At 59.1% G+C, this 53667-nt stretch carries 44 protein-coding genes, 2 tRNA genes, 2 other RNA genes and 1 pseudogene; 26 read left to right on the plus strand and 23 right to left on the minus strand.

Features of this window, described 5'->3' with window-relative positions:
• Nucleotides 1-353 precede the first annotated feature (353 nt).
• Together IJL83_01850 and IJL83_01855 are read right to left on the minus strand one after the other, a co-directional pair.
• Nucleotides 354-1352 carry a hypothetical protein gene (locus tag IJL83_01850; protein MBQ6552351.1) on the minus strand — a complete coding sequence of 333 codons (999 nt, stop codon included), beginning with the start codon at nt 1350-1352 and terminating at the stop codon, nt 354-356.
• 7 nt (nt 1353-1359) lie between these two features.
• Entirely contained in the window at nt 1360-2049 is a 690-nt protein-coding gene (locus IJL83_01855; GenBank protein ID MBQ6552352.1) for a MerR family transcriptional regulator, read from the minus strand.
• A gap of 148 nt (nt 2050-2197) precedes the next feature.
• Between IJL83_01855 and IJL83_01860 the strand changes: the two genes are divergently transcribed.
• Complete coding sequence (locus IJL83_01860; protein MBQ6552353.1) at nt 2198-2656, plus strand: spore coat protein; 459 nt, start codon at nt 2198-2200, stop codon at nt 2654-2656.
• Between the two features lie 326 nt (nt 2657-2982).
• Here the strand turns inward: IJL83_01860 and IJL83_01865 are convergent, their stop codons facing one another.
• The 3 genes from IJL83_01865 to IJL83_01875 form a co-directional block, all read right to left on the minus strand.
• On the minus strand, nt 2983-3615 hold the full coding sequence (locus IJL83_01865) for a hypothetical protein (protein MBQ6552354.1): 633 nt from the start codon (nt 3613-3615) through the stop codon (nt 2983-2985).
• A 32-nt stretch (nt 3616-3647) separates the two neighbouring features.
• Nucleotides 3648-4661 (minus strand): biotin--[acetyl-CoA-carboxylase] ligase, encoded by a 1014-nt coding sequence (locus tag IJL83_01870; GenBank protein ID MBQ6552355.1) that lies wholly within the window; start codon nt 4659-4661, stop codon nt 3648-3650.
• A gap of 89 nt (nt 4662-4750) precedes the next feature.
• The gene (locus IJL83_01875; GenBank protein MBQ6552356.1) at nt 4751-5425 is read right to left on the minus strand and encodes an ABC transporter ATP-binding protein; all 675 of its coding nucleotides are present in this window, start codon (nt 5423-5425) and stop codon (nt 4751-4753) included.
• A gap of 140 nt (nt 5426-5565) precedes the next feature.
• Between IJL83_01875 and IJL83_01880 the strand changes: the two genes are divergently transcribed.
• The 5 genes from IJL83_01880 to IJL83_01900 all read left to right on the plus strand — a co-directional run bounded on the left by IJL83_01880 (nt 5566) and on the right by IJL83_01900 (nt 10642).
• The gene (locus IJL83_01880; GenBank protein MBQ6552357.1) at nt 5566-7092 is read left to right on the plus strand and encodes a 2-isopropylmalate synthase; all 1527 of its coding nucleotides are present in this window, start codon (nt 5566-5568) and stop codon (nt 7090-7092) included.
• Nucleotides 7079-8632 carry a citramalate synthase gene (locus IJL83_01885; protein MBQ6552358.1) on the plus strand — a complete coding sequence of 518 codons (1554 nt, stop codon included), beginning with the start codon at nt 7079-7081 and terminating at the stop codon, nt 8630-8632. Before IJL83_01880 ends, IJL83_01885 begins: the two co-directional genes overlap by 14 nt.
• Nucleotides 8633-8719: 87 nt before the next feature.
• Nucleotides 8720-9069: a transfer-messenger RNA gene (gene ssrA, locus IJL83_01890) on the plus strand.
• Between the two features lie 295 nt (nt 9070-9364).
• On the plus strand, nt 9365-10012 hold the full coding sequence (locus tag IJL83_01895) for a hypothetical protein (protein ID MBQ6552359.1): 648 nt from the start codon (nt 9365-9367) through the stop codon (nt 10010-10012).
• A 126-nt stretch (nt 10013-10138) separates the two neighbouring features.
• Complete coding sequence (locus IJL83_01900; GenBank protein MBQ6552360.1) at nt 10139-10642, plus strand: GNAT family N-acetyltransferase; 504 nt, start codon at nt 10139-10141, stop codon at nt 10640-10642.
• 388 nt (nt 10643-11030) lie between these two features.
• Here IJL83_01900 and IJL83_01905 read toward each other — a convergent pair whose 3' ends face one another.
• A complete protein-coding gene (locus IJL83_01905; protein ID MBQ6552361.1) occupies nt 11031-12947 on the minus strand; it encodes a peptidase C11 in 1917 nt (638 codons plus the stop codon).
• A 265-nt stretch (nt 12948-13212) separates the two neighbouring features.
• On the opposite strand from IJL83_01905, the pseudogene IJL83_01910 reads away from it, so the two are divergent.
• The 7 genes and pseudogenes from IJL83_01910 (at nt 13213) to spo0A (ending at nt 19043) form a co-directional block, all read left to right on the plus strand.
• Nucleotides 13213-13350, plus strand: a pseudogene (locus IJL83_01910) (hemagglutinin).
• Between the two features lie 242 nt (nt 13351-13592).
• Nucleotides 13593-14294: an MBL fold metallo-hydrolase gene (locus IJL83_01915; protein MBQ6552362.1), complete on the plus strand. Its 702-nt coding sequence runs from the start codon at nt 13593-13595 to the stop codon at nt 14292-14294.
• A 13-nt stretch (nt 14295-14307) separates the two neighbouring features.
• The gene (locus IJL83_01920; GenBank protein ID MBQ6552363.1) at nt 14308-14676 is read left to right on the plus strand and encodes a VOC family protein; all 369 of its coding nucleotides are present in this window, start codon (nt 14308-14310) and stop codon (nt 14674-14676) included.
• 150 nt (nt 14677-14826) lie between these two features.
• Nucleotides 14827-15936, plus strand: coding sequence for a hypothetical protein (locus IJL83_01925; GenBank protein MBQ6552364.1), 1110 nt, complete (start codon nt 14827-14829; stop codon nt 15934-15936).
• 46 nt (nt 15937-15982) lie between these two features.
• Nucleotides 15983-17323 carry a glycosyltransferase family 2 protein gene (locus tag IJL83_01930; GenBank protein MBQ6552365.1) on the plus strand — a complete coding sequence of 447 codons (1341 nt, stop codon included), beginning with the start codon at nt 15983-15985 and terminating at the stop codon, nt 17321-17323.
• A 123-nt stretch (nt 17324-17446) separates the two neighbouring features.
• The gene (locus IJL83_01935) at nt 17447-18049 is read left to right on the plus strand and encodes a zinc-ribbon domain-containing protein (GenBank protein ID MBQ6552366.1); all 603 of its coding nucleotides are present in this window, start codon (nt 17447-17449) and stop codon (nt 18047-18049) included.
• Between the two features lie 241 nt (nt 18050-18290).
• On the plus strand, nt 18291-19043 hold the full coding sequence (gene spo0A / locus IJL83_01940; GenBank protein ID MBQ6552367.1) for a sporulation transcription factor Spo0A: 753 nt from the start codon (nt 18291-18293) through the stop codon (nt 19041-19043).
• Between the two features lie 60 nt (nt 19044-19103).
• Here spo0A and IJL83_01945 read toward each other — a convergent pair whose 3' ends face one another.
• The 3 genes from IJL83_01945 to IJL83_01955 all read right to left on the minus strand — a co-directional run bounded on the left by IJL83_01945 (nt 19104) and on the right by IJL83_01955 (nt 20878).
• Nucleotides 19104-19667, minus strand: a complete 564-nt coding sequence (locus tag IJL83_01945; GenBank protein ID MBQ6552368.1) for a hypothetical protein — start codon at nt 19665-19667, stop codon at nt 19104-19106.
• Between the two features lie 27 nt (nt 19668-19694).
• Nucleotides 19695-20666, minus strand: coding sequence for an SPFH/Band 7/PHB domain protein (locus IJL83_01950; GenBank protein MBQ6552369.1), 972 nt, complete (start codon nt 20664-20666; stop codon nt 19695-19697).
• 135 nt (nt 20667-20801) lie between these two features.
• Nucleotides 20802-20878: transfer RNA gene (locus IJL83_01955), tRNA-Met, on the minus strand.
• A 135-nt stretch (nt 20879-21013) separates the two neighbouring features.
• On the opposite strand from IJL83_01955, the gene IJL83_01960 reads away from it, so the two are divergent.
• A tRNA-Thr gene (locus tag IJL83_01960) sits at nt 21014-21089 on the plus strand.
• 51 nt (nt 21090-21140) lie between these two features.
• Here the strand turns inward: IJL83_01960 and pepT are convergent.
• From pepT to IJL83_01975, 3 genes are all read right to left on the minus strand, one after another.
• Nucleotides 21141-22376, minus strand: coding sequence for a peptidase T (gene pepT, locus IJL83_01965; GenBank protein ID MBQ6552370.1), 1236 nt, complete (start codon nt 22374-22376; stop codon nt 21141-21143).
• Nucleotides 22377-22437: 61 nt separating this feature from the next.
• Nucleotides 22438-22827 (minus strand): hypothetical protein, encoded by a 390-nt coding sequence (locus IJL83_01970; protein MBQ6552371.1) that lies wholly within the window; start codon nt 22825-22827, stop codon nt 22438-22440.
• Nucleotides 22828-22865: 38 nt separating this feature from the next.
• Nucleotides 22866-23690 carry an Mrp/NBP35 family ATP-binding protein gene (locus IJL83_01975; protein ID MBQ6552372.1) on the minus strand — a complete coding sequence of 275 codons (825 nt, stop codon included), beginning with the start codon at nt 23688-23690 and terminating at the stop codon, nt 22866-22868.
• A 229-nt stretch (nt 23691-23919) separates the two neighbouring features.
• Between IJL83_01975 and adhE the strand changes: the two genes are divergently transcribed.
• Nucleotides 23920-26583 carry a bifunctional acetaldehyde-CoA/alcohol dehydrogenase gene (adhE, locus tag IJL83_01980; protein ID MBQ6552373.1) on the plus strand — a complete coding sequence of 888 codons (2664 nt, stop codon included), beginning with the start codon at nt 23920-23922 and terminating at the stop codon, nt 26581-26583.
• A gap of 11 nt (nt 26584-26594) precedes the next feature.
• On the plus strand, nt 26595-27344 hold the full coding sequence (locus IJL83_01985; GenBank protein MBQ6552374.1) for a phosphotransferase: 750 nt from the start codon (nt 26595-26597) through the stop codon (nt 27342-27344).
• 61 nt (nt 27345-27405) lie between these two features.
• Here the strand turns inward: IJL83_01985 and IJL83_01990 are convergent, their stop codons facing one another.
• The 6 genes from IJL83_01990 to IJL83_02015 form a co-directional block, all read right to left on the minus strand.
• Nucleotides 27406-28470, minus strand: coding sequence for a hypothetical protein (locus IJL83_01990; GenBank protein ID MBQ6552375.1), 1065 nt, complete (start codon nt 28468-28470; stop codon nt 27406-27408).
• Nucleotides 28471-28491: 21 nt separating this feature from the next.
• Entirely contained in the window at nt 28492-29376 is an 885-nt protein-coding gene (locus IJL83_01995; GenBank protein MBQ6552376.1) for a mechanosensitive ion channel, read from the minus strand.
• 61 nt (nt 29377-29437) lie between these two features.
• Complete coding sequence (locus tag IJL83_02000) at nt 29438-32062, minus strand: hypothetical protein (GenBank protein ID MBQ6552377.1); 2625 nt, start codon at nt 32060-32062, stop codon at nt 29438-29440.
• Between the two features lie 37 nt (nt 32063-32099).
• Nucleotides 32100-35108, minus strand: a complete 3009-nt coding sequence (locus IJL83_02005) for a family 16 glycosylhydrolase (GenBank protein MBQ6552378.1) — start codon at nt 35106-35108, stop codon at nt 32100-32102.
• 13 nt (nt 35109-35121) lie between these two features.
• Complete coding sequence (locus IJL83_02010) at nt 35122-37899, minus strand: family 16 glycosylhydrolase (protein MBQ6552379.1); 2778 nt, start codon at nt 37897-37899, stop codon at nt 35122-35124.
• Nucleotides 37900-37938: 39 nt separating this feature from the next.
• On the minus strand, nt 37939-39006 hold the full coding sequence (locus IJL83_02015) for a branched-chain amino acid aminotransferase (GenBank protein ID MBQ6552380.1): 1068 nt from the start codon (nt 39004-39006) through the stop codon (nt 37939-37941).
• A 261-nt stretch (nt 39007-39267) separates the two neighbouring features.
• Between IJL83_02015 and ffs the strand changes: the two genes are divergently transcribed.
• The 10 genes from ffs (at nt 39268) to IJL83_02065 (ending at nt 48523) form a co-directional block, all read left to right on the plus strand.
• Nucleotides 39268-39354: signal recognition particle sRNA small type (gene ffs / locus IJL83_02020), an RNA gene on the plus strand.
• 66 nt (nt 39355-39420) lie between these two features.
• On the plus strand, nt 39421-40998 hold the full coding sequence (gene dnaX / locus IJL83_02025) for a DNA polymerase III subunit gamma/tau (protein MBQ6552381.1): 1578 nt from the start codon (nt 39421-39423) through the stop codon (nt 40996-40998).
• A 16-nt stretch (nt 40999-41014) separates the two neighbouring features.
• Nucleotides 41015-41356, plus strand: coding sequence for a YbaB/EbfC family nucleoid-associated protein (locus IJL83_02030; protein MBQ6552382.1), 342 nt, complete (start codon nt 41015-41017; stop codon nt 41354-41356).
• A gap of 40 nt (nt 41357-41396) precedes the next feature.
• Nucleotides 41397-41996: a recombination protein RecR gene (gene recR, locus IJL83_02035; protein MBQ6552383.1), complete on the plus strand. Its 600-nt coding sequence runs from the start codon at nt 41397-41399 to the stop codon at nt 41994-41996.
• Nucleotides 41993-42469 carry an SsrA-binding protein SmpB gene (smpB, locus tag IJL83_02040; protein ID MBQ6552384.1) on the plus strand — a complete coding sequence of 159 codons (477 nt, stop codon included), beginning with the start codon at nt 41993-41995 and terminating at the stop codon, nt 42467-42469. The genes recR and smpB overlap by 4 nt, the downstream gene beginning before the upstream one ends.
• Entirely contained in the window at nt 42466-44205 is a 1740-nt protein-coding gene (locus tag IJL83_02045) for a bifunctional homocysteine S-methyltransferase/methylenetetrahydrofolate reductase (GenBank protein MBQ6552385.1), read from the plus strand. The genes smpB and IJL83_02045 overlap by 4 nt, the downstream gene beginning before the upstream one ends.
• Nucleotides 44202-44996, plus strand: a complete 795-nt coding sequence (locus IJL83_02050; protein ID MBQ6552386.1) for a dihydropteroate synthase — start codon at nt 44202-44204, stop codon at nt 44994-44996. The genes IJL83_02045 and IJL83_02050 overlap by 4 nt, the downstream gene beginning before the upstream one ends.
• The gene (locus IJL83_02055; protein MBQ6552387.1) at nt 44993-45826 is read left to right on the plus strand and encodes an alpha/beta hydrolase; all 834 of its coding nucleotides are present in this window, start codon (nt 44993-44995) and stop codon (nt 45824-45826) included. Before IJL83_02050 ends, IJL83_02055 begins: the two co-directional genes overlap by 4 nt.
• Before the next feature lie 56 nt (nt 45827-45882).
• Nucleotides 45883-46680, plus strand: a complete 798-nt coding sequence (locus IJL83_02060) for a zinc ribbon domain-containing protein (GenBank protein MBQ6552388.1) — start codon at nt 45883-45885, stop codon at nt 46678-46680.
• A 154-nt stretch (nt 46681-46834) separates the two neighbouring features.
• Nucleotides 46835-48523: a hypothetical protein gene (locus tag IJL83_02065; GenBank protein MBQ6552389.1), complete on the plus strand. Its 1689-nt coding sequence runs from the start codon at nt 46835-46837 to the stop codon at nt 48521-48523.
• 54 nt (nt 48524-48577) lie between these two features.
• On the opposite strand, the gene rhaD is transcribed toward IJL83_02065, so the two are convergent.
• The 5 genes from rhaD to IJL83_02090 all read right to left on the minus strand — a co-directional run.
• Entirely contained in the window at nt 48578-49393 is an 816-nt protein-coding gene (gene rhaD, locus IJL83_02070) for a rhamnulose-1-phosphate aldolase (GenBank protein MBQ6552390.1), read from the minus strand.
• On the minus strand, nt 49390-50625 hold the full coding sequence (locus IJL83_02075) for an L-rhamnose isomerase (GenBank protein MBQ6552391.1): 1236 nt from the start codon (nt 50623-50625) through the stop codon (nt 49390-49392). The genes rhaD and IJL83_02075 overlap by 4 nt, the downstream gene beginning before the upstream one ends.
• Nucleotides 50622-51983, minus strand: a complete 1362-nt coding sequence (locus IJL83_02080) for a rhamnulokinase (protein ID MBQ6552392.1) — start codon at nt 51981-51983, stop codon at nt 50622-50624. Before IJL83_02080 ends, IJL83_02075 begins: the two co-directional genes overlap by 4 nt.
• Nucleotides 51984-52040: 57 nt before the next feature.
• Nucleotides 52041-53177: a molecular chaperone DnaJ gene (gene dnaJ / locus IJL83_02085; protein MBQ6552393.1), complete on the minus strand. Its 1137-nt coding sequence runs from the start codon at nt 53175-53177 to the stop codon at nt 52041-52043.
• Between the two features lie 33 nt (nt 53178-53210).
• Nucleotides 53211-53667: Hsp70 family protein (locus IJL83_02090; protein MBQ6552394.1), on the minus strand; the 457-nt coding region annotated here is incomplete at its 5' end.

Here is a 53667-nt window from a genome sequence, read left to right on the forward strand (position 1 = left end):
GAGCGTGTGCAGCTTCTTTATCGGGAGCGTCGTCTCCTACGCGCTGGAGCTCCCCTACGGCGCGGCGATAGTGCTCACCGAGCTCGCCGTCTTCGGCTGCTTCTGCGCCGCCGCGGGAATAAAGCGGGCGGTGAGAAGGAAGCGGAAGTAAAAACGATCACGGCAAAAAAGAACGCCTTTTTCACTCGCGATAAGGCAGGTGTCCCGAAGGATAGTTCAATAGTTTATTACTATGTACGTGATAAGTCTTAAAACTCTTTGAGAATTGTCTTTACAAATATGCAAGATTAAAATAATTAAAGCGGGGAACTTTCCCCGCTTTAATTCTACCCAATAATACAATTAATCCTGCTTTAACTTGTGCCATTGCATATAAAGTCAACTATTGCCGAAATGAGTTCATTGGGTAATTCTGAATGTTGATATATTGCAGAAGGATCAGCAACATCGATTTTATATCCGAAATGACTTTGATCTTCAAACACACGAAAACTCATATTGTTCTGATCACCAAGTGTGCTTTGCCATAATTGAATGTCTTTGGGAAAGCTCTGTGCGTCCGCTTTGCTGTTGATGACAAGACACGAAAACTCGGCGTTTTTTAGCGTTTTCAGTATATCTAACTCATTATAACTTACCCAGTAATAGTCGCTCGCTCCATAGTAATATAAACCTTTTGCACTATCTTTTGTCGCTGACTTGGCTTCGCTTTCGTACTGACGGTAAGCAGCTTCATTTGCCTTATCGGCTGATATATACTGATCTGCAGCTATTTCCGCAAGGTGCCGTAGCGACGAATTCCAAAGAATAAGCCCTTTAACCCCACACGTTTTTGACAATTCAACCGATATCTGCCCGCCGAGACTATGGCCGAGCAAATAAACTTCCAGCGTTTTTTGTTGAGATTTCAACCAATTATAAGCACAAGTGTAATCGTCATAATACTCTTCCTTCAATCCGCTTTGTTGAGTGAATCTGTCAGCATATCTGTGTGTGCGTTTCTCGATGCGTAAAGAATTAACGCCTTTAGCGGCTAAAGCTATCGCCATATCACGGAAGGGTTCAAGCGAACCGATTGTCTCATTTACATCCGACGGACCGGAGCCCGGAACGAGCAACACAGCGGGTGATCGATCGTTTTTTGAAAAAGTATAAACCGCACTCAAAGCATATTCGCCGCTTTGCAAAATGAAGCTTCTTTCCGTAACGCCGTTTTCATATCTCTTTTCATAAGTATCACTTTGTTCATCCGGTAAAGAAGCAGAGATTGAAATCTCATTTTGATTGCCGGCCATAGAACATGATGTCAAAAGCAAGATCAGAGCGAAACTAACCACAATGACTCTTTTCATAACTACCTCACATTTCATAATAATTGAACCAAAGGCCCGATATCTTCCCGCCGTGGAAAACGTATTTTATAACTAAACCGAGTTTTTCGTATTTGACATATTGAAGTATCACATTCCGATCGTTTGGATCTAATTCGTTTTTTTCGAGACCGACAAAATTTCCAAGAGGTTTTAACGTATCTTTTCTGATTATTTGATAAACCTCTTTCGGCATATATGACTTGATTTTTTCGTTGAGATAATCATAGAGAATGTCCGTGTCATTGTTTATAATTGCTTCGGTACAGACTATAACCGCTTTTTGACGCTTTTCATCAAGCAGAACAATTCGCCCTTCTGTTTTATCGAATATATTTCCGCCGCTTTCAATAACAGACAGTGCTTCATTCAACAGCTTCAACGTTCTGATTTTTTCGGCTATAAGAGCGTGTATTTTTGCTTGATTTATTTCAATAGCTGAACGTAGATCTCCGCTATCGTTTTGCAAGTCGCGTATATCTTTCAGTGTCAGACCAAGCGAACGAAGAACAAGTACGTTTCTGATATTATCTATTTGCGCGGATGTGTAATGCCTTCTTTGAGTCCCAAAGACTTTTGTGCTTGATATTATGTGCTTTTCCTCGTAAAAACGCAATGTGCGCGAAGTGATGCCCAGCATACGGCAGACCGTATTTATATCAAACAATTCTCCACTCATTTTCCCACCCTTTTCATTATATCACTTGACGTTGCGTCAATGTCAAGTATTATAGTATTAAAAATGCCAACTCATTCTTTTTATTTTATCTTTCCGAATATTACCCTCTTTTTCGCGGCATAATAAGCGCGAAAGGACAGGTGAAATTATGCAGTTATCCCAAAAAGAATCCTCCCTGCTCAACGAGATGAAGGAGCAGGAAAAGCTCTGCATCGAGAAATACGACAAGCACGCCCGATGCGCGCACGACGGGCAGCTCAAAAACCTTTTCACGCAGCTCTCCTCCGCCGAGGGACAGCATTTAAGCTACCTTGACCAGATAGGCGAGGGCAGGATCCCGCAGGTCAGCGCCGCGGGCGGCAGCATCCCCTCCGGCTTCACTCAATGCTACGCCTCCGAAACGCCGGAGAAGCACGACGACTGCTACCTCTGCACCGACCTGCTGACCGGAGAGAAGCACACGTCCTCGCTCTATGACACCTGCATATTCGAGTTCCGCGACGAGGGCGTCCGCAACGTGCTGAACGCCATCCAAAAACAGGAGCAGAACCACGGCAAAACGCTCTACGACTATATGAGCGTCAACGGTATGTATCAGGTCAACTGAATACGCGAAAGCGGCTTCCGCTCGGAAGCCGCTTTAAGTTACTGTCGTTTGCAAAGCAAACATATCGCATTTGCCGAAAGGCAAATATATCGTATCGGCATCGACGATATATCGCATTTGCGTCAGCAAATATATCGCGCCGAGCGGCGCGAGACATATCGCGGGCGAAACCCGAAAAAAGCAGATGGACGATATGCGCCCAAGGGCGCGCGATATATCGCCTTAGGCGACACGATATATCCGCTGGCGGATACGATATGCCGGCTGAACCGCCGCGATATGTTCGCCTTCGGCGAACGGGTGCGCCGCTGCGCGGCGCTTTCCGTTTATTCTTCGTCGTCGTAAATGCCGGTGATGAGCTCCTTGGCGTAAGGCAGAGATTCGATCCAGGCGCAGAAGACGTGCCACTCGTCCAGCTTGTGACTGCGGCGCGCGTGATGGATGTTTATCAGCGTCTCGTAGTTCAGCGTGCAAGTACGCATCTGGTTATAGCTCGACGGGAGCAGCTGTATCATACTGTACCAGAGGGCTTTATCCTTCGTCTCGTTATACTCGAGCCGGAGCGCCTCCAGCCGGTCGACGACCTGCTGCATAACGACCTTGCTCGCGTCGTCCATACGGTCGACGCTCATATCGTCCATCGAGAAGGGCTTGCTGTGGATCTTATGCATCGTGCTGCAGGAGTTGGCGACGGTGGCGACCTTGTATGTATCGTATTCCTTCCACCAGTAAAGCGGCGCGTTGATGTCTACGGAAACGAATATCTGGCGTACGAACTTGCGGTGGTCGCTGCCGCTCTTGCAGAGGCGGACGGCGAGGGAAAGGTCGTTTTCGCCCAGGACGTAGTTGCCGTTTTCGTCATAATAGCTGTCGCTTTTCGCCCAGCTGTTGAGCGGGTTTCGCGCCCCGCGTATCGCGTTCTCGAAGTTCATCACCGAGGTGCGCATAAGTTCTATCATTTCATTCGCCTCCGTTCGTTATTTCGCAATTATCAAAGAATTATATGTACTTCGCCGAAGCGGAACTCCCTGTATTCGCCGTTGGACGCGACGATCAGACTGCCGGTGTCGGAAATGTCGATCGCGGTGCCGCGGAAGGACTCCTTGACGGTGACGACCTCGACCTCCTGGCCGATGACGGCTGAAAGGTCGCGCGCTTCGTCGACTATGTAGCCGCGCTGCCATTCGACAGCGTCGGACTGCCCGAACTTCACCTGCGCGCTGCCGAAGTAGGCGGCGTAGAAGTGCTCGATGAGCGACGCCGCGAGGACGTTCGGCTCCGGCGCCTTGCCGGTAAGCTCCTCTATCGAGCCGGCGATATTGCGGATGGACGCGTCGTAGCCGCCGGGAGGCGTTACGGTGTTTATCCCGACGCCGACTATGCAGTACGCGGGGCAGCCCGCCTCCATATTCATCGTCAGCTCGGTGAGTATGCCGCCGATCTTTTTGCCGCCGGAGACTATGTCGTTAGTCCACTTGATCGCGGGCTTCAGCGAAGTCGAAGCGGCGATCGCCTTGCAGAACGCGACTCCCGCAAGGGTGGTCACGAAGGAGACGTCGCTCGCCTCGAGCGCGGGACGGATGAGCATGCTCATGTAGACGCCGCAGTCGCGTTCACTCTCGAAGCTCTTGCCCTGCCTGCCTCTGCCGGCGGTCTGCTCGCGCGCGATGACGACGGTGCCGGAGGGCGCTCCCTCGTCCGCGAGCGCGCGGAGCACGGCGTTGGTCGAGCCGGTCTTGTCGACAAGCTTGATATCGACCCCCGCGAATTCGCGCGGCAGGTTCGCCTTTATGCCCTCCGCGTCGATAAGGTCGGGGGAGAAGTTGAGGCAATAGCCCTTGTTCGTGACGGAATAGATCATATTCCCTTCTTTTTTAAGCTGCAGGACGGCCTTCCAGACGCTGCAGCGGGTAACTCCCAGCTGCTGCGCTATCTTTTCGCCGGAGACGTATTCTCCGCCCGCCTCTTTGAGCAGTTTCAGCACTTTTTGCGACGTCGACGACATTTGCGGCACCCCCGATTTTAACGATTTTCCGCCCCTTAAGAGCGGATTGTCAACTTGATACTTATATTATAACATACAATCGGGAAATATCAAGCGTCTTCGACAATTTTTCCGTCGGAAAGCGCAATAATTCTTCCGGCGCCGGCGGCGACCTTCATATCGTGGGTTATGACCACCAGAGTGTGCCCGTTACCGTTAAGCTCGCGCAGCAGCGAAAGCACCTCCGCGCCGGTGCGGCTGTCGAGGTTTCCGGTCGGCTCGTCGGCGAGGATTATCGGCGGCGAAGGCGCGATCGCGCGGGCTATCGCCACGCGCTGCTGCTGCCCGCCGGAAAGCTCCGCGGGCTTGTGCTCACGCCGCGAGGAAAGCCCCGTCGCGTCCAGCGCGGCGAGCGCAAGCTCGCGCCTGCGGCTTCGCGGAACGCCGCGGTAAAGCAGCGGCAGCTCCACGTTCTCCAGCGCCGTCAAAGTCGGTATGAGGTTGAAGCCCTGGAATATGAATCCGACTCGCTCGCGGCGTATCGCGGAGAGCTTCTTTTCCGAAAGGCGCGCGACCTCCCTGCCGCAGAGCGCGAAGCTCCCGCGCGTCGGCACGTCGAGGCAGCCGATTATGTTCATCAGCGTGGATTTTCCGCTGCCGCTGCTGCCGATTATCGCGACCGATTCGCCCTCCCGCACGGAGAGCGAAACTCCGCGCAGCGCCTCGACGTCGCGCTCCCCGCCGCCGTATATTTTCCACGCGTTTTCAAGCCGTATCACTTCCATACACACCACTCCCGTTATTCTATTCTGCCCGCAAAAACGCGATTTTCGCGGGCACGGCGGCGATTTTTCTTGACATAATCAGGTTTTGAGGTTATTCTTATTGTGTATAATTGTGGGAAAGGCGGCTATTTAAGGTTGCTATGAGAAGGATAAGGATATTTGACACGACGCTGCGCGACGGGGAGCAGGCTCCCGGCTGCTCGATGCACGTTGAGGAAAAATGCGAAATGGCGCACCGGCTCGAACGCCTCGGAGTAGACGTTATCGAGGCGGGCTTCGCCGCGGCCTCGCCCGGCGACGCCGAAGCGATCGCCGCCGTCGCCGCGAGGGTGAAGGACGTTTCCGTCGCTTCGCTCGCGCGGGCGAACAGGCACGACATCGACGCCTCCTACGCGGCGCTGAAAAACGCCGCCGCGCCGCTGCTTCACGTCGTTATCTCCACCTCAGACCTGCACATGGAGCGCAAGCTGCGTATGACGCGCGAGCAGGTGCTTGAAGCGATCGCCGAGAGCGCCGCCTACGCGTGTTCGCTCTGCGGCGACGTGGAATACTCCTTCGAGGACGCCACCCGCAGCGACCGCGAATTCCTCGCGCTGTGCGTGCGCGCCGCGCTGAACGCGGGCGCCTCCACCGTCAACGTGCCCGACACCGTCGGCTACGCCGTGCCCGCCGAGATGGCGGAGCTGATAAGCTATCTGCGCGGCGCCGTTCCGGAGCTGGAGGGCAAGGGGCTCTCCACCCACTGCCACAACGATATGGGGCTCGCGGTCGCGAACTCCATCGCCGCGGTACGCGCCGGGGCGACGCAGGTCGAATGCACCGTCAACGGCATCGGCGAACGCGCCGGCAACGCCGCCCTCGAGGAGATAGTCATGGCGCTGCGCACCCGCGCCGACGTCTTCGGCGTCGAGACCGGCGTGAACACGAAGCAGATATGCCGCGCGAGCCGCACGCTTTCGCGCATCACCGGCATTCCGGTGCCGCCCAACAAAGCCATCGTCGGCGCGAACGCGTTCGCGCACGAATCCGGCATCCATCAGCACGGGATGCTCGCCGACCGCCGCACCTACGAGATCATCTCCCCCGCCGACGTCGGCGCGGGCGAGGAACGCATAGTGCTCGGCAAGCACTCCGGCAGGCACGCCTTCGAGGAGTACCTGCAGTCGCTCGGCTACGCCTTCGACCCCGCTCGCGTGGACGATTTCTTCGCGGACTTCAAGCTCCTCTGCGACCGCAAGAAGGAGATCTCCTCCGATGATATCGAGGCGATAATCATGCACAAGGCCGCGGCGATACCGGAGACCTACACGCTCTCCGCGTTCGTCGTAAACAGCGGCAACGTCATCTCCTCCACCGCTACCGTCACGCTGGACAGGCAGGGCGAAAAGCGCGAGGGCGTCGCGATGGGCGACGGACCGGTCGACGCCGCCTTCAAGGCGGTCGAGAGCGTCACGGGGCTGAAGATGAAGCTTGACGACTACTCCATACGCAGCGTTTCCGAAGGCGGAGACGCGCTCGGCGAAGTCAGCATCCGCGTCACCTGCGACGGCAGGCAGTTCATAGGCAAGGGGCTCTCCACCGACATTATCGAATCTTCGCTGCTCGCTTACGTCAACGCGGTCAACCGCATTATCGCGGCGGGCGAAAGGAGCGATGAAAATGCTTGAGATATACGACTGCACTCTGCGCGAGGGCATGCAGGCGGAAGGGCTCTCCTTCTCCGTCTCTGATAAGCTCGCGGTCATAAAGGCGCTCGACTCGCTCGGGGTTTCGTACATAGAAGCGGGCACGCCCGGCTCGAATCCGAAGGACGAGGAGCTTTTCCGCGCGCTCGCGGACGTCAGCACCGACGCCGAGCTCGTCGCCTTCGGCGCGACGCGGCGCAAGGAGCTGAAGGCGGATGAGGACGAAAACCTCGCCGCACTCGCCGGCGCGGGCACGAAGGTCGTCACCCTCTACGGCAAGGCGTGGGACAGGCAGGTCACCGAAGTCCTCCGCACCGACCTCGACGAAAATCTCGCGATGGTGCGCGACAGCGTCGCGTTCCTCAAAAGCGCGGGCAAGCGCGTCTTCTTCGACGCCGAGCATTTCTTCGACGGCTTCGCCGGCGACGCGGATTACGCCCTCGCGGTCATCGAAGCCGCGCACGAAGCGGGCGCGGAGCGCGTGATCCTCTGCGACACCAACGGAGGCACTCTCCCCCATGTAGTCGGCGAAGGAGTCGCCGCCGCGAAGAAGCGCCTGCCGGACGCCGTTATCGGCATCCACTGCCACAACGACGCCGGACTCTCCGCCGCTTCCACGATAACCGCCGCGCTCGCGGGCGCGGAGCAGATACAGGGCACCTTCTCCGGAGTCGGCGAACGCTGCGGCAACGCCGACCTGACCTGCGTCATACCCGACCTCGAGCTGAAATGCGGCTTCAGATGCCTGCCGGAAGGCAAGCTCGAACGCATCACCCCGGTCGCCCGCAAGGTCGCCGAATATCTCAACATAAAGATCCCCAACCGCGCGCCCTTCATCGGCAAAAGCGCCTTCGCGCACAAGGGCGGCTCGCACATCGACGGAGTGCTGAAGAACTCCGCCGCCTTCGAGCATATCGCGCCGGAGGCGGTCGGCAACAAGCGCCGCCTGCTCGTAAGCGAGCTTTCCGGCAGAGCCGCCGTACGCAAGCTGCTCGAGCGCATCCTGCCCGACACGCCCGTATCCGACGCCGAGGTGAACGCCGTGCTCGCGGAGCTCAAGCGTCTGGAGGCGCAGGGCTATCAGTTCGAGGGCGCGGAGGAAAGCTTAGAGCTGCGCGTTCTCGCGCTGCTGGGACACCGCAAGAAGCCGTTTGAGGTGGACTACTTCAAGATCATCGGCGAGACCGACCGCGGCGAGGGCTGCACCGCCACCGCGATGATATCGCTGCGCGTCGGCGAGGAACGCAAGGTCACCGCCGCCGAGGGCATCGGCCCGGTCAACGCGCTCGACAACGCGCTGCGCAGAGCGCTGACGGCGTTTTACCCCTGCATTTCGCAGGTGATGCTGCGCGACTTCAAAGTCCGCGTCATCGACAACAAGGACTCCACAGCCGCGAAGGTCCGCGTGCTCATCGAGAGCACCGACGGCGTCTCCGCGTGGAACACCGTGGGCGTTTCCGCCGACGTCATCGAGGCGAGCTTCATCGCGCTGTCGGATTCGCTGGAGTATAAGCTGAGATAAACGTCCGTTATTACCTTTTATTTAATTGAATAAACCGCAAAATACCACTTGATTTTCGCGCAAGTTGTGTTATAATGTTTATCCCACGGGGGCGCACCGGTTTCGACAGGGATTCGGAACCCGTATAAGCGAGCAGTGCTGCGGACGCACTTTAATACCCGCAAAAAACAATAAACGCGAATAACGAATTTGCGATCGCTGCCTAACTAAAGGCAGCCGTCCGCCGGGAGAGTACCGCGGCTTCCGAACGGGCGTCATCGAGCGGTGCACGTGAACGCGCAAAGCTTTGAGCGCGTCATGAAAAATGAAGCTACCCGACTCCGCGGCCTGCCGGACCGGCGGCGGACGAAGGGAATCTTTTAAATAGCCGGCTACGCTCGTAGAAAGTGCGGCGGATGGGTTTTTGGACAGGAGTTCGACTCTCCTCGCCTCCACCAATAATAAAAGCACCCGTAGGGGTGCTTTTATTATTGGTGGAAATGAAGACGCCCTTGCGGGCTGATGAAGGAATGAAGACGCTTCGCTAATGAAGAAATGAAAAATGAAGAAACAAACGTTGCCGGCGTCTTCGCTTCATTAGACGCTATGCGCCGACTTCATTAGGCGCCGCGCGCCGTCTTCATTAGGCGGCCTTGCCGCCGATTTCATTTTCTTCTTAGAGGATTGAAAAATTCACACTTTTCTTGTATAATGAAAAAAGAAAGCCGATAAATCGGGATTTATGGGGGCAATATGATAACCGAAGAACATAATCATTTATTTTTTGCGTTCGATGAAATAGATAAGGACATTTCGGCGATGATAATACAAATTGCAGAGAATATGTACGATAGGTTGATTTCCCAATTTGAATTACCGGATTCAAAAGAAAAATATACGTTAACTATTTGTCCGGATATTAAGACTTTTATGGAGCAGTCCGGCAAGGCGGAGGAAACATATCAGCCTTGGATGGTGGGAAACGCAAATCGTACAAAACGCTCTTTGTGCATACTTTCACCGAGGATCGTCAGTGACAGAAGCCTTGAAGATATGCTGTGCGTTGTGAAGCACGAGATAACGCACATCGCACTGAACGCGTTAAATCCAAAGGATCCCGATGATATGTCAATGTGCCTTTCTGAGGGAATAGCGGTATATATGGCTGAGCAGATATACCCAAACCGATTGGATATAAATAACTTTCCCAAGGTGAAAGAACTTGATGATGAGAAGTTCTTTTATGAACACGACGGATATAATTATTCAGGCGTATACATAGGTTTCTTGATTAGAAAGTACGGCACGAAAGTATTTAGTAATATTTATGCCGAGACGGAATGCTTTGACAACTATCTTTATGACGGTTATGAAATTGATGCTATAAAGTCATTTATATAGGAACAGACCGGCAGACAACTTCCGGCTTGTTGAGGCAAATCGGAACGGAGTTAAAAGAAGACAAGAAAACGTCCCTTGTCCTATATTTATCGATTTTAAGTTACCTGACGGAGGCAGTGCTGCAGTATGGAATTGAGGTTGGAAATACCTAATCAGACACACGAGCAAGAATATGCTCACGTGATGGATAAATGGGAGACAATGGAAGAGTGGATTCAGCCAGAGCTGATGCGGCGGGGAAAAACTCCTTATAATAAGTGGCTGGAATATTGCGAAGATGATCGTACAAAGGCATCCATGCTGTCTACCCACATACCCGCAACCTTGTATTTCCTGGTGAACGAAAAGCAGGAAATACTCGGCGGTATCGTCATCAACCACTCCGACACGAACCGAGGACATCTTCATGCCGGTATCGTCCCGTGGCACAGGGGAAAGGGCTACGGAACGACCATGACGACCCTTGCTTTAAAAGAATGTCAGAAAATGGGGATCAGTAAAGTTCACATATGCCCAAACAGTAAAAACAAGGCTGCTATACAGGTAATTCTGAATAACGGCGGTTATCTGTTGGATGAATTCACGGAAGAGGGACATATGATTGAACGCTACGAGATATTCCCTTTATAAAGAAGTTTTGGCATTCTACGAGGCAGTCGGGTTTACCATATTCAGAAGATATATGGAGATGACTTCATTTCAGGTTTGTCAAGCTGCATGGTGTGTACCTTTTGGGAGTACTTACACAATAAAAAACACCCCTATGGGTGCTTTTTTATTGGTGGGAAAACGGCGAGGAGAGTCGAAACGAGCTCCGAAGGCGCGGAGCGGCAGCGACATTGGCTTCGGCAGCAACGCTCCGGCGGAGCGTTGCGAAAGCGAGAAGAGACCTAATCAACCACCTGACACGCGGTGAGCGGGCAAATACTGTTGATTTTACTCAATAATAGCACGGCAGGGCTTTTGGAAAGCCCTGCCGTGATTCTTTTATTACGATTCTTTAACTTAACGCCGCCGCTTACTTTATCGCTTCGGTCCAGTGCTCGTAGGCGAAGCGGTCGGTAAGCATATACGCCGCGATCGGGGTTCCGTCCGCGGGGTTCAGCGTGACGTCGGAGACCTTCAGGCTTCCCTCTCCCGCGTAGGTGAACGAGCCGCCGAGCATATAGGAATCCTCATAGGTCCCGTCGTAGGCGTAGCGGTCGCAGATCGGCTGGATCTTGTCGCCGTCGGTCAGCTCCGCCGCCTTCGCGACGGTGTCGGTCTGACCGTCCGCGTAGATATAGCGGACGCCGGAGACCTCCGCGCCGCCGTTACGGAAGGTGACGAGCAGCTCCGCGCGGTCGCCGTTGATCAGCACGGGAACGCGGCCGTGGATCACGGTCGCGCCGTTCTCCTCGACGCTGTCGGTGAAGTAATACGCGACGGGCTGGTTGTTTATCGCGATCCACATACCGTCGTATTCGCCGATAAGGTCGCCATCTTCGTCGAAGCTGAAGATCGAATCGAGCCCGAGGTCGATATAGCCCCTGCCGTCGTCAAGGAAGACGTTGAGCTGAATATCCGCGACCTTCGCCCACTCGGATTCGGGCAGCGAAAGGACGCTGCGTCCGTCTTTTTCCGTCCAGATCAGCGGCGAGGAAATGCGGGCGTCCTCCACCACTTCTATCAGCGTATCCTCGGGGATATCGCGGTCGAAGACCCTGTCGCTTCCGAGCAGCGAGCTGAGCGAGAAGCCGCCGTTTCCGCCGCCGAGCAGCGAGCCGATAAGATCCGCCACGCCGCCGGAAGAACCGGCGCCTCCCAAGCCGCCGAGCAGCGAGCCGAAGGGAGACGTGCTGCCGCCGCCCGCCGCCTGACCGCTTACCTCAAGCGAGGCAAACTTCTTGACGCAGGCGGTGTAGTCGTCGTCAAAGCCGATCGCGTCGAGCTGATTCACAGCGGTGCTGACGCGGCTGGCGGAGCGGTACGGGAAGTACGCCGCCAGGCCGTAGGCGTCGGTAACTCCGCCGCCGACCTTGTTGTATTTGACCGCGCTGAGAAGCGCGTTCGCGAGCGAACGGCTCTCGGCCGTATCGAGAAGCAGAGAAAGATGCACGAGGTCTATCTGGTCGAGCTTGCTGGAAGCGCCGAATTCGCGCGTGTCGCCTCTCGCTTTCGAGACCTCTTCATAGCCGCTGCCGCTGATGGTATCCGCGGTCTTCTTCGCGAACGCGGTCAGCTCGTCGGGGATCGTCGCGGAAAGCTCCGCGAGGTCAGTCACCGAAAGGGTGGTCTTCTGTCCCCTGCACTGCTGCGCGCAGGTCTGCACGAAGTCGTCGGCGATTATCTTGCCGAGCGAAGGGGTATCTATCGCGGGGTTTTTGCCGAGCTCCGTCAGCCAGCGGGTGTGGTACCAGCCGATGCCGGGTTCGGTCTCCTCGCTGCCGATGAGGTAATCGGCGTAGGGCGCTACCGTCAGCGCGGTTTCCACCGACGCCATAAGGCAGGCGTCGAAGCCGACGAAGTCGAAGCTCACGCCGCCGTCCTTCAGCGCCTTCGCGATCGAGGAGAGCGTCATCGAGCCGGAATCCTTCTTGGTTTCGTCGTAGCCGAAGCCGGAGACCGAGCCGCCGCCGTGATCCCACATGACGAGTATGTTGCGGTTCGCCGGATAGCGCCTCGCACACCAGCTGATGAAGCCGGAGAGCGCGGAGGGATCGGTCATCGATTTCCTGCCGCCCGCGTCCTTCTCGAGCAGGCGCAGGCCGCCGTTTTCAACGGAGTATATCTGATGCGCGGTGTTTGAAATGCCGCTCGTCTTCCACTGGCTGCAGCCGCCGGTGTATACTATCAGGTTCACGTTCGATCCGAGATCCGCCTGCGCCATTTCGCGCAGGTCCGCGGTCGCCATGCCCTTTTTGGATTCAAGGTCGGTGCCGCAGAGGTAGACCATGACGGTAACGGTGTCGCGGGCGTCGCCGTAGAGGACGGTGCGCTTCGCCGCCGCGGACGAGGAGTCGAGCTTGCCGGTGTTGTCGCTGCCCGTCCACGTGCCGTCGCTGTATGAGCTGTTGCCGAGGAAGCTGCCGAAGAGGGACGTTATGCCGCTGTTCTGAGTCTGGGAGGGAGTTTCCTCCCCTCCGCCGCCGAGGAGCGCGGTAAGTCCGCCGCCTCCGCCTGCGAGCAGTACGATGACGGCGATGATGATACCGATAATGCCGCCCTTGCCGCCGCCGGCACGTTCTCCGCCGCCGCCGTAGCCGCCTCCGCCTCCTCCGCCGCCGCTTCTGCGGGCGGAGTACGCGTCACGTTTGCCTACCGGCCCCGTGCCGAGCCCGCCGCCGTGGGTACCGACGCTGTTGCCCATACCTCCGCCGACGCGCTGTCTTCCGACGGGTCTGTTGCCGTTTTCATTCGCCATGAAGAAACCCTCCTTGTCGATGTCTGTATATCGAATGATTTTATGATAGCAGATTTTGCCGAAAAATGCAATCATAACCGCAAGGAAAACGCTTTTTATTGATTCTGCGAATAGTTTATGCTATAATTACACAAAACAGCGCTGAATTAACGCTTCGCGCGCGGAAGGAGCGGCATTATGATAATAGATTATCTCGGGCACAGCGGATTTCTGGTCGAAACGGAAAAGGCGCTGATGCTCTTCGACTACTTCCGCGGCGACCTCTCGATAATCGAAGGCAAGCCGCAGGACAAACCGCTTTTCGTCTTCGCGAGCCACGCGCACCCGGACCATTTCAACCCGCAGATCTTCTCCCTCGCGGGCGGCGGACGGACGGTCAGGTATCTGCTTTCGCACGACGTGCGGCGCAAGGCGTCGCCGCCGCCGGAAGCGGACGTTGCCTTTCTCGCCGCGAACGCCGAATACGAGATCGGCGGGCTCGGCAGAGTGAAGACCCTGCGCTCGACGGACCAGGGCGTCGCCTTCTTCGTCGACGCCGGAAGCGAAACGGTATACCACGCGGGCGACCTGCACTGGTGGGCGTGGGAGGGCGAGCCGGAGGTATGGCTCGCCGCGCAGGAGCGCGACTACCGCCGCGAGATTGAAAAGCTCGCGGGCGAGCGCATCGACGCCGCCTTCGTCGTCGTTGACGACCGGCTCGGCGAAAACTACGCGCTCGGCGCGTCGCTCTTCCTCTCGCTCTGCAAGCCGGCGAATATACTGCCCATGCACTTCTGGGAGGACGCCGGAGTCGCCGGCCGCTTCTCGCGGCTGCCCGAAACGCTCGCGTCCGGCGCGCGCGTGCTCGACACCGCGAATGAAACGCACTGGAAAATATAAAGGAGGAACCGCAATGCAGTTCAAAATGATCCACGAAAACTACAACGTCGCCGACCTCGGCGTTTCGCTGAAATTTTACGAAAAGGCGCTCGGGCTGACCGAAAAGCACCGCAAGGAAGCCGCCGACGGCTCCTTCATCATCGTCTATATCGGCAACGAAAGCAGCGAGTTCGAGCTGGAGCTGACCTGGCTGCGCGACCATCCGCAGAAGTACGACATCGGCGAGGAGGAGTTCCACCTCGCGTTCCGCACCGACGACTTCGACGCCGCGCACAAGCTCCACGAGGAGATGGGCTGCATCTGCTTTGAGAATCCGTCGATGGGGATATACTTCATCCAGGACCCCGACGGCTACTGGCTTGAGATAATCCCGACAAGATAACTCCCGTGGTGAACTCAAATCTCCTACTTGACTTATTCTATGGTTTGTAATACACTAATCATATACATTGCTCTTCAGTTAAGCGAGGTGTGACGATTGGGGAAGATAAGGGTTTTATTCCCGTATGTTGAAGCCGGATTCGGACATATCATGCCGATGCGAGCCCTCGAGCAGACCTTTCGCAAAAAGTACGGCGACAGAGTAGAAGTTATCTCCTCCGAGTTCTACACCGAGACCGGCGACAAGCACCTTGCGAAATACGAACAGGCGCTTGCCCGACAGGTGCGTATGTACAACCGAGCCCCGTTCGTCGGCTATGTTGCGACCGGCTCCTGCGAGTTTTTCGGGAGCACGCTTTCGTCCTTCGCCTCCATGCGCTTTATCGGTCCCGTTGCCTGCAGCAGAGGCATAAAGCATATGCGCGAGCTTGCGCCGGACGTCGTGATAAACACACATTGGGCGCCTCACTACTACGCGAAACGCATCAAGCCGGAGCCGCTGACGATCATGTACTGCCCCGACGCGCAGCTCAACAAGCTTTTTGAGTATCAAAGCGATATGGTGCTTATAAGCATGCCCAAGGGCTACGAAAAAGCAATATCAAAACGCCGCTTCAATGAAGACAACCTGAAACTCGTTCCTTTCCTCATTCGCAATGAGGCATTCGATATAACCGAGGACAAAAAGACGCTCCGCCGCCGACTCGGACTGCCGGAGGGCAACTTCACCGTCCTGCTCGTCGAGGGCGCTTACGGTATAGGAAAGATCGAGGAAATGACAAAGCTGCTCATCAAGGAACGTCTGCCGATAACGGTCATCTCCGTCTGCGGAAAGAATAAAAAGCTCTTTGAGCGCATGCAGGGTTTCAAGGCGGCGGACGAGGTCACCTTCAGGCCTTATTCCTTCGCCGAAAACATGCTCGACCTGCACGCGGCGTCTGACGTATTCTGCGGAAAAAGCGGCAATATGCTCGCCGAGGCGACCTTCTACGGAAACCCGTCTGTCGTCACGCATTTCGCCAACCTCATAGAACGCAATATAGCCGATCATTATATCAACACCGTCGGCTGCGCGATAAAGCAGTTCTCCGTTAAAAAAGCGGCTGAACTGATAAGATCCTTCGCGCAGGACGAAACTCTGCTTGAACCGTACCGCCAAGCCGCGCGCGGATATCGCATACACTTCGGCTCCGAAGAGGCCGCCGACGTCATCTGGGAGCGTATCGTGCAGAATTTCCCGCAGCTCGCCGACGCGGAATAATAACGCAAAAGGAATACTTTTTCGCCACGGCGGAAAAGAAAACGAGATGAGTTATTCACAAATCGTCACGCTTATCATGAATATACTCTTTACCGCCCTGGGAGTGCTGATGGCGCATTTCGCCGTCTTCGCGCTCGCGGGTCTTTTGCGTAAAAAATCATACCCTAAAACCGAAAAAGTCAACAACTTCGGCATCATTATTCCCGCGAGAAACGAGGAATCGGTGGTCGCCGGACTTATTGAAAGCGTCAGGAAAAACCGCTATCCGCAGGATCATCTGCACATCTTCGTCATCGCGCACAACTGTACCGACCGCACCGCAGAGATCGCGCGCGAGCTCGGAACGACAGTCTATGAATACAACAATCCGAACGAGCGCACGATGGGTTACGCTTTCAAGCATCTGTTCTCCTGCATCGAGCGCGATTACGGGACACAGTCGTTCGACGGCTTCTTTCTCTTCAACGCCGACAACATCCTCGATATCGATTACATAGCACGAATGAACGATGCATTCGAATACTACGATCGGGGCTCCGTCATCACATCCTTCAGAAACTCGAAAAACTTCGGCAAGAACCTGATATCCGGTCTCTACGGAATGTACTTTGCCGTCGGCTCCCGACTCGAAAGCCGCGGCAGGACGCGCCTCGGCTGCTCGACGCGCGTACAGGGCACCGGCTATCTTATCAGCTCAAAAGTCGTTGAGAACGGCTGGCCTTACGTTTCACTGACGGAAGACTGGGAATTCACCGCCGATCAGATTCTTTTCAATAACAACATCAGATACTGCCACGACGCTGTGTTTTACGACGAGCAGCCGACCTCGATCCGCATCATGTGGCGCCAGCGCGTCCGCTGGTCGCGCGGACACCTGCTCGTGTTTTACGCGCGATTCAAAGAACTGTTCCGCGGGCTTTTCAAAAAGGATACGAAACACCGCGTCTCTCTTTATGATATCACTGTTTATATAATGCCGGTAACGCTGTTCATGATGCTGCTTCAGTTACTGCAGTTCGTTTTGCTCGCGATCACACCGCTGATTGAAAGCGGCGTCACGCTGCGGCAGGTGATGCTCGGCGATACGCTGAATTTCTGGACGTCGGGCGGACTGCTGTTTTCGTTTGCCAGGTCGTCGCTTTATTCGACAGCGGTGATGATGCTTATAGCGATCACGGTCTTCATCGTCGAGCGCAAGCGCATAAAAGGAGTGAGTTTCTTCAAAAAAGTGCTCATAACTCTCTTCTGGCCGGTATTCCTTTTTATACAGCTCCCGATGGATATCCAGGCGTTTTTCTCCAGAAATCTCGGCTGGAAGCCGATACCGCACAGCGACCAGACAAAATTCGAGCACGTGAATCGACCCGAACGCGATCTTTCCGTATAACGATCCGCAAACCTGCCCGTAACGGCGGGTTTGCGGCATTTTTTAACAAATTTGTGTTGACAATTCCCGTTTTGTCATATATAATCAAAGCAGGTTCTAATTATTACAGAGGAGGAAATCACTATGTTTTGTCCGAAATGCGGAATGGAGCTGCCTGACGGCTCCCAGTTCTGCCCCGCTTGCGGCGCTCAGTTGGGCGCTCAGACTCCCGCGGCCACCGAAGCTGCGAAACCCGCCGGTAATGCCGCCGGTGCGTTCAAACTTCCCGACGTTTACCATCTGATCGTCATGGGTTGGACCCTTTTGGTCTTCATCTTCGGCTTCCTGCCGCTCTTCGGTTACTCCTATGACTACGGATTCGGCTACAGCGGAAGCGAATCGTTCTCCATCCTGCACAGCCATATGTTCGATGCCAACGTGCTGCTGGGCTTCGCGAAGATCTTCATGATCATCTCCATCATTATCTTCGTGGTCTATATCGTTTCCCAGTTCATTGACTTCAACCAGCTGCTGAAGATCCCCTTCAACGTTGCCGAGAAGTCCACGCTTGCGTACTACTGCGTATATGCCGTTTCGATGCTGTTCACCCTCATCGGCGCCATCATCGAGAGCGGATTCCACCCCGCTGCCTGCTGGTATATCGCGACCATCCTCTGCGCGGCCGGTTTCTTCCTTATCCTCAAGCCCGATCTCGTCAAGAGCTGGTTCAGCAGCATCAAGAAGTAATCACGGATTAACGAAAAAAGAACCGCCCGGGCGGTTCTTTTTTTGTGCGCAAAAACGCGGATATTGCGGTTTTTTCGCGCAAGCGAACGCATATTTTGTGTCCGCGTCGGAGTGTGTCGCCGCGCGTCGAACGGTTCTTTGGCGTATTAAGCGGAAAACTCTTGAAAATACATGAAAGCGGTATTATAATACAAGAAGACCGCGAAAAATACGCAAATAATATTTGAGAGGGGCCCGCAATATGGAGTACAAAGTACTTATTGCAGACGACTGCTTCGGCACCGAATCCGAAGCGGCGCGCATTCTCAAAGGGTATGGTATGCAGGCGGTTTTCTGCGGAAGGGACGGCAGAGAGGTAGTTAAAAAGACAGACGACCTGAAGCCGAACGCAGTTGTGATGAATTTGTCCATGCGGAGCATAGACGGACTCGGCGTGCTTTCGCTGATGAAGTCAAAGCCGGACGCTCCGCGCTTCGTCGCCGTTTATTCCGGAGACGACAGCGCTCCGGTCGAGGAGGCGATGGAGCTCGGAGCAGCGTACTGCGTCCCGCTGCCGATCGACCGTAATCTGCTCGCTTCAAAGCTTGACGAATTAAAGTTCAGAGCCGAGACCGCTTCGCTCAACGCCGCTCCGCCGAAGCCGAAGCGCGACGTGGAGGCGGAGATAACGGAGCTGCTTCACACGCTGGCGGTGCCGGCGCACATAAAGGGCTATCAGTATCTGCGCGAGGCGATAATGCTCACCCTGCGCGATATGGATCTGATCAACTCGGTGACGAAAGAGCTTTATCCCATGGTCGCCAAACGCTTCGGGACCACGCCTTCGCGCGCCGAACGCGCGATAAGGCACGCGATAGAGGTCGCCTGGGACCGCGGCGACGTGGAGGTACTGAACGGCTTTTTCGGCTACACGATACGCTCCGACCGCGGCAAGCCGACGAACAGCGAATTCATCGCGCTCGTTGCTGACCGCCTGCGGCTGAAGGCGATGTAAAACCGTAAATCAAAAGGACGCTCCCGAATTCTTCGGGAGCGTCCTTCTTCATATTCGTTATCAATACCACTTGAACTCGATGGTATTCATAAACTTCTCGACCTGCGAGGCGTCATAACCCTCTTTATAGACGGTGTAAAGGATGCGGTAATAACTCCATTCCATCTGGTTTCTGCTCTCGGTGAAGGCGATCTTTATAACGTAGATGCACCAGTCGGGCATACCGTAGTGGTTTATGATCTCCTGGTATTCGTAGGTGCGTCCGTTGACGGTCTTCGTCTGAACCGGGGCTTCGTTGTCATACTCGTGGTAGGCGACGACGTCCGCGTCGTAGCGGTCGACCTCGACCATGCAGCTGACGCCCATATCGGTGAAGAGATTGCCCTGATGATTCGCGGGCAACTTAAACGAAACGCCGTCGTCTTCATAGGTGAGCGGGTCGGTGAACTCCTCTTTTTCGCCCCACTCGAAGCTGCCGGCCGAGCCGGCGGACGAGCTTTCCTTCTCGCTGCTGCCGGCGCCGGAGCCGCTTCCGCCGGAGGCGGTCTCACTTCCGGAGCCGCAGCCGAAGGTCAGCAGCATTGAGGCGATAATGAGCATACACAGTATCAGACGTTTTTTCATATTGTTCCCCCGTTATGTAAATCCGCGTCAGGTGCGCGGATCGTCGTCGCAGCAGTAGTCCGGCTTCGGCGGCTGCGGCGCCGCGGGCGCGGGCTTCGTCACGTCGCCGAGACCGGTGACCTCGGAGAAGAGCACGCTGCGGTTGACGGCCTCCACCGCGTCGGTGGGAATGATTATCTTGGACGCCTTGCCGTCCGCCATGCGGACGAGCGCGTCGTACTTTTTAAGCTCTATGACGGCGGCGTCGGCTCCGGCGTCCTTGAGCGCCTGGATGCCGTCGGCTTCCGCCTTTTTCGCGAGGTAGATGGCCTTCGCTTCGCCTTCCGCGCGGGCGATACGCGCGTCGCGTTCGCCCTCTGCGGCGAGGATCATCGCCTGCTTGTCGCCCTCCGCGCGGGTGATCGCGGCGGCCTTGTGGCCCTCCGCCTGAAGCAGCGTTTCGCGGCGGTCGCGTTCCGCCTTCATCTGCTTCTCCATCGCGACCTGTATCTCTCTGGGCGGGATGATGTTTTTCAGTTCAACGCGGCTGACCTTGATGCCCCACTGGTCGGTGGCTTCGTCGAGGATCTCGGTCATCTTGGCGTTGATCGTGTCGCGGCTGGTGAGCGTTCCGTCGAGCTCCAGCTCGCCTACGATGTTACGCAGCGTCGTGGCGGTGAGGTTCTCGAGCGCGCTGATGGGGTTGACCGCGCCGTAGGTGAAAAGCTTGGAGTCGAACACCTTGAAGTAGACGACGGTGTCGATCTGCATCGTGACGTTATCCTTCGTGATAACGGGCTGCGGCGGGGAGTCGAGCACCTGCTCCTTCAGCGTGATCCTGCGGGCGATGCGCTCGAAGAACGGGATCAGCACGTGAAAACCGGCCGCCCAGGTGGTCTTGTACTTCCCGAGGAATTCGATGACGTACTCGTGCGCCTGCGGCACTATCTTCATATTCGCGAGGATGAAGAGCAGCACGAATGCGGCGACGACTATGATTACGATTGTTACGGGCTCCATAATAATACCTCCTGAATATTATTATTAACATCGGCATTATACCATATCCGCGCGAAACAGTCAATATAATCGCGTCCGATTTCGGTATTTCGTGAAACAAAAAGAAAAGACGACCCTCGCGGATCGTCTTCCCTGTGGTAGCGGTAGTTGGACTCGAACCAACGACACTCCGGGTATGAACCGAATGCTCTAGCCAACTGAGCTATACCGCCGTATTCTCGGCAACAGCCGTAATTGTGATTATATTACAACGCGGCCGCGTTGTCAAGCAAAAATTTTCAAGTTCGCAAAAAAATATAAAAAAACACTTGACATTTTTCACCCGCGCCTATATAATAATCGTTGCTGCTGTTGTGGCACAGTTGGTAGCGCACCGCCTTGGTAAGGCGGAGGTCACGGGTCCGAATCCCGTCAACAGCTCCATTAGGGAAGCATCCGCTTACGCGGGTGCTTCTTTGTTTTTATCGGCGCGCGTCAGCCGGCGTAGCGTTTTACTATACCGACCAGCGTGCCGACGGCGGCGTCCATGCCCTCGACCGTGGCGTGCTCGTAAGGGCCGTGGAAAGCGTTGCCGCCGGTGCCGAGGTTCGGGCACGGCAGGCCCATGAAGGAGAGGCGCGCGCCGTCCGTGCCGCCGCGGACGGGCTTGCGGACCGGAGTCATACCGCCCTCCGCTATCGCCGCTTCGGCGTTCTCGACCAGGTGCATGCACGGCTCGATGCGCTCGCGCATATTGCGGTATTGCTCGCGGACGGTCAGCTTGACCGTTCCCTCGCCGTAGCGGGCGTTCATATCGGCGGCTATACTTTCAAGCGTTTTCACGCGGGCGGCGAAAGAAGCCGCGTCGTGATCGCGGATTATGTACTGCAGCACGGCGGACGAAACGTCGCCCTGCATATCGGTCAGGTGCCAGAAGCCCTCGTAGCCCTCGGTATCCGCCGGCGTCTGCCCCTTCGGGAGCGCGGCGTTGAACTCCGTAGCGAGCAGCGCGGCGTTGATCATAACGTTCTTCGCCGTGCCGGGATGCACGCTCTTGCCGGTGAAAACGGCCTTCGCCGCGGCGGCGTTGAAATTCTCGAACTCGATGCAGTTCTCCATATCGCCGTCCGCGGTGTAGGCGAAATCCGCGCCGAAGCCCTCGACGTCGAAGTGGTCCGGCCCTCTGCCGACCTCTTCGTCCGGCGTGAAGCCGATGCAGATCTTCCCGTGCGGAATATTCTCTTTCAAAACGCGCTCGGCGAGCGTCATTATTTCGGCGACTCCCGCCTTGTCGTCAGCGCCGAGCAGAGTCGTGCCGTCGGTCGTGATCAGCGTGCGCCCCGCCAGCCCTTTCAGGTGCGGGAAGTCGCGGACGGAAAGCGTCAGTCCGTTCCCTATCGCGACGTCGCCGCCGTCGTAGTCCTCCCACACGCGCGGGCGGACGTTTTCGCCGGGGGCGTCCGGCGAGGTGTCCATATGCGCGATGAATCCGATCGCGGGCGCGTTTTCGCAGCCCGCGGAAGCGGGTATTTCGCCGTAAACGTAACAATACTCGCTCATGCGCACGTTTGAAACGCCGAGCGCGATAAGCTCGTCGCGCAGCGCCTCGGCAAGCGCGAACTGCCGCGCGGTCGAGGGCGACGTTTCGCTGTCCTCGTCGCTCGTCGTGTGGAACGCGGCGTATTTCAGCAGCCGCTTCGCCGCGGCGCTCTCTTCAACTTTTCTGCTCATAGCAACCTCTTTATGCGTAGAATTGTCAGACGGTTTCTATCTTGGCGAAAACCGCATACGTTTATATGACGACCTTGCTTTCCGTTTCTTTCAACTTTTTGCTCTTTATATAACACGCCATACCGAAAAGCGTAAGCGTTATAATGATACCGACAGACAGAGCCATTAAAGCGAGCAAATCTCCTTCCGGATCTTCTCTTATACCATTTGTTATATTGTATAACAAATAGGAGAGCTGAATCGCAATAGTGTTCGACAATAATAAATTCAAAAACAAAATTATAAGCCCCGACAGTTTTTCCGAAAAACGAAAATCGGCATAAGCAAGTGCAAACAGACCGACAAGCAGAAATATCCATGCGCCTGCACCGAGAAAATGGAATGCCGCACCTATCGCAACTAATAAATAGTTCATCAGAATAAGAGCTATTATTTTCAGATATCCTTTCATAAACTCACCTGCTTTCAAATAATCCTTTCGCGGAGCGTTCAGATCTTCTCCAGCTTGTCGGCGATATTGTCGAGCCAGTCGCCCTCGAAAAGCTCTATCGCGCCCTTGTCGCAGGCGGCGGCGAGCTTCGGGTTTATCGGAATGCGCGAAACGGTGTCGACGCCGAGCTTCTTCGCGGTTTCGTCAATGCGGCTCTCGCCGAAGATGCTGTGTTTTCCGTGGCAGTCGGGGCATTCGAAGTAGGACATATTCTCAACGACGCCGAGCACGGGGACGTTGAGCAGGCCGGCCATCTTGACCGCCTTCTCGACGATCATTCCGACCAGCTCCTGCGGCGAGGTGACGACGATGATGCCGTCGACGGGCAGCGACTGGAACACCGTCAGCGGCACGTCGCCCGTTCCGGGAGGCATATCGACGAACATAAAGTCCACGTCGCCCCAGACGACGTCCGACCAGAACTGCTTGACTATGCCCGCGATGACGGGACCGCGCCAGACGACGGGGTCGCTGTCGTTCTCAAGCAGCAGGTTGACGGACATGACTTTAACGCCCGTCGCGGACTGCGCGGGATAGAGGCCGTTTTCGTCGCCCTGCGCCCTGCCCTTTATGCCGAAGGTCTTCGGTATAGAGGGGCCGGTAACGTCGGCGTCGAGGATGCCTACCTGATAATCGCGGCGCTTCATCACCGTCGCGAGCAGGGACGTTACCAGCGATTTGCCGACGCCGCCCTTGCCGCTGACGATACCGACGACCTTTTTGACTTCGGAAAGGTCGTTGAGTTTTTCTTTCAGATCCTGCGGCTCCTGCCTTTCGGCGCAGTTGCTCGCGCAGGTGGAACAATCGTGTGTGCATTCGCTCATTGCGGTTTACCTCCGGTATGTTTTATATTCTGTAACTTATACAGTTTACCACCTTTTTGCCGAAAACGCAACAGCGGAGCGCGGTTTTGTGTATTTTGTCCATTTGTGGAGCGGATATTAAATTAAATTATACGCCCCGACGGGTTGCGGTTTCGCTTTTCATCGGTTATAATAAGCTCGTGAGAATAAAGCGCCGCGGACGCGGCGGAGTTCCTATGGAGGAAAGCTTATGAGCAAGAACGAAAGAGTCCCAATAGACAGCGTTGCGGCGCTGGAGGCCGCGATAGCGCGTATCAGAGAAGCGCAGCGCGTCTTCTCGACCTACACGCAGGAGCAGGTCGACAGGATATTCGCCGCCGCCGCTTCCGCCGCGAACAAGGCGCGGCTGCCGCTCGCGAAGCAGGCGGTCGCGGAGACCGGAATGGGCGTCGTCGAAGACAAGGTCATCAAAAACAATTACGCCGCCGAATACATCTATAACGCATATAAGGACACCCGTACCTGCGGCGTTATCGAGCGCGACCCCGCCTTCGGGATCACGCGCATCGCCGAGCCGCTCGGCGTCGTCGCCGCGGTCATCCCCACCACGAACCCGACCTCGACGGCGATCTTCAAATGCCTGATCGCGCTGAAAACGCGCAACGCGATAATCATCAGCCCGCATCCGCGCGCGAAGAACTGCACCGCCGAGGCGGCGCGCATCATCCGCGAAGCCGCGGAAGCTGCCGGCGCTCCTAAGGGCGTCATCGACTGGATCGACGCGCCGAGTCTGGATATGACCAACCTGCTGATGAAGGAGGCGGACATCATCCTCGCCACCGGCGGCCCCGGAATGGTCAAGGCGGCGTACTCCTCCGGCAAGCCCGCGATCGGCGTCGGCGCCGGAAACACCCCGGCGGTCATCGACGAGAGCGCGGACGTTATCCTCGCGGTCAATTCCATCATCCACTCAAAGACCTTCGACAACGGAATGATCTGCGCCTCCGAGCAGTCGGTAATCGTTCACAAAAAGGTCTACGCCGCGGTCAAGGATGAATTCGCGCGCCGCGGCTGCTACTTCCTCAAGGGCGGCGAGCTCGAAAAGGTCAGAAAGACGATCATCATCAACGGCGCGCTGAACGCCAAAATCGTCGGACAGAGCGCCTTCACGATCGCTTCCCTCGCCGGAGTCAAGGTGCCGGAGGGCACGAAGATACTCATCGGCGAGGTCGAAAGCGTCGAGCTTTCGGAAGAATTCGCGCACGAAAAGCTCTCGCCGGTGCTCGCGATGTATAAGGCCGAAAACCTCGAAGACGCCTTCGCAAAGGCGGAGCGCCTCATCGCCGACGGCGGCTACGGCCACACCTCCTCGATCTATCTCGACGAAACCGCCTGCCGAGACCGGCTCGACGCCTTCGCCGCGAGGATGAAGACCTGCCGCGTGCTCGTCAACACTCCCTCCTCGCACGGCGGGATCGGAGATCTTTATAACTTCAAGCTCGCGCCTTCGCTTACGCTCGGATGCGGCTCCTGGGGCGGCAACAGCGTCAGCGAAAACGTCGGCGTAAAGCACCTGCTGAATATCAAGACCGTCGCCGAAAGGAGAGAGAATATGCTTTGGTTCAGAGCTCCCGAAAAGGTTTATATCAAAAAGGGCTGCACGCCCGTCGCGCTTGACGAGCTCAAAAACACGCTCGGCAGAAAGCGCGCCTTCATCGTGACCGACGCTTTCCTCTACGAGCACGGCTTCACCAAACCCGTGACCGACAAGCTCGACGAGCTCGGCCTTGCGCACGCGACCTTCTTCAACGTCGCGCCCGATCCGACACTCGCGAGCGCAAAGGAGGGCGCCGCGCAGATGAGCGCCTTCAAGCCCGACTGCATAATCGCGATCGGCGGCGGCTCCGCGATGGACGCCGCTAAGATAATGTGGGTCCTCTACGAGCATCCGGAAGCCGACTTTATGGATATGGCGATGCGCTTTATCGACATACGCAAGCGCGTTTACACCTTCCCGAAGATGGGCGAAAAGGCGTATTTCATCGCGATCCCGACCTCCGCAGGCACCGGCTCCGAGGTCACTCCTTTCGCCGTCATCACCGACGAGACGACCGGAGTCAAATACCCGCTCGCGGACTATGAGCTGCTGCCGAATATGGCGATAATCGACACCGATTTCCATATGAGCGCTCCTAAGGGACTGACCGCCGCCTCCGGCATCGACGCGGTCACGCACGCGCTCGAAGCGTACGCCTCCGTTATGGCGACCGACTACACGGACGGCCTTGCGAAGCAGGCGCTGCAGGTCATATTCAAGTACCTGCCCCGCGCTTACGACGACGGGCAGAACGACGTAGAGGCCCGCGAAAAGATGGCCAACGCCGCGACGATGGCGGGAATGGCGTTCGCCAACGCCTTCCTCGGCGTATGCCACTCGATGGCGCACAAGCTCGGCGCGTTCCACCATATCGCGCACGGCGTCGCAAACGCGCTGATGATAGAAGAGGTGCTCCGCTTCAACTCCGCCGAGGCGCCCGCGAAGATGGGCACCTTCCCGCAGTACAGGCATCCGCACGCGCTCGCGCGTTACGCCGAGATCGCCGACGCGCTCGGGCTCGGCGGCAATAACGACGCCGAAAAGCTCGAGAACCTCATCGCCGCTGTCAACGCCCTCAAAGCGAGAGTCGGGATCAAGCCGACCATCAGGGATTACGGCGTTGACGAAAAGGATTTCCTCGACCGGCTCGACGAAATGACCGAGCAGGCGTTCGACGACCAGTGCACCGGCGCGAATCCCCGCTATCCGCTCATGAGCGAGATAAAGCAGATGTACCTCAACGCCTATTACGGCAGACACTTCACCGAAAAAGAGACCCCCGGCGCGAAGAAGCCCGCGCGCCGCGCCAAAGCGTAAAGGAGGAGCGTATGAACCTTAACGAGATCATCGCAGTCAGAAAAAACAAGACCGTCTACCGCGACGGCGACCGCTGCTTAAAGGTCTTCGACAGCGATTTTTCCAAAGCCGACATCCTCAACGAGGCGCTCAACCAGGCGCGCGTCGAGGAGACCGGACTGAATATCCCGAAGGTGCTCGAGGTTACGGTCATCGACGGCAAGTGGGCGATCGTTTCACAGTTCATCGAGGGCAAAACGCTCGCGCAGCTTATGGACGAACACCCGGAAAAGGTGGACGAATACCTCGCGCTTTTCGTCGACCTCCAGCTCAAAATGCACGCGCAGACCTGCCCGCTGCTCAACAAGCTGCAGGACAAGATGAACCGCAAGATAAGCGAGACCGACCTTTCCGCGACGGTGCGCTACGAGCTTCACACGCGCCTTGAGGCGATGCCGAAGCACAAGAAGCTCTGCCACGGCGACTTCCGCCCCTCCAATATCATCATTACGCCGGACGGCGAGCCGTATATCCTCGACTGGTCTCACGCCACGCAGGGCAACGCCTCCGCCGACGCGGCGCGGACGTACCTGCTCTTCTGCCTGAAGGGGCAGGACGCGCTCGCGGAGAAGTATATGCGCCTTTTCTGCGATAAGAGCGACACCGCGAGGCAGTACGTTCAGAAGTGGCTGCCCATCGTCGCCGCTTCGCAGAGCGTCAAGGGCAACGCCGATGAACGCGAGTTCCTCCACCGCTGGGCCGACGTCGTCGACTACGAATAAAACCGCATACGAAAAGCGCCGGAACGCAAGTTCCGGCGCTTTTTTGTTATTATCCGTCAGGTCATTCGACGGTAACGTGAGTGGCGGGGTTGCCGTCCGCGCCGAGCACGGTGCAGTCGTAGGCGCCTCTCTCGTTCTTTACGCTCGTTATCTCGCCGCCGGTGAGCGTGAGATAATCGGAAATGTAGATAGCGGGATCCATCGTGCTGTCTCCGACTATTATCGCGCCGTCGGTGCCGTAGATATCGAGCTTGACGCCCTTCTTGACCATGACGCAGGACTGGCTGTTCTCGCCGTTGATAAGCAGGCCGTAGTTTACGTCGCCCGCCTTGCCGAGCGTGAGCGAGCCGTCGCCGGTAAAGGTCACGCTGCCGCCGTACATCGCGCCCCATAGCACGAGCTGATCGAGGGAGTTATCCCCCTCCAGCTTCACGGTGAAGCCGTTGCCCATGAGGTTCATATCGAGCACGGAGGCGTTGAAGTTCGTCAGCGTGAGAGTGTTGGTCTCCTTATCGTAGACGGCGTTCGGGCTGCTGCCGAGGGTGTTCGGGCTGAAGGTGCCGTCGTCCTCGTAGACGCCCATCTGCGACCACGCGCCGCCCATAACGAGATAGGTGTAGCGAGTGTCGCCCTTCGAGTAGAAGCGCACGTATTCCTCGGAGTTCGCCGTTCCGGTGCCGCTCCATGCGTAGTCGCCGGCGAAATCGGGGTTTAGATTGCCGAGCGTCGGGAAGACGGTGTCGTCCTCCGTCACGACAGGCGTCACCGGAGTGACGACCGAGGAACCGCCGGGCGACGGAGTCACGGACGAGCCGCCTCCGAAAAGCGAGTTGCTGCCGAGCGGGTCCGCGCCCGCGGCGGCGGTCACCACAGACACTATCGCCAGAACGGACGCCGCCTGCATAAGCATAAGCTTCTTCAGCCGCGCGCGCCTGCCGTCCTTCCGGTCGTCGGCGAGGGCTCCGCTGCCCTGCTTGTATTCGTCGTATATCACGCGCTTCGGCTCTTTGGAAATCAGGCAGTCGTCGTAAAACGGATCCGCCAGCTCCTCGACGTCGTTGACTGTGCGCGCAAGCTCGTTTTCTTCGGGCGAGAAGTGAAACTCGCTGTCATAAAACTTTTTCACGGTTCGATCAACTCGCAATCATCAATAAGAGTGAACGTCGACCTGCGGGAACGGGCACTCGACGCCGAGCTTGCGGAAGCCGAGAAGCAGATCGTGGTTGAGCACGCGGGCGCCGGCGTAAAGGTCCTTTTCGTCGACGTTGACGACGAAGCGGAGCACAACGGAGCTGTCGGCGAGCTGCTGGACGCCGAGGTATTTCGGGGGCATCTTCATCATATCGGTGTGGTTGTTATAGATCTCTTCCATCAGAGCGGGGATGGCGGCCTCAAGCTTCTCGAGGTCGGTGCCGTAGGGGATCGCGATGTCGCTGACGCTGCGGGAGAGTCTGTCGGAACGGTTGAGGATCGTCTTTATCGCGGAGTTGTTGACTATCTTGACGTTGTCGCCGGGATCGGTAATGCAGGTCGTGCGGATGCCGATATTGGTAACGGTGCCGCGGAAGCCGTCGATCTCGACGATGTCGCCGACGTTATACTGATTCTCGAAGATCATGAACGCGCCGGTGACTACGTCCGCGATCAAGCTCTCGGCGCTGAAGCCGACGACCAGGGCCAAAATGCCGACGCTGGCGACTATCGTGGAGACGTTGACTCCGATAATGGAGAGGCCCCAGCAGATAATGACTATCGCCGCCACGTATTTCAGCAGGCTGGAGATAACGGAGAGCACGGAGCGGGCGCGGTGGCTCTTCGGATTCGGGATCGAGAGGATGAACGCGAGCAGCGATTCGACGACGATGACGCCGAAGATCATAACGAGCAGCTTGACGATGACCTTGCCGCTGATCTCAACGCCGCTGAAGTCGAGGCTGAAGACCTTCGTCGCGTAGCCGATGCCGACGATCGCGCCGAGCACGACGAGAGCGATTATAAGTCTGATGAGCTTGGATTTGCTTTTCTTTTCCATTTGTTTCTACCCCTTTATTATTTAATCCGCCTTTGCGGGATAATAACTGTTATATGCGGAGCTACGCGAGCTTCGCGGCGCAGCGCAGGATGCGCAGCGTATCGGAAACGGTCGCTTCGCCGTCGCCGTCCATGTCGGCGAGGCGCTTTTCGGAATCGTAGTATTCCTTCGGGTCGATAGCCATGCGGAGCGAGGCGAGCGCGTCGGTAACGGTGACTTCGCCGTCGCCGTCAACGTCGCCCTCCGGTCGCCGGACGGCGTCCTTCAGCTCCGGATACACCGTCGCCATCGCGTAGGCGATCCACGAGGAGTGCTCCTGGTTGCCGACGTCGGAGAACCTGTCCGGATACCACCAGCTCTCCGGGTACATATTGCTCGCCGGAGAGTTCATGAGCATGAACTCGGTCATTTCGTCGACGCGCGCGGTATCGCCGACCGCCGCGCTGAACATCAGCTCCCACGAATACCCCTTGCCGATGACGTGGTTGCCGTAGCGGCCGGTATCCATATAATAGCAGGCGTCGAGCATCGGGTATGCGCCGTAGCTGACAGAAGCGATCTCGCGGTACGCCGCGAAGGTATCCCTCATTATCCGCTCGTCCATGCCGTACCAGCCCGCCGCGATCGGAGCGAGATTAACCCACGACATACCCTTGATGAATCTGTCGCCGTTCGCGATATCGATAAGCTCCGCGTAAACGCGTTTGCCGTTGACCTCGGTGACGAGCGTTTCGTTGATCCCGCCGCGGATGCGCTCGGCGAGCGCGCTCCACTTCGCCGCTTCTTCGGCGTTGCCGAGCGCGGAGTCGAACTCCGCGAATTCGTGAAACACCTGCGAGGCGTAGGCGTTGGTTATCAGGTCGTAGCACTTCCACTTCCTTCCGTCGCGCGAGTGCTCGAGGAAGTCGTTGCGGATGAGATTCAGCCCGTCGTCTATGAAGCCGCCCTCGACGTAGGCGTTGACGTAACGCTTGATTATCGGATAGGACTGCGCGATGAACTCCACGTCCTCGGGCGTTTCCGGAGCCGCGTTCGCGTAGGCAATCCACGCGTGAGCAAGCGCGAGGACGGTATCCGTCTGCGCTTCGGTGCTCTCGAAGGTAACGCGCGTCTTGAACGCTTCGTAGGACGCTTCGCCGCTTATCGCGACGCCGTTGAGCTTCGTTATCAGGCCCTTATAGTTCTTGCGGCCGTACCACGTTATGCTGCCCTCCGGCGAATCCGGCGCGGAAAGCGTCAGCGTGTAGCTGCCGTTCCTGACCGGATCGAGCGGCAGGCCGAACTCGAAAACGACGTAGCCCTTAGCGGACGGCAGCTCCGACGCTTTCAGCTTTACCGTTCCGACGGTGAAACCGTCGCGCTTCAGCTCCGCGTTTATCATGCCGCGTGCGTTATCCTTGCGCGACATCCACACGCCGACGGAGGTTACGGTCGCGTCATCGCCGCTTATCTCCTGCGAGGCGTAAGCGCTCCCGCCGAGCTTTATAAGCGCCGAATACTGCCCCGGCGACGCGCCGGCGTTGTTGCCGTATTCGGTTTCTTTCAGGTCGGATATGACGTGGGTCGGGAAGCTGACGCCGAGGTGCCTGTAGACGCTCAGAACGTAGCGCAGCAGGCGGCGCGAAAGGTCGGTGTCGCCCTGATTCGTATGCATCAGCGACTGGATCGACGTGTCGCGGACGTACATGCAGTCGTAAAGCCCAGTCACCGACGTCGGAGAATAGCCGGACGACGTGATGCGGTTTTTCATCGAGGCGTATGAGTTGGCGTAAAGCTCACGGAGCAGCACGGGCTTCAGCAGCAGCGTCAGCGTTCTGATCTGCTCCTTCTTTTGCGCCTCGGTGCCGCTTTCGAGCGCGGCTTTCGCCGCGATAAGCTCCGCCGCGTATTCGCCGTCGGCGTCGGTCTCCTCGAGCTTGGATATCAGCTTGTCGAGCCCTCTGCCGGACGGCGGCTCTTTGTAAAGCTTGAAGTCGGAAACGTAATAGGTCGCTCCGGCGTTTATCTTCTGATTATCGAAGATGATGTCTATCGAATTGAGCTTTGCGAACTCTTCGCGGAGACCGCCCTGCTCCCACCAGACGTAGCCGCCGTGGAGCACGCTGAACTGCACCTTCACGTAGCCGTTCTCGTCCGGGAACAGCATCGCGGTGCGGAAGTACGGGCCGATGCCGTACTGATTGTAAATCGCCTGATGCTCCTCGTCGCCCTGATAGCCGTAAGGCCCTCCGCACGGCGAACGGCGCATTATAACAAATATCGCGTCTGTGTAGCCGTCGACGCGGAACATGAAGCCGTCGTATTCGCTCAGGTTCATGCCGCAGTTGAAGGTCTTTCCGCCGACGTCGGCGAGTCCGTCGTAGAACAGCTCGTCTTTGACGTGCATGTGGCGCGAGGTCGAGATCGCCTTGATACCGGTGGAGGTGACGTCGAGCCGCAGCGCGCGGGGGACTCCCTGCGAGGCGAGCTCGTCGGTGAAGTCCGCGGTGCGCGGATCGAAGCCGGTCATCAGCAGCTGCTGCAGCTCCGACTTATCGAACTGCTCGAACGCGGGCAGCGGCGTGAAATCGTAGCCCTCGTAGGCGTCGGGCATCTCCTCCGCCTTAACGTGAGTACGCGGCGCAGGCAGCGTCAGGCACCCGAGCGCGAAAAGGCATATGAGTATTATCGCGAGCGCAATTTTCATAGGCGTGTCCCTCCAGAGTGTTTTTTCGGTCGTTTTGTCACTTCTTCGTCAGGCGCATAACGTAAAGTCCGGTCGCGGGATGGTTCATGCCGAACATAACGCGCTTGCCGGAGCAGAAGGAGGCTCTCTCCACCCAGCTTCCCGATCCGTCTGCGACGGTGACCGCTTCGAGCAGCGTTCCGTCGCTGCGGTAGGTGCGCACGGAGCCGTCGTAGGAGCAGGCGGCGAGCATACTGCCGTCCTTCGATACGTCGAAGTCGCGGACGAGCGAACCGTAGCCGCCCATCAGCGAATAAAGTCTGCCGGTAGAGACGGTGAAGATGCGGAGATCTCCCGATTCGGAGGCGCAGACCACGCGTCTGCCGCCGTCAAGGAAGCGCACCTTCGTCACCGGCGCGGTGCGGGTGTTTTTCATCTTGTTTACGCGGGCGCCGGACGCGGCGTCCCAAACGATGACATTTCCGTTCTCGTCGGAGGTGACGAGGCGGGAGCCGTCAGCGGTCAGGTCTATGCCTCTGACGGCGGACGTGTGTCCGGTCAGAGTGTGGCGGAGCGCGAAGCTCGATGCGTCGTAAATCTGCACTTTGGAGTTGCCGAGCGCGAGCGCGACTGTGCTGCCCGCCGCGGCGATGGCGCGGATATCGCTCTCGAGGTCGACCTGTTTGACCTTGTTGCCGGAGGCGTCGAAGACGAACATGGCGCGGGAATAGCTCGACTGGTCGTCGTAGTTCCTGCCGCCGGCGACGACGTATTCGCCGTTGCCCGTGAAGGCGACGGCGTCGTGGTAGACGTGGTAGTTATCGACGTCCCACGCGATGAGGTCCTCGGTCTCGCAGAAGGTCAGCACGCCGTCGCGCGAGCCGGCGACAAGCATTTTGCCGTCCGGAGAGAAGGCGGCGCAGGTGTAAAGCTTGCCCTTGCCGTTCATCTCGCCGAGCAGCTCCGATTTTTTCGCGTTATAAAGCTTGATTGAGCCGCCTCTGCCGACGACGGCGGTGTATTTGCCGTCCGCGGAGGTGACTATCGCCTTGACGCGGTCGCTGCCGAGGTTGTGCACGGTCGCATTGCCGGCGTCGACGGAGATGTTCGCTGTCTGCGAAACCTCGCCGCTGCGCTTGTAGAAACGGACGTAGTCCACGTAATAATACGACGTATCCGGCATACCGCTCGGCAGCTGATCGTTGCCGGGGCCGGAAACGGAGGTGTTCAGTATCAGGAAGTGCGGCTGCGCGCCGAAGCCCCAGCGCATGGAGTCGCTGTTGACGTTCAGCGTCATATAGAGCATACCGTCGACGAGTATCCTCACCTGTTCGGAATCCCATTCCGCGGAGTAAACGTGGTATTCGTCGCTGAGCAGCTTGTCGCGCGAGATCGGGAAGTTGTAGTTCTTCGACATATGGTAACCCTCGTCGCCGAACCAGTGGAGCGTTCCGTAAAGGTTATGCCCCTTGACTATGCCCTCCTCGGTGCTGTTCTCTGCGTCGACCCAGCCGTTTTCCATGATGTCTATCTCGCCGTCGTGCGGCCACATGCTCTCGGCGCCCATCATCCAGATCGCCGGCCAGATGTACGCGCCGCCCGGGACCTTCGCCCTGACGTCGACGCGGCCGAAGGACTGACCGTATTTGCCGGAGGTCTCGAGCGAGGCGCTGGTGGCGTGGTAGCCCTTGTATTCCTCGATCTTGCTCTTGATGACGAGGTTGCCGTTTTCGATATAGTGATTGTTCTCGCTGTCGCGGTAATATATGGGCTCGGTGTCGCCGCGCGTTTTGCCGTCGGCGGGAGTCCACATCGAACGGTCGAGCTTCTCGCCGTCGAATTCGTCCGCCTTGACGAGCTCCCACGCGCCGTAGTCGTACTCCGTCAGCTTCATGGAGCCGCCGGTGCCCTTCTTCAGCACCGCCTTAGCGCTCAGGGTCGCGAGCGAATAGGCGTCCGCGTAGGTTATCGCGAAGTTTCCGCCGCCGAGCGACCTGACGCCGAACTCCTGCTTGGCGTTCGTCATATCCGCCTCCTTCATGAAGAGGTCGAACTCGACGTTGGTGGTCAGCGCGAGGCCGGTGCCCTTGTTGACGATGCGGTAGGCGCCGGAGGCGCATTTGTATATCTGCCACAGCTGCGTGTCGTCGCCGGCGTCCTGGGTGAAGGTCAGCGACTGGTTATCGTCGTGCATAACGAGCGTTTCCGCCCATTTGAGCTGGCGCTCGGTTATCGCGGGCCCGTATGTCAGCACGGTGCCGCGGGAATCGGTTATCTTATAGAACTTTTCGTTCGAAACTGATGAAGCCGTGTGGACGTAGACGCCGCCCTTCGCGGTCTCCAGCGTTTCGGCGTACGCCGCGAGGTTCGATACGTAGCATTCGCCGTCCGACGCGAAGGCGATCGAGTTTATCGAAGGCAGTACGTCGATGAGGTACGTCCCCTCCGCGCCCTTGAAGAAGTCGAACGAAACGCGCATATCCGACGCCTGCGCCGGAACGGGCAGGTCGGCGGCAAAGGCGGTCTCCCCCGCCTTAAGCGTTACGGTCAACCTTCCGGACGGGGCGGCGGCTTCAAAGTGAAATGTCAGTCCGTCCGCGTTCGCGAGCGCGCCGCCGAAGGGGTCTCCGTCGGAGGTCACGCTGCCGGTGAACTTCACCGCGTCGGCGGCGCCGTCCGGAGCGGCGGATCGCTCCGCGGAGGTGAACGCCGCGAGGCCGGGGATCGCAACGGACTCGAACGCGCCGTCCTTCAGCGCGGCGACGGCGCGGCCGATATCGGCGATGGAGTTCTCCATATCGGAGGACTTGCATTCGGGGTCGTCGTAGTGGCGCTTCGCGTTATCGACAGCGCCGGTCAGGTATTTTCTCGTCTGCTCGTCGGCGTTGCCGAAGATAAGCGGCTCCGCTTCCGAGATCTTCGCGGCGAGAGGCGCTTTGTCGTCGACCGGATTGACCTCTTCTTCAGAGTTCGGAGCGCTCGCGCTACCGCCGTTTTCCTTCGGCGAGCAGGCAGCGAACGCCAGGCACATTATCAGCGCGAGGAGCGCGGCTGTAAATCTTCTCATCTCGTTCTCCTTGTCAAATATTCCAGACGCAGTAGTCGGTATTCAGAATGCCCATCGCCGCGAACGGACGCGAGCCGTCCGCGGAGAAGGCGATATCCATGACCCATCTGCCCTTGGGGTTGTCGGTGCGGAGCGCGGTCAGATAAGCTCCGTCGCCGTCGAACAGCTTCACGCTGCCGTCGTAGGACGAAACGGCGATGCGCTTGCCGTCCGGCGAGAACTTCGCCTCGCTGACAAGCTCGGCGAAGCCGCCGAGCGTCGCGGACTGCGTTCCGGTCGCGGAGTCGAACAGGCGGGCGCAGTTATCCGCGCAGACAGCGAGCAGACTCGAGCCGTCCGGCGAGAAGCGCACGCGGCGCACGGAGGACGGGTTGACCTTGTTGGCGGCGCGCACCTGCTTTTTCTTCAGATCGCAGAGGTATATCCTGCCCGCCTCGTCGGAGAAAGCGAGGGAACCGTCCGGCGCGAAGTCGACTCCGCGCATCGCGGCGCCGTCTTCGTTATCGAAGCGGAATACCTGCGTCAGCAGCGGCAGCTCGTAAACGCGCGCGCTGCCGTCCGAGCAGACGGCGGCGGCGAGTTTGCCGTCCGCGGAAACCGCGGCGTTTCTCACGTCGCTGCCGGTCGCGGCTTCGGAAATCAGCGCTCCGTCTACGCCCCAGAGGCGCAGGACGCGGCTTTCCTTCGCGTTCGGCCTGCCGCGCTCGATCGTGTCTCTGCCGCCGGCGAGGAAGGCCCTGCCGTCCGGCGTGAAGGCGGCGAACTCGTTGAAGGTGCCGGCGTCGTCGATGACGAGCGGCGCCTTCGTGAAGTCGGCGCAGTCGTAGATGAATATTTCTCCGTCGCGGTTCGGCACGCACAGCTTGCTCCCGTCCGGAGTGAAGGTGATCGCCTCGACGGCGACCTCCGGCTCGCGCAGCGTGAAGAGCAGCCCGTCTTTATGCTGCCCGTAGACGAAGACTTCTCCGCCCTGCCCCGCGGCGGCGGCGTATCTGCCGTCCGGAGAGGCGCAGACCTTGTTGAGCCATTCGCGCGCCGCGCCGTTGACGTAGTCGGGCGCTTTCGCGTCTTCGACCGGCTCGGCCGCGCAGGTCACTTCTCCGGCGCGCTTGCAGCAGCGCACCCAGTCGATATAATAGAGCGATTCGGCCGGCGTTTCGGGATACGCCTTCTCTTCGCCGGGTCCTCTGACGGAGGTGTTGAGAATGAGGTAGTGCGGGTTGTCGCCGAAGCCCCATTTCTTGCCGTCGGAGTCGAGGTGCATCGCCATATAGAGCATATCGTCGGTGTAAAGGCGCAGGTGGTCGTATTCCCACTCCGCCGCGTAGGTGTGGTAGCGGTCGTTGAGATTCTCGTAATCCTTGAAGCAGAAGTCGACGCCCTTCTCCATGTGCCTGCTGACCTCGGTCGCCCAGTGGAGCGTACCGAAGAGCTTGGAGTCCAGCTCGCCGTGTTCGCCTCCGCCGACGAGCTCCATGACGTCGATCTCGCCCTGGTAGGGCCAGTTGCCGACGATGCCCATCGACCAGAACGCGGGCCATATCCACGCGCCGGTGGCGAGACGCGCGCGCATCTCCATCTTGCAGTAGGTAACGCCGTAGAGTCCGCGCGTATCCATATACGCGCCGGTCTGCGGGATGCCGTCGTATCCGTCGTCGGAGGTGCGGATGACGAGGTTGCCGTCTTCCGTCCAAAAGTTCTCCTTGCGGTCGAGGAAACAGACCGGCTCGGTATCCGGCCTTATCTTTTTGTTATAGACGCCCCATACGCTCCTGTCGAGCTCCTCGCCGTCGAAGTCGTCGCGGAAGGTCTCCACCCATTCGTCCTCGGCGATCTCGAAGAGCGCCCAGACGCCGTCCTTGCAGTTCTCGCAGGTCAGGGGCCTGCCGCCCTCGCCTATTATCGAGAACTTGCCCGGCCCGGCGGGCAGCAGGTCGAAATCCTGCGACGGACAGTTCATATTGACGTCCGTCGGGAAGGGCTTGCCGCGCTCGTCGAGCTGGATATGATTGGCGTTGGATTTGTTGATAACGTGGTATTTGCCGTATTCGGTCTTATAGAGCTGCCACTCCTGCGTATAGTCGCGGGCGCGCTTCTCAAGCGCGAGGTGCTGTCCCTTGTCGGTGTGGATCAGCGACTGCTCCCAGCGCAGGTCGGTCTCCTTTATGCGCGGGACGAGCGCGAGGGCGCGTCCGGTCGCTATGTCGACAATCTTATAGAACCTGTCGTTGCGCGTTTCGGAAACGGGATCCTCGGAGTAAGGCGTGCGGAGATCCGGCTCCACTTGCTCGCTGAAGAAGCAGAGCGGCGTTACACGCACTTCGACGTCCTCGTCGGACTCGAGCGCGACGACGATGCGCTCCGCGCGCCTGACCGCGGGAACGAAAAGGTCGTAAGTCAGCCAAAACGTCGTCTTCTCCTGCGAAAGTCCGATGCCCTCGATATAGGAGAATCCGGCGTCGGAGCCGACGCCTACGGTCAGCGTCGCGTCGCCGCTTCTGCCGTCGTACTCGACCTCGAGCGCGATGCCGTCGCAGGGCGCGGCCTCACGCATCGGGAAGTCGGCGGACTTTCTGCCGCCGGCGGCGACGGTGATGATTTCAGGCAGCGCGCCTTCCGTCCGCTTCGTCTTCGCGGGGCGGACGCTGTTCACCGCGCGGTGAAGCTCGTTCAAAACGGCGCGGTCGCCGGACGCTTTTTCGGCCTCCGCTATGCAGCGGCGCAGGTTCTTCCTGCCGCGTTCGGCTATGCCGGAGCAAAGCAGCGCCTTCTCTGTCGCAAATCGTTCCATAAGAAGTGTCTCCTTGAAGTGTGTTTTACGTATCGGGGATTACAGCTTGACTTCTTCGGTCCAGCCGAGGACGTCCTCGCTTCTTCCGTACTGCAGGTCGGTCAGCTCCTTGTAGAGCTTGTGGGACATATCGCCGATCTTGCCGCCGTTGATGGTGTAGGCGCGGTCGCCGATGTGAAGCTCGCCGATGGGCGAAATGACCGCCGCGGTGCCGCTGCCGAACGCTTCCTCAAGCGCTCCGTTCTCGGCGGCTTCCGCCAGCTCGTCGACGGAAAGGCGGCGCTCGACGACGGGCTCGCCCCAGTGCTTAAGCAGTTCGATGCAGGACATTCTCGTAATGCCGGGCAGGATGCTTCCCTGCAGGGCGGGGGTGACGTATTCGCCGTTGATCTTGAAGAAGACGTTCATCGCGCCGACTTCCTCGATGTACTTTCTCTCGACGCCGTCGAGCCAGAGCACCTGCGAGTAGCCGAACTCGTGCGCGTCCTCCTGCGCCTTCAGCGAAGCGGCGTAGTTGCCGCCCGTCTTCGCGAAGCCCATACCGCCTCTGACGGCGCGGACGTACTTATTCTCGACCCAGATCTTGACGGGGTTCAGACCCTCTTTGTAATAAGAGCCGACGGGCGAGAGAATAATAATGAACAGGTATTCGTGGCCGGCGCGTACTCCGAGGTGCGGGTCGACCGCGATGATGAACGGACGGATGTAAAGCGAAGTGCCGGGCTCCTGCGGGATCCACTCGGCGTCGAGCTTGATGAGCTCCTTGAGCGCTTTAAGCGCGAAGTCGACGTCGATCGGCGGGATGCAGAGGCGCTCGTTGGAAACGTTCATGCGCTCAAAGTTCTTGCGCGGACGGAAGAGCAGCGTTCTGCCGTCGGCGGCGTGGTACGCCTTCATGCCCTCGAAGACCTCCTGGCCGTAGTGCAGGCACATCGCCGCGGGCGAAACGAGTATGTCGCCGTAGGGTACGATCCTGGCGTCGTGCCAGCCCTGTCCGGCGGTGTAGTTCATGATGAACATGTGGTCGGTGAAGTAATCGCCGAAGGTCAGATTGCTGTAATCCGGCTTCTGCTTTCTCTGCTCGACTTTTTCGACTCTGATTTCCATTTTTTCTCTCCTTCTGCCGTATCGGTGCGGCTTTTTGTTTTTTGGCAAACGCCGTCCGATAACAAGGCGTCGTTCGCGTCGGATGGTATTCCGAAATTATAAACCATTGTAATTATACAACGGCGGCGGTCATATTTCAATAATTAGTTGTATTTTCGGTGTAAAAATATCAATTTCGGAGCAAAAAAACTTGCATATCCGCGCGGGATATGTTAAAATATCCGCAGGAACAGACAGCGGGTGTTCCGAAGAAGGGCGGCATGAACGCTGCGGGGACCGGCCGCGAATCATGTCAGGCGGGGAACCGAGCAGCATTAAACGGTACCCGTCTCGTGCAGCCGTAGGGCTGTCCTTCTTCGGGACACCCGCGTTCGTTTATTCATCGGAAACGACAATCTCTCCAACGGAGGCAGTATGAAACAGGCGCTTTACCGCAAATACCGTCCGGCCGACTTCTCGCAGGTCGCCGGTCAGCAACAGGTCACCGTCACCCTCAGAAACGAGGTCGCCGGCGGCAATATTTCGCACGCCTATCTTTTCACCGGCGTGCGCGGCACGGGCAAGACCTCCTGCGCCAGAATACTCGCCAAGGCGGTCAACTGCCTTTCGCCCAAGGACGGCAACCCCTGCAACGAATGCGATATCTGCCGCGCGATCGACAGCGGCACGCTGACCGACGTCATCGAGATCGACGCCGCCTCCAACACCGGAGTCGACAACATCCGCGCGCTGCGCGAAGAGATAAGCTATCTCCCCCAGCGCGCGAAATACAAGATATACATAATCGACGAAGTGCACATGCTCTCCGCGGGCGCCTTCAACGCGCTGCTGAAAACGCTCGAGGAGCCGCCGGCGCACGCCATATTCATACTCGCGACCACCGAAGTCCACAAGCTGCCGGCGACGATACTTTCGCGCTGCCAGCGCTTCAATTTCCGCCGCATCGACGCCGAAGCCATCGCCGCCTACCTCTCGCATATCGCGCAGGCGGAGGGCTTCACCGTCACCGACGACGCGCTGCGTATGCTCGCCGCCGCCGCTGACGGCGGAATGCGCGACGCGATAAGTCTGCTCGACGTCTGCCGCGCCGCGAGCGATACGGTGGACGCCTCCGCGGTCGCCCGCGCGGTCGGCCTTTCCGGCAGCGAACGCGTGCTCGAGCTCTGCGGGCTGATAGCGGACGGCGATATTTCCGGATGCCTCTCCGCGCTCGCCGCGCTCTACGCCGATTCCAAGGAGCCGGAGCGCCTCTGCGAAGAGCTGCTGGCGTGCCTGCGCAACGTCCTCATAGTCAAGACGGCGGATAACGCCGCTTCGCTGATAAACCTCGACCCCGCGGCTCTGGAAAGCACCAAACGCGTCGCAAAGCGCTTCACGCTCGGCAGGGTAATGTCCTCCGTCGCGGCGGTCAATGACGCGATCGCGCGTATGCGCTTCGCCTTCGACAAGAAGACGGAGGCGGAGATGCTGCTCGTTTCGCTCTGCGTCGCCTCCGGCGCCGTCTGCGCGGAACCGGCGGCGCAGCCCGCGGCGAAGCCGAAGCCCGAAGTCAAGCCCGAGCCGGCGGCGCAGCCGCGTTACGTTGAGAAACCGAAACCGGAGCCGAAACCGGAACCCGAGCCGAAACCGGAACCCGAGCCGGAGCCGGAGACGGAAGCGGAAGTTCCGGCGGCAGAACCGCCGCGGAACGACCTCCCCGAACCCGCTCCCGCGCCGTCCGGCGCGAACGCGATGCTCGATGCGGCGCTTCCCGAGATAAAGAAAGCGTCCCCGATGGTCGGCGCCGTACTCGGAGGCGCGAGGTGCGACGTCGACGGCGAGGTCTTCACGATACATTCGTCCGCGACCTGCGTCGTCTCCAACGTCAAGCTCATTTCCGACGCGCTCTTCAACGCGCACGGCAAGCGCTTCAACGTCGTCACGGACGCCGGAGAACCGCCCTTCAGCAAGCTCGACGAGCTCGACGAGCGGCTGAAACAACTTTTTGACTAATTTTGGAGGTTAAGATATGAAAGCGAGAATCCCCGGAGCCGGCGGCATGGGCAACATCATGCAGCAGGCGCAGAAAATGCAGGAACAGATGCAGCAGACTCAGGCCGAGCTCGAGGAAAGAGAGTATGAGACCTCGGCCGGAGGCGGCGTAATCAAGGTCAACATAAACGGCAAAAAGGAGATCACCAAGGTCACGATAGATCCCTCCGTCGTCGATCCGGACGACGTGGAGATGCTCGAGGACCTCGTAGCCGCCGCCGTAAACGAAGCGATACGCACCGTCGAGGAGGACGCGGCCGAGGAAATGGGCAAGATCACCGGCGGCATCGGCGGTCTCGGCATACCCGGTCTTATGTAATTTTCGCCGCCCTTCGCGGCTGAACGGAGTTTTTCACTCTATGAAGTATTACGCACCGCTGCTCGAACAGCTCATCGAGCATTTCGAGCGTTTCCCCGGCATCGGGCGCAAGACCGCGCAGAGAATGGCGTTCTTCGTGCTCAATCAGCCGGAAGAAAAAGTCAAAAGCTTCGCCGACTGCCTGGTCAGCGCGAAATCGGAGATCCACCGCTGCAGCGAATGCTGCAACCTGACCGACGGCGAAAAGTGCTCCGTCTGCGGCGATCCCTCGCGGGACCGCGCGACCATCTGCGTCGTCGAGGAGCCGAAGGACGTCGTCGCGCTCGAAGCTGTCGGCGAATACCGCGGGCTCTATCACGTTCTGCACGGCAGCATCTCCCCGCTCGAAGGCGTCGGCCCCGATGATCTGACGGTAAAGGAACTGCTCGCGCGCGTTTCGCAGAATCCCGAGACCGAGGTCATCATGGCGACGAATCCTGACGTTGAGGGCGACGCGACCGCGCTTTACCTATCCCGTCTGCTCCGCCCGCTCGGAGCGAAGGTCACCCGCATCGCCTACGGCATACCCGTCGGCGGCGAACTCGAGTTCGCGGACGGAGAGACGATCGCCCGCGCTATCGAGGGGAGGCGTGAGATATGAGCGCCAAAAAGGACAAAAACGAACAGAAGTTCATAGCCCGCAACAAGAAGGCGTACCACGATTATTTCATCGAGGAGACCTACGAGGCGGGTATAGAGCTTGCCGGCACGGAGGTCAAGAGTCTTCGTCTCGGCAAGTGCAACCTCAAGGACAGCTACTGCGACTTCCGCGGCGGCGAAGTTTTCGTCGTCGGGATGCACGTCAGCCCCTATGAGCAGGGAAACATCTTCAATAAGAACCCCCTGCGCGACCGCCGTCTGCTTATGCACAAGCGGGAGATACTGAAGCTTTTCAACGCCGTGCGGCAGGACGGACTCACCGTCGTGCCGCTTTCAGCATATTTCTCCGGCAGGCGCGTGAAGCTCGAAGTCGGCCTCTGCCGAGGCAAAAAGCTGTACGACAAGCGCGCCGCCGCCGCGGAACGCGACGCCAAGCGCACTATCGACAGAAAGATGAAGGAGCGCAACGTATGATACGGCTCTATCCCGATCGCCCGTTCATATTCGACGGCGCCTTCGGAACCTGCTACGCCGGCCTTTACCACGACGACACACCCTGCGAGCTGGCGAACGTCAGGCATCCGGAGCGCGTTATTGCGCTGCACAGACAGTACGTCGCCGCCGGCGCGGACGGTATAAAGACCGACTCCTTCACTCTCAACCGCGTCAATTTCCCGGACGAAGCGCTGCTTGAAGAGCTCGTCGCTGGCGCGATCCGCTGCGCGAACACCGCCGCGGCCGGAAAGGCCGCCGTCTTCGCGGATATCGGCCCGATCCCCGACGGGACTGCGGCGGACTACGCCGACCTCGTCGATATCTTCATACGCTGCGGCGCGGAAAACTTCCTTTTCGAGACCTTCGCGGAGTTCGCTCCGCTCAGGGACGCGCTGACGCGCGTCAGAGAAAAACTGCCCGAGGCGGGCGTCATCGTCAGCTTCGGCGCCGCTCCCGACGGCTTCACACGGCACGGCAACGCGCTGACCGCGCTCGTCGCGGAGGCCGCGGCGCATCCGGCGGTGGACGCCGTCGGCTTCAACTGCGTCTGCGGTCCGGCGCACGCCGCGCGGCTCGCCGCCGAACTGCGCGTTTCAAAGCCGCTCTGCGTCATGCCCAACGCCGGCTATCCCGTCGACGTCGGCGGCAGGACGGTCTATAACGACAACGCCGACTACTTCGCCGAAAGGATAAAAGAGATCTGCGCCAACGGCGCGAAGCTCGTCGGCGGCTGCTGCGGAACGACCCCCGCGCATATCGCCGCCTGCGTTTCCGCGCTGAAAAGCGCGCCGGCGCCGAACGCTCCCGCGCGTTCCTCTGCGGAAGCCGGAGCCGTGCGCGAGGAAGGCGCCTTCGCGCTGAAGCTTCGCGGCGGCGAACGCGTCGTCGCTGTCGAGCTCGATCCGCCCGCGGATTCGGGGCTTTCCGACGTTACGGACGCGGCCGCGCTGCTGAAAAACGCCGGCGCGGACGTGATCACCTTCGCGGACAACCCCCTTTCCCGCGCCCGCGCGGACAGCTTCATGACCGCCGCCTGCGTTCACGGGCGCACCGGCGCGGAGGTCATGCCGCACCTGACCTGCCGCGACAGGAACCACCTCGCGATAAAGTCCTCCCTGCTCGCCGCGAACGCGATGGGAGTACGCAATGTGCTCGCCGTTACAGGCGATCCGCTCTCCAACGACGAAATGAAAAGCAAGGGCGTTTTCGCCCTCAATTCATATAACCTTATCGGCTACCTCGCCGGACTGAACTCCGCCGAATTCGCTTCCGCGCCCTTCTGCATAGGCGGCGCGCTGAATATCGGCGCCGCCAACTTCGACGCCGAGCTCGCGAGGGCGAAGGAGAAGACCGCGCGCGGCGCGGAATACTTCCTCACCCAGCCGGTCGGCTCGGAGCGGGCGCTCGAAAATCTCAAAAAAGCGCACGCGGAGCTTGACGCGCCGGTGCTTGCGGGCGTATACCCCGTCGCCGGATACAGAAACGCGCTCTTCCTGAAAAACGAGGTCTCCGGCATAGACATCCCCGATTCGCTCCTCGCCGAGCTCAAAGACAAGAGCCGCGAGGAAGCCGCCGGGATCTCCGTCCGCTACGCCGCTTCGGTCGCCGAAAAAGCCGCTCCCTACTGCCGCGGCTTCTATATCATGACGCCACTGAAGCGCGTCGATATCGTCGCAGCGCTGCTCGAAAAACTTAAGGAGAAGCAACTGATATGATCTACCTCGTAGGTGAAAAACTCAACAGCTCCGTCCCCACCACCGGCGAAGCGATGCTCGCGCGCGACTTCGACAAGCTCGCGGCACTCGCGCTCGCGCAGGCGGAGGCGGGAGCGTCCTGCCTTGACATAAACACCGCGCTCTGCGGCGCGGACGAGATCGATATGCTCCGCCGCGTCGCCGACCTCGCGGTCGAAAAAACGAACTGCGACGTTATGCTCGACTCCCCGAATCCCGCCGCGATAATCGCGGTATTGCCGCACATCCGCGGCAGAAAAACGATCGTCAACTCCGTCACCGCCGACGAGCGGCTGGAGGAGCTCGTACCCGCCGCCGCCGAATACGGCGCGGGAGTCGTCGCGCTGCCCATCCGCTCCGGCGCGATACCCTCCACCGCGGAGGGACGGCTTGAAAACGCGCTCGCGATACGCGCGCGCCTGAACGCCGCGGGAATACCCGACGAGCGCATCTATATCGACGCGCTCGCGGAGTCCGTCGCCATGGGCGGCGACGCCGGCAGGACGCTGCTCGAAACGACGCGCCTGCTGCGCCGCGAGCTGCCGGACGTACACGTCATCTGCGGACTTTCAAACGTCTCCTTCGGTCTGCCGAAGCGCGCGCGTCTGAACGCCGCCGCCGCGACGCTGCTCGCGGAAGCCGGCGCGGACAGCTTCATCTGCGACGCCGCTTCCCCCTCGCTGAAGACCGCCCTCGCCGCCTGCGAGGCCTTCACCGGCAAAGACGAATACTGCATGGAATACATTACTCAGATAAGGAGCGAGGAGCAATGATCACCGACCGCGTATATCCTCAGATAGACTATGAAAAATACGGCCTCGTAAAGGGCAGCCGCGACGTTTACGTCGACCTGTACGTCACCGAGCCCTGCACCAAAGACCCTCTGCCCCGCCCCGCGGTCGTCGTTCTGCCCGGCGGCGGTTACTGGTTCTGCAGTCCGCGCGAGGCGGAGCCGATCGCGATCGCGTTCGCGCGCAGGGGCTACGCCGCCTTCGTGCTGAACTACTCGATCGAGACGGGCGAGTTCCCCTCCCAGCTGCTCGAAGCCGCCTGGACGGTCGACTTCGTCCGCAGGAACGCGGAAAAGTGGCATATCATGCCGGATAAGATCGCCGTCTGCGGCTTCTCCGCAGGCGGACACCTCGCCGCTTCGGTCGGCACGATGTGGAACGCGCCCGAGGTGCGCGATATCCTCGGCTTCAAAAACGGCGAAGCGCGTCCCGACGCGATGATCCTCGCCTACCCCGTCATCTCCACCGGCGAATTCATCGAGTGGGGCTCGATAATGAGCCTCACCCGGCGCAAGGCGGAGACCGATCCCGCGCTGATGGCGCGGCTTTCGCTCGAGAACGCCGTCGACGACACGACGCCGCCCGCCTTCATCTGGCACACCGCCGACGACACCTGTGTCAAGGTGGAGAACTCCCTGCTCTTCGCCTCCGCGCTCTCGGCGCACAAGATACCCTTCGAGCTGCACGTTCTGCCGAAGGGCGATCACGGGCTTTCGCTCTGCGATCCCGCCGTCGATATCCCGCGCGAACGCGCGATCCCCTGGATCACCGGCTGGACGGAAAGCGCGTCGGTCTGGCTCGACAGACTTTGAGTCAATACGCGGCACGCGCCGCATAAATATTCAAAAATCAACACGGAGGATGCGTTATGTTTTGCACAAAATGCGGAAACCAATGTGAAGACGGCCAGCGCTTCTGCAACAACTGCGGAGCGCCGCTCGAAGCGGCTCCCGCCGCGGACGAGTCCGTCGCCGAAGCTCCCGTTATCGAAGATCCCGCCGCGGAAGCGGTTGAAGAAACCGCGGAAGAGGTCTCCGGAGCCGTAGAAGAAGTTGCGGAAGAAGCGGCCGAAGCCGCCAAAGAAGCCGCTATGGACGAGCTCGTATCCGGTCAGCCGCCCTTTACCGCTCCCGAGCCGGAACAGCCGTATTCCGAGCATCCTGTCTATCAGCCGCCGATACAGCAGGAATACTACGCGCCGGCGGCCGAAACCGCACCCGGACCACTCAAAAAGAAGAGCGGCGTCGGCAAATGGATCGCGCGTATAGTTATCTCCTGCCTGCCGCTGCTGCTGACCTATCTGGCGCTCTTCGTCAGCGGGATAATCTGGCCCGGCTCGCTGCTGCCGACGAATCCGAATCTCGTGCTCTCGTCATGGGCTCCGGAAGCGAGGACCATCGCCATCGTAATCCTCACGGTGATCTGCGCCTCCGTTCTGCTGCAGATAATATGCCTCGCGGTATGGGCGCTCCGCAAGAAGGGCGATCCCGCGCTCCGCGACTGGGCGGTCGGCTTCACGGTCGTCGCGCTCGCGGTAGTCGTTGCGGCGATACTCTTCTCGCTCGGGATGATGCTTTTCAACGACAATTACCCGCGCCTGTTCAGCTTCCTCGAGAATTACGTCTCACCCGTCAGATACATAGGTCTGCTCATTTCATTTCTTTGATTAACCCTCCGGCAGCTGAAAAATCGTCTCTGTCTAACCAAACGCAGCATTCGCACGCGAACGCTGCGTTTGTTTTTGCTCAAATTCACTCTTGACTGCATGAGTATGTGTGCTATAATGATTTTGTATAGATATCTTTGAGAGGTAAAGAAAAATGAGAAAGCTCAAAGCGTTCATAGCCGTTCTGATTTGTGCCGCACTGCTGCCGGTTCTCCCCGTCGTTTCCTCCGCGGCGTATGACGGAAATATTTATATAAACAACATAGAAGAATGCGCCGCTTCGCTCGGTATCACGGAAGAACAGTTGGCGGAGCTCGTGGAATATTTTTACGATTCCACAGCCGTATGCCGCAGGACGATCGACATTTCGGAGTATAATATTTCAAACAACATCACAAACGCGAATATGCTGCGCGATTTCATCGCCGATAACCCGAAGGCGTTCCATGTAACCGGCATGCGCTATGCGGTCGCCGGCGGCAAAATCGTAAGTTTCGTCATTTCATACAAGACCGACATAAACGGATACCGCGAGCAGCTCGCGGAGTGCGACGCCGTCGCCGAACGGCTCACCGAGGGCATTACGCCCGATATGCCGGAGGCGCTGAAGGTACTGCTCGTTCACGACCGGCTGATAACCCACTGCCGCTATTCCGAAGACTACGACTACGAGAACGGCAGATACGCCGACGACGACTACAACGCCTACGGCGCGCTCGTGGGCGGCAAGGCGATATGCCAGGGTTACACGCTCGGGTTTTCGTACCTGCTGGACTACGTCGGTATAAGCAGCTACACCTGCGCTTCCGAAGCTCTCGTTCACGCCTGGAACATAGTTATCGTCGACGGCGAGAAATACCACGTCGACGTCACCTGGGACGATCCGCTTTTCGACATTCCCGGCAAGGTAGGACACTGGAACCTGCTCTCGTCGAGCGACAAGCTCTACGCCTCCTACCCCACCGCCCACAGCGCGGACGACTACGACGTCTCCCCCGTTTCCGCGCTCTACGATAACCGCGCGTGGTTCGGCTCGCAGTCGCAGTTCTGCCTGCTTAACGGCGAGCTGTATTACATCGACAACAGCTCCGCGGCGCTCTGCGCCTACGACTTCGGCTCCGACGGCTCAATGTTCATACTCGACCTGTCCGACTACTCCTGGCCGGCGGGCCCGTATTCCGCGTGGAACGGCAACTACTCCCGCCTCGCCTGCGACGGCGAATACCTCTATTTCTCGTTGCCGGACGGCATATACCGCTACGACCCCGCCAGAGACCGCGTCGAAACGTTCTTCACGCCGGATATGTCCGGGCACGATTACTTCTCCGTTTACGGCTTCACGATGGAGGACGGACTCCTGACCTGCCTCGCGGCCGCCACGCCGAACCTCCGCAACGAAACCGAAAAGGAATACTACACCTACCGTTACGCCGCTCCGGCCAACGCCGAACCGGTCGTCAGCGGAGTCGAACAGGGCGGCGTTTACGACGCGCCCGTCACGATAAGCTGGGACGTCGGCGAGGGAACGCTCGACGGCTCGCCCTTCGATAACGGCGGAACGGTCTCCGACCCCGGCGAGCACGTTCTCGCGGTCGTCAACGGCGGCAAGGCGGTCACGCTGACCTTCACGATAAACGCCGCGCAGCAGATCAAAGGCGACGTCGACGGCGACGGAGAGATCACCGTCGCGGACGCGCTTTCGGTGCTCCGCGTCGCCGCGAAGCTTGCGCCTTCGACGCCGGAAATGCTCGCTGTCGGCGATATCGACGGCGACGGTGAGATCACGGTAGCGGACGCGCTGTCCATCCTGCGCGTAGCCGCGAAGCTTGCGACGAGTTTGTAATTCAAGATAACGAAAAGCCCTCCCGCTCGGGAGGGCTTTTTTATATGCTCTTTTTTACAGATCGAGGAAATCCCTTCGGTAATCGACGCCGAAGCGGTCGGCGACGGCCTTGAGCTGCGCGTCCGTGATGGTATTCACGGTCGGCAGGTGCGCGGTAAGCATATAGAGCTGCGCGGCCTTCTCCACCGTTTCGATCAGGCCGAATGCCTCGTCGAGGCTGCGGCCGGTGCCGTAGATGCCGTGGGACGCCCAGACGACGAGGCGGTATTCCTTCATCTTCGCGGCGGTCGCTTCGCCGATCCCGTTCGTGCCGCAGACCATCCACGGCAGGACGCCGACGCCGTCCGGGAAGACGATGACGCACTCGGTGCACTGCTCCCAGAGCGTGTGTGTGAAGGAGCGCTCGTCGAGCGGGTGGACGCGGGTCATCGCGACGGTATTCGTCGGGTGGCAATGCGTGACAACGCGGTGAAGCGGGTCGGCGGCGAGGCGCGAAACGTGCGTCATCAGGTGCGCCGGCAGTTCGCTCGTGAAGCTGCCGCCGTCGCCGAAGCCCCATAGAAGCTCCGCTTCGGAGCCGTCCGCAGAAATGCGGATCACGCCGAGGTCCTTCTCCGGCTGCTTTTCGATATTCTTGAAGTATTTGCCGGTGCCGGTCACGATGAAGATCCGGCCGGCGAGCGCCTTCGCGTCGAAGCCCGTCGGGATGCGGCGCAGGACGCGGCTCAGGTCGAGATATTCGGCACTCTCCGCTTCGTCAAGCAGCATACTGATATTGCCGCCGTTGCGCTCGTCCCATCCGAGGCGGTACATATTAGAGGTCGTTTCGCAGATTTCGCGCAGGAACGGCGCGGAAAGCATATCCTTCATATCCTCTTCTCCAAAACGTCTTTTTCGTATTTTTTTATCTCCGTCAGATAGTCGGACGGAACGCCCGCGCGGCGCAGGAGCTCCTCCCAGACGTCGCCGAAGGGCAGCACGCTCTGCTCCTCGCGCTTCACCATCAGCGCGGTGAAGTCGGCGGCGTCCTGCAGCTTCTTCAGCTCCGCGGACGGCTCGAGCAGCGCCAGCAGCAGCGCCTTGCGGACGCTTCTGACGCCGGTCACCCACGCGGAAACGCGGTTTATCGAGGCGTCGAAGTAGTCGGTGGCGATGAAGGAGCGGTCAAGTCCGCCGCAGCGGACGAGCTCGCGGGCTATCTCCTTCGTTTCGTCGTCGAAAAGCACGACGTGGTCGCTGTCCCAGCGGACGCCGCGGGTCAGATGCAGCGCGATGCGCGGGTTGAAAAGCAGCAGCGACGAAAGCTTATCCGAAACGAGCTCGGTCGGGTGGTAGTGCCCGTTGTCGAGTAGCGGCACTATGCCCTTTTTCTCCGCGTAGGAAAGGCAGAACTCCGCGCTGCCGACGGTGTATGACTCCAGCCCGATGCCGAAGACCTTCGACTCGAGCGAAACGAAGACTTTGTCTTTGTCGTACGGGACGGAAAGGATCTCGTCGAGCGACTTTCTGAAGCGTTCGCGCGGGCCGATGCGGTCGGCGGGGATATCCTTGTATCCGTCCGGTATCCAGAAGTTGACGAGGCAGGGCTCGCCCGTCTCGTGCGCGAAGTATTCCGCGATCTCGAGGCAGCGCTTGCCGTGCTCCACCCAGAACGCGCGGACTGTTTCGTCCGGCGAGGAAAGCGTCAGGTTATCCTTCACCATCGGGTGCGAGAAGAAGGTGGGGTTGAAGTCTATACCCATCCCGCGCTCCTTCGCGAAGTTCACCCAGAAGGCGAAGTGCTCCGGCTTCAGCGCGTCGCGGTCGGCGCGTTCGCCGCCGAAGACGGCGTAGCAAGCGTGCAGGTTCAGCTTCATCCTGCCGGGTACGAGGCGGACGACCTCGTCGATATCCGCCGCAAGCTCGTCGGGGGTGCGCGCTCTGCCGGGGTAGTTCCCCGTCGTCTGTATGCCGCCGGTCAGTCCGCCGTCGTTATCGAAGCCGATGACGTCGTCGCCCTGCCAGCAGTGGAGCGAGATCGGGACGGAAAGCAGCTTTTCCATCGCCGTTTCGGTATCGACGCCGAGCGCGGCGTATTTCGCTTTCGCTTCTGTATAGCTCATTCGTCTTCTCCCTTTCCGTCGATAAGCTCACGCGCCTGCGCGAGCGTTATCCTTTTATCGCAGATGATCTGCGAGAGCAGATTGCCGGCGGCGGTCGCCTCGACGGGCCCCGCCTTCACCGGCAGTCCGGTGTATTTTTCGGTCAGTTCGTTAAGGTAAACGTCGCGGCTGCCGCCGCCGACGACGCGTATCGCGCGCGGCTTGACGCCGGTTATCGCGGCTATTTCCGAAACCGCCTCGGCGTATGACTCCGCAAGAGAATGATACACCGTATTCAGCGCGCGGTCAAGTCCCATTTGCGGCTCGCCGGTGAAAGCGCGCACCGCCTCGAGCATATTCGCGGGCGCGAGGAACGCGGCGTCCGTCACGTCGATGCGGGCGTGTCCGCCGCAGGCGCGGGCGGCCTCCATCATTTCGTCGTAGGTCATCGATTCGCCGATATCGCGGCGGATGCACTGGAAAAGCCACATACCCATGTAGTTTTTCAAAAAGCGGAAACGGCGCCCGACCCCGCCCTCGTTGGTGAAGTTCGCGCTCCGCGCCGCTTCGGTCAGGATCGGCGAAGGCGTTTCCACGCCGATGAGCGACCACGTTCCCGACGAGATATAGACGTCGCCCTCCCCGAGAGGACACGCCGCTACCGCGGAGGCGGTGTCGTGACTCGGCGCGGCGGCGACTTCGCAGTCGAAGCCGACCGCGTCGGCGATTTCCGGCGAGAGCCGACCGATAAGCGCGCACGGCTCGGCAAGCGGGCCGAAAAGCCGCTTCGGGAGGCCGAGCTTTTCGATAAGCTCCGCGTCCCATTCGCCGCTTTGCGCGCTGACGAGCCCGGTCGTCGTCGCGTCGGTGTATTCGTTTTTCATCACGCCGGTCAGGCGGCAGGTTATATACGCAGGCAGCATCAGCATACGCTCCGCGCGATCGAGACGGCCGGCGAGCTTGTCGGCGTAAAGCCGGTATATCGTGTTGAACGGCTGCTTCTGTATGCCGGTATGCGCGTAGAGTTCCTCCGGCGGCGTTATCGCTTCGACCGCGGGAACGGCTGCCGCCGTTCCACCGTCGCGGTAGGCGTAAACGGGCGCGATGAGCGCGTTATCCTTATCGAGCAGCGCGTAGTCCACTCCCCAGGTGTCGACGGCGACGCTCTTCGGCTTCACACCGAGCGCGGCGCAGCGCTTCATACCCTCGACGACCTCGGAAACGAGCTTTTCGACGTTCCACACGAGGCGATCTCCGGCCCGCTCCATTCCGTTGTTGAAGCGGTAGACCTCGCGCAGCTTCAGCCGCCCGCCCTCGACGGAGCCGAGGACGTGCCTGCCGGACGAAGCGCCGATATCGACTGCGAGATAATACTCCATAATACCTCCGGATATGACGATCGGGACGGACCGAAACGGGCCGTCCCGCGTTTGCTTTTATTTGAAGATATCCTTGAACTTGCTCTTGAAGGCGCCGCGCTCGGGATGGTTCTCCTCCCCGATGCCTTCCGCCATCTGACGGACAAGCTCCTTCTGCTTTCTGCTCAGATTCTTCGGCACGACTACCTTGATATGCACGTATTCGTCGCCGTTCGCGCCGACTGAGCCGCGCTTGCGGACGCCTTTGTTGCGAAGGCGGAACACGTCGCCGTTCTGCGTCCCCTCGGGTATCGAATACTTGACCTTTCCGTCCGGGACGGGGACGGTCAGCTCCGCGCCGAGCGCCGCCTGCGCGAAGGTCACGGGGACCTCGATATGCAGGTCGTAGCCGTCGCGTTTGAAGACCGGATGCGGCTTGACTCTGATAATGATGTTCAGGTCGCCGCTGCCGCCGCCGTTCGCGCCGGCGTCGCCTTCGCCCGAAAGGGTGATGACCTGGCCGTCGTCGATGCCGGCGGGCACCTTGAAGGTTATCTTGCGCTGACGGCGCACCTTGCCCTTGCCGCCGCAGGTCTTGCAGGGAGTCTTGATGATCTTGCCCGTGCCGCGGCACGCGTCGCAGGCGGTCTGCACCTGCGTCATGCCGAAGACGCTGCGCTGCTGGCGGATCACACGGCCGGTGCCGTGGCAGACGGAGCAGGTCTCCGCCTGCGTTCCCGCCGCCGCGCCGCTGCCCTTGCAGTCGCCGCAGGACTCGACTCTGCCGATCTCAACGGTCTTTTCGCAGCCGAAGATGGCTTCCTCGAAGGTAAGCGTAATCGCGGCTTCAACGTCGCGTCCGCGCACGGGGCCGTTCCTTCTGCCGCCGCCGAAGCCGCCGCCGAAGAACGAGCCGAACAAGTCGGACAGGTCGAAGTCGGCGAAGCCGCCTCCGCCGAAGCCGCCACCGCCCGCACCGAAGTTGGGGTCGACGCCGGCGTGACCGAATTGATCGTATTTGGCTTTTTTGTCCGGGTCGGACAGGACCGAATATGCCTCGTTCACTTCCTTGAACTTGGCTTCGGCGTCCTTGTCGCCCGGATTGAGGTCGGGATGGTACTTCTTCGCCAGCTTGCGGTAGGCGTGCTTTATCTCCTCTTCGCCGGCGGTTTTGTCTACGCCCAGGACCTCATAGTAATCTCTTTTGTCAGCCACGGCAATCTTCCGTTCGTGTTAGTTTAGTCGCAATTACTCGACGTCTTTGTAGTCGGCGTCGGTGAAGTTGTTGTCGCCGCCCTGCGGACCTTCGCCGCCTTCCGCGCCGCCGTTCTGCTGCTGCTCGGCCTGCGCCTTCGCGGCCTCTTCCTTGTAGATACGCTCGGCGACCTTGTAGAACTCCTTCTGGAGCGCCTCCTCCGCCGCCTTGATGGCGTCGTTGTCGGTGCCCTTCAGGGCTTCGCGGGTCTTCTCGAGCTCGGCGGTGACGGCCTTCTTCTCGTCCTCGGTGACCTTGTCGCCGAAGTCGTTAAGCGACTTCTCGATCTGGTAGACCGACTGGTCGGCGCTGTTGCGCGTTTCGGCGGCCTCCTTGTTCTTCTTATCCTCTTCGGCGAACTTCTCGGCCTCCTGAACCGCCTTCTCGATGTCGTCCTTGCTCATATTGCTGGAGGCGGTGATGGTGATCTTCTGTTCCTTGCCGGTGCCC

The organism is Clostridia bacterium, assembly GCA_017438525.1.
Classification (GTDB): domain Bacteria; phylum Bacillota; class Clostridia; order Oscillospirales; family RGIG8002; genus RGIG8002.

Excerpts from the sequence above, each read along its gene's own strand:
- IJL83_01870 (MBQ6552355.1), bottom strand. The coding sequence starts at position 4,661 with ATGTCGTCGACGTCGCAAAAAGTGCTGAAACTGCTCAAAGAGGCGGGC.
- IJL83_01915 (MBQ6552362.1), top strand. The coding sequence starts at position 13,593 with ATGATAATAGATTATCTCGGGCACAGCGGATTTCTGGTCGAAACGGAA.
- IJL83_01875 (MBQ6552356.1), bottom strand. The coding sequence starts at position 5,425 with ATGGAAGTGATACGGCTTGAAAACGCGTGGAAAATATACGGCGGCGGG.
- IJL83_01855 (MBQ6552352.1), bottom strand. The coding sequence starts at position 2,049 with ATGAGTGGAGAATTGTTTGATATAAATACGGTCTGCCGTATGCTGGGC.
- IJL83_02060 (MBQ6552388.1), top strand. The coding sequence starts at position 45,883 with ATGTTTTGCACAAAATGCGGAAACCAATGTGAAGACGGCCAGCGCTTC.
- IJL83_01920 (MBQ6552363.1), top strand. The coding sequence starts at position 14,308 with ATGCAGTTCAAAATGATCCACGAAAACTACAACGTCGCCGACCTCGGC.
- IJL83_02030 (MBQ6552382.1), top strand. The coding sequence starts at position 41,015 with ATGAAAGCGAGAATCCCCGGAGCCGGCGGCATGGGCAACATCATGCAG.
- dnaX (MBQ6552381.1), top strand. The coding sequence starts at position 39,421 with ATGAAACAGGCGCTTTACCGCAAATACCGTCCGGCCGACTTCTCGCAG.
- IJL83_01975 (MBQ6552372.1), bottom strand. The coding sequence starts at position 23,690 with ATGAGCGAATGCACACACGATTGTTCCACCTGCGCGAGCAACTGCGCC.
- adhE (MBQ6552373.1), top strand. The coding sequence starts at position 23,920 with ATGAGCAAGAACGAAAGAGTCCCAATAGACAGCGTTGCGGCGCTGGAG.
- IJL83_02080 (MBQ6552392.1), bottom strand. The coding sequence starts at position 51,983 with ATGGAGTATTATCTCGCAGTCGATATCGGCGCTTCGTCCGGCAGGCAC.
- IJL83_01865 (MBQ6552354.1), bottom strand. The coding sequence starts at position 3,615 with ATGATAGAACTTATGCGCACCTCGGTGATGAACTTCGAGAACGCGATA.
- IJL83_01950 (MBQ6552369.1), bottom strand. The coding sequence starts at position 20,666 with ATGGAGCCCGTAACAATCGTAATCATAGTCGTCGCCGCATTCGTGCTG.
- IJL83_01925 (MBQ6552364.1), top strand. The coding sequence starts at position 14,827 with ATGCCGATGCGAGCCCTCGAGCAGACCTTTCGCAAAAAGTACGGCGAC.
- IJL83_01880 (MBQ6552357.1), top strand. The coding sequence starts at position 5,566 with ATGAGAAGGATAAGGATATTTGACACGACGCTGCGCGACGGGGAGCAG.
- pepT (MBQ6552370.1), bottom strand. The coding sequence starts at position 22,376 with ATGAGCAGAAAAGTTGAAGAGAGCGCCGCGGCGAAGCGGCTGCTGAAA.
- IJL83_01970 (MBQ6552371.1), bottom strand. The coding sequence starts at position 22,827 with ATGAAAGGATATCTGAAAATAATAGCTCTTATTCTGATGAACTATTTA.
- IJL83_01895 (MBQ6552359.1), top strand. The coding sequence starts at position 9,365 with ATGATAACCGAAGAACATAATCATTTATTTTTTGCGTTCGATGAAATA.
- rhaD (MBQ6552390.1), bottom strand. The coding sequence starts at position 49,393 with ATGAAGGATATGCTTTCCGCGCCGTTCCTGCGCGAAATCTGCGAAACG.
- IJL83_02000 (MBQ6552377.1), bottom strand. The coding sequence starts at position 32,062 with ATGAAAATTGCGCTCGCGATAATACTCATATGCCTTTTCGCGCTCGGG.
- IJL83_02015 (MBQ6552380.1), bottom strand. The coding sequence starts at position 39,006 with ATGGAAATCAGAGTCGAAAAAGTCGAGCAGAGAAAGCAGAAGCCGGAT.
- IJL83_02075 (MBQ6552391.1), bottom strand. The coding sequence starts at position 50,625 with ATGAGCTATACAGAAGCGAAAGCGAAATACGCCGCGCTCGGCGTCGAT.
- IJL83_01985 (MBQ6552374.1), top strand. The coding sequence starts at position 26,595 with ATGAACCTTAACGAGATCATCGCAGTCAGAAAAAACAAGACCGTCTAC.
- IJL83_01905 (MBQ6552361.1), bottom strand. The coding sequence starts at position 12,947 with ATGGTCTACCTCTGCGGCACCGACCTTGAATCCAAAAAGGGCATGGCG.
- IJL83_02010 (MBQ6552379.1), bottom strand. The coding sequence starts at position 37,899 with ATGGAACGATTTGCGACAGAGAAGGCGCTGCTTTGCTCCGGCATAGCC.
- IJL83_01935 (MBQ6552366.1), top strand. The coding sequence starts at position 17,447 with ATGTTTTGTCCGAAATGCGGAATGGAGCTGCCTGACGGCTCCCAGTTC.
- recR (MBQ6552383.1), top strand. The coding sequence starts at position 41,397 with ATGAAGTATTACGCACCGCTGCTCGAACAGCTCATCGAGCATTTCGAG.
- spo0A (MBQ6552367.1), top strand. The coding sequence starts at position 18,291 with ATGGAGTACAAAGTACTTATTGCAGACGACTGCTTCGGCACCGAATCC.
- IJL83_02055 (MBQ6552387.1), top strand. The coding sequence starts at position 44,993 with ATGATCACCGACCGCGTATATCCTCAGATAGACTATGAAAAATACGGC.
- IJL83_01885 (MBQ6552358.1), top strand. The coding sequence starts at position 7,079 with ATGAAAATGCTTGAGATATACGACTGCACTCTGCGCGAGGGCATGCAG.
- smpB (MBQ6552384.1), top strand. The coding sequence starts at position 41,993 with ATGAGCGCCAAAAAGGACAAAAACGAACAGAAGTTCATAGCCCGCAAC.
- IJL83_02005 (MBQ6552378.1), bottom strand. The coding sequence starts at position 35,108 with ATGAGAAGATTTACAGCCGCGCTCCTCGCGCTGATAATGTGCCTGGCG.
- IJL83_02050 (MBQ6552386.1), top strand. The coding sequence starts at position 44,202 with ATGATCTACCTCGTAGGTGAAAAACTCAACAGCTCCGTCCCCACCACC.
- IJL83_01945 (MBQ6552368.1), bottom strand. The coding sequence starts at position 19,667 with ATGAAAAAACGTCTGATACTGTGTATGCTCATTATCGCCTCAATGCTG.
- IJL83_01860 (MBQ6552353.1), top strand. The coding sequence starts at position 2,198 with ATGCAGTTATCCCAAAAAGAATCCTCCCTGCTCAACGAGATGAAGGAG.
- IJL83_02065 (MBQ6552389.1), top strand. The coding sequence starts at position 46,835 with ATGAGAAAGCTCAAAGCGTTCATAGCCGTTCTGATTTGTGCCGCACTG.
- IJL83_01850 (MBQ6552351.1), bottom strand. The coding sequence starts at position 1,352 with ATGAAAAGAGTCATTGTGGTTAGTTTCGCTCTGATCTTGCTTTTGACA.
- IJL83_01995 (MBQ6552376.1), bottom strand. The coding sequence starts at position 29,376 with ATGGAAAAGAAAAGCAAATCCAAGCTCATCAGACTTATAATCGCTCTC.
- IJL83_01900 (MBQ6552360.1), top strand. The coding sequence starts at position 10,139 with ATGGAATTGAGGTTGGAAATACCTAATCAGACACACGAGCAAGAATAT.
- IJL83_01930 (MBQ6552365.1), top strand. The coding sequence starts at position 15,983 with ATGAGTTATTCACAAATCGTCACGCTTATCATGAATATACTCTTTACC.
- IJL83_02045 (MBQ6552385.1), top strand. The coding sequence starts at position 42,466 with ATGATACGGCTCTATCCCGATCGCCCGTTCATATTCGACGGCGCCTTC.